The 47277-nt window shown below is 60.6% G+C and carries 37 protein-coding genes and 2 pseudogenes; 23 read left to right on the top strand and 16 right to left on the bottom strand.

The genetic code is table 11. From position 1 onward, the window contains the following. A pseudogene (locus J1G33_RS27430) lies at positions 1–112 on the top strand (lipase family protein); the annotation flags it as partial. Positions 113–121: 9 nt separating this feature from the next. On the opposite strand, the gene J1G33_RS27425 reads toward J1G33_RS27430, so the two are convergent. After that, the gene (locus tag J1G33_RS27425; RefSeq protein ID WP_032876835.1) at positions 122–958 is read right to left on the bottom strand and encodes a DUF4123 domain-containing protein; all 837 of its coding nucleotides are present in this window, start codon (positions 956–958) and stop codon (positions 122–124) included. Further along, positions 958–2973, bottom strand: coding sequence for a type VI secretion system tip protein TssI/VgrG (gene tssI, locus J1G33_RS27420; RefSeq protein ID WP_223019149.1), 2016 nt, complete (start codon positions 2971–2973; stop codon positions 958–960). The genes J1G33_RS27425 and tssI overlap by 1 nt, the downstream gene beginning before the upstream one ends. 596 nt (positions 2974–3569) lie before the next feature. On the opposite strand from tssI, the gene J1G33_RS27415 reads away from it, so the two are divergent. Next, on the top strand, positions 3570–4721 hold the full coding sequence (locus J1G33_RS27415) for an MFS transporter (protein WP_032876840.1): 1152 nt from the start codon (positions 3570–3572) through the stop codon (positions 4719–4721). Positions 4722–4730: 9 nt separating this feature from the next. Here J1G33_RS27415 and J1G33_RS27410 read toward each other — a convergent pair whose 3' ends face one another. The 7 genes from J1G33_RS27410 to J1G33_RS27380 form a co-directional block, all read right to left on the bottom strand. Beyond that, entirely contained in the window at positions 4731–5393 is a 663-nt protein-coding gene (locus J1G33_RS27410; RefSeq protein WP_228309674.1) for a type III secretion effector protein, read from the bottom strand. 419 nt (positions 5394–5812) lie between these two features. Further along, entirely contained in the window at positions 5813–6130 is a 318-nt protein-coding gene (locus J1G33_RS28025) for a hypothetical protein (protein ID WP_032876842.1), read from the bottom strand. Between the two features lie 140 nt (positions 6131–6270). Then, positions 6271–7323, bottom strand: a complete 1053-nt coding sequence (locus J1G33_RS27400; RefSeq protein ID WP_262416969.1) for a type III secretion effector protein — start codon at positions 7321–7323, stop codon at positions 6271–6273. 161 nt (positions 7324–7484) lie between these two features. Further along, positions 7485–9890, bottom strand: coding sequence for a TonB-dependent receptor (locus tag J1G33_RS27395; RefSeq protein WP_223019147.1), 2406 nt, complete (start codon positions 9888–9890; stop codon positions 7485–7487). A gap of 97 nt (positions 9891–9987) precedes the next feature. Continuing rightward, positions 9988–10938 (bottom strand): FecR domain-containing protein, encoded by a 951-nt coding sequence (locus J1G33_RS27390; protein WP_223019146.1) that lies wholly within the window; start codon positions 10936–10938, stop codon positions 9988–9990. A gap of 26 nt (positions 10939–10964) precedes the next feature. Next, positions 10965–11462 carry a sigma-70 family RNA polymerase sigma factor gene (locus J1G33_RS27385; protein WP_223019145.1) on the bottom strand — a complete coding sequence of 166 codons (498 nt, stop codon included), beginning with the start codon at positions 11460–11462 and terminating at the stop codon, positions 10965–10967. 98 nt (positions 11463–11560) lie between these two features. After that, on the bottom strand, positions 11561–11956 hold the full coding sequence (locus J1G33_RS27380) for a cytochrome c (protein WP_228309670.1): 396 nt from the start codon (positions 11954–11956) through the stop codon (positions 11561–11563). Positions 11957–12133: 177 nt separating this feature from the next. Between J1G33_RS27380 and J1G33_RS27375 the strand changes: the two genes are divergently transcribed. From J1G33_RS27375 to J1G33_RS27365, 3 genes are read left to right on the top strand one after another with little or no spacing between them, the layout of a single operon-like run. Continuing rightward, on the top strand, positions 12134–12934 hold the full coding sequence (locus J1G33_RS27375; RefSeq protein ID WP_005786823.1) for a glucose 1-dehydrogenase: 801 nt from the start codon (positions 12134–12136) through the stop codon (positions 12932–12934). Next, positions 12927–14753, top strand: coding sequence for a glycoside hydrolase family 15 protein (locus J1G33_RS27370; RefSeq protein WP_148854462.1), 1827 nt, complete (start codon positions 12927–12929; stop codon positions 14751–14753). Before J1G33_RS27375 ends, J1G33_RS27370 begins: the two co-directional genes overlap by 8 nt. After that, positions 14741–15652, top strand: a complete 912-nt coding sequence (locus tag J1G33_RS27365; RefSeq protein ID WP_223019144.1) for an alpha/beta hydrolase — start codon at positions 14741–14743, stop codon at positions 15650–15652. Before J1G33_RS27370 ends, J1G33_RS27365 begins: the two co-directional genes overlap by 13 nt. Here the strand turns inward: J1G33_RS27365 and J1G33_RS27360 are convergent. Then, positions 15638–16606, bottom strand: a complete 969-nt coding sequence (locus tag J1G33_RS27360) for a helix-turn-helix domain-containing protein (protein WP_223019143.1) — start codon at positions 16604–16606, stop codon at positions 15638–15640. The two genes, J1G33_RS27365 and J1G33_RS27360, sit on opposite strands and share 15 nt — an antisense overlap. Positions 16607–16694: 88 nt before the next feature. Here J1G33_RS27360 and J1G33_RS27355 point away from each other — a divergent pair, with 88 nt between their 5' ends. Next, the gene (locus J1G33_RS27355; protein ID WP_223019142.1) at positions 16695–17375 is read left to right on the top strand and encodes a DJ-1/PfpI family protein; all 681 of its coding nucleotides are present in this window, start codon (positions 16695–16697) and stop codon (positions 17373–17375) included. A 498-nt stretch (positions 17376–17873) separates the two neighbouring features. Here J1G33_RS27355 and J1G33_RS27350 read toward each other — a convergent pair. Continuing rightward, positions 17874–18044: pseudogene (locus tag J1G33_RS27350) on the bottom strand (LysE family translocator); the annotation flags it as partial. A 130-nt stretch (positions 18045–18174) separates the two neighbouring features. Here J1G33_RS27350 and J1G33_RS27345 point away from each other — a divergent pair. From J1G33_RS27345 to J1G33_RS27275, 15 genes are all read left to right on the top strand, one after another. Then, on the top strand, positions 18175–18690 hold the full coding sequence (locus J1G33_RS27345; RefSeq protein WP_032876877.1) for a sigma-70 family RNA polymerase sigma factor: 516 nt from the start codon (positions 18175–18177) through the stop codon (positions 18688–18690). Next, the gene (locus J1G33_RS27340) at positions 18677–19627 is read left to right on the top strand and encodes a FecR domain-containing protein (RefSeq protein ID WP_032876880.1); all 951 of its coding nucleotides are present in this window, start codon (positions 18677–18679) and stop codon (positions 19625–19627) included. Before J1G33_RS27345 ends, J1G33_RS27340 begins: the two co-directional genes overlap by 14 nt. A 105-nt stretch (positions 19628–19732) precedes the next feature. Then, complete coding sequence (locus tag J1G33_RS27335; protein ID WP_223019141.1) at positions 19733–22219, top strand: TonB-dependent receptor; 2487 nt, start codon at positions 19733–19735, stop codon at positions 22217–22219. 433 nt (positions 22220–22652) lie between these two features. Further along, positions 22653–24092 (top strand): undecaprenyl-phosphate glucose phosphotransferase, encoded by a 1440-nt coding sequence (locus tag J1G33_RS27330; RefSeq protein ID WP_032876885.1) that lies wholly within the window; start codon positions 22653–22655, stop codon positions 24090–24092. Next, positions 24092–25552, top strand: a complete 1461-nt coding sequence (locus J1G33_RS27325) for a mannose-1-phosphate guanylyltransferase/mannose-6-phosphate isomerase (RefSeq protein ID WP_103735421.1) — start codon at positions 24092–24094, stop codon at positions 25550–25552. The genes J1G33_RS27330 and J1G33_RS27325 overlap by 1 nt, the downstream gene beginning before the upstream one ends. Next, a complete protein-coding gene (locus tag J1G33_RS27320) occupies positions 25552–26463 on the top strand; it encodes a glycosyltransferase (RefSeq protein ID WP_078820824.1) in 912 nt (303 codons plus the stop codon). Before J1G33_RS27325 ends, J1G33_RS27320 begins: the two co-directional genes overlap by 1 nt. 6 nt (positions 26464–26469) lie before the next feature. Continuing rightward, entirely contained in the window at positions 26470–27297 is an 828-nt protein-coding gene (locus J1G33_RS27315) for a polysaccharide biosynthesis/export family protein (RefSeq protein WP_032876894.1), read from the top strand. 70 nt (positions 27298–27367) lie between these two features. Beyond that, entirely contained in the window at positions 27368–29347 is a 1980-nt protein-coding gene (locus J1G33_RS27310) for an exopolysaccharide transport family protein (protein WP_223019140.1), read from the top strand. Continuing rightward, a complete protein-coding gene (locus J1G33_RS27305; RefSeq protein ID WP_223019139.1) occupies positions 29347–30528 on the top strand; it encodes a glycosyltransferase in 1182 nt (393 codons plus the stop codon). The genes J1G33_RS27310 and J1G33_RS27305 overlap by 1 nt, the downstream gene beginning before the upstream one ends. Beyond that, positions 30525–31865 carry a beta-xylosidase gene (locus J1G33_RS27300; RefSeq protein WP_223019138.1) on the top strand — a complete coding sequence of 447 codons (1341 nt, stop codon included), beginning with the start codon at positions 30525–30527 and terminating at the stop codon, positions 31863–31865. Before J1G33_RS27305 ends, J1G33_RS27300 begins: the two co-directional genes overlap by 4 nt. Positions 31866–31887: 22 nt before the next feature. After that, on the top strand, positions 31888–33102 hold the full coding sequence (locus J1G33_RS27295) for a glycosyltransferase family 4 protein (RefSeq protein ID WP_148854479.1): 1215 nt from the start codon (positions 31888–31890) through the stop codon (positions 33100–33102). Continuing rightward, positions 33093–34196 (top strand): glycosyltransferase family 1 protein, encoded by a 1104-nt coding sequence (locus J1G33_RS27290; protein WP_223019137.1) that lies wholly within the window; start codon positions 33093–33095, stop codon positions 34194–34196. Before J1G33_RS27295 ends, J1G33_RS27290 begins: the two co-directional genes overlap by 10 nt. Further along, complete coding sequence (locus J1G33_RS27285) at positions 34196–35599, top strand: O-antigen ligase family protein (protein WP_005786790.1); 1404 nt, start codon at positions 34196–34198, stop codon at positions 35597–35599. Before J1G33_RS27290 ends, J1G33_RS27285 begins: the two co-directional genes overlap by 1 nt. Beyond that, positions 35596–36417: an acyltransferase gene (locus J1G33_RS27280; protein ID WP_005786788.1), complete on the top strand. Its 822-nt coding sequence runs from the start codon at positions 35596–35598 to the stop codon at positions 36415–36417. Before J1G33_RS27285 ends, J1G33_RS27280 begins: the two co-directional genes overlap by 4 nt. Further along, on the top strand, positions 36417–37823 hold the full coding sequence (locus J1G33_RS27275; protein ID WP_032876909.1) for a lipid II flippase MurJ: 1407 nt from the start codon (positions 36417–36419) through the stop codon (positions 37821–37823). The genes J1G33_RS27280 and J1G33_RS27275 overlap by 1 nt, the downstream gene beginning before the upstream one ends. A 59-nt stretch (positions 37824–37882) precedes the next feature. Here the strand turns inward: J1G33_RS27275 and J1G33_RS27270 are convergent, their stop codons facing one another. The 3 genes from J1G33_RS27270 to J1G33_RS27260 form a co-directional block, all read right to left on the bottom strand. Further along, positions 37883–38455: a DUF4174 domain-containing protein gene (locus tag J1G33_RS27270; protein ID WP_223019136.1), complete on the bottom strand. Its 573-nt coding sequence runs from the start codon at positions 38453–38455 to the stop codon at positions 37883–37885. Between the two features lie 152 nt (positions 38456–38607). Then, positions 38608–39240: a glutathione S-transferase gene (locus tag J1G33_RS27265; RefSeq protein WP_032876914.1), complete on the bottom strand. Its 633-nt coding sequence runs from the start codon at positions 39238–39240 to the stop codon at positions 38608–38610. Between the two features lie 49 nt (positions 39241–39289). Beyond that, complete coding sequence (locus J1G33_RS27260) at positions 39290–41647, bottom strand: DNA polymerase II (RefSeq protein WP_223019135.1); 2358 nt, start codon at positions 41645–41647, stop codon at positions 39290–39292. Between the two features lie 212 nt (positions 41648–41859). Between J1G33_RS27260 and J1G33_RS27255 the strand changes: the two genes are divergently transcribed. Continuing rightward, positions 41860–44073, top strand: coding sequence for a TonB-dependent siderophore receptor (locus tag J1G33_RS27255; protein WP_223019134.1), 2214 nt, complete (start codon positions 41860–41862; stop codon positions 44071–44073). Positions 44074–44116: 43 nt separating this feature from the next. Here the strand turns inward: J1G33_RS27255 and J1G33_RS27250 are convergent, their stop codons facing one another. Beyond that, positions 44117–44584 (bottom strand): SRPBCC family protein, encoded by a 468-nt coding sequence (locus J1G33_RS27250; protein WP_032876921.1) that lies wholly within the window; start codon positions 44582–44584, stop codon positions 44117–44119. A 99-nt stretch (positions 44585–44683) separates the two neighbouring features. Here J1G33_RS27250 and J1G33_RS27245 point away from each other — a divergent pair, with 99 nt between their 5' ends. After that, the gene (locus J1G33_RS27245) at positions 44684–45085 is read left to right on the top strand and encodes a GFA family protein (protein ID WP_032876924.1); all 402 of its coding nucleotides are present in this window, start codon (positions 44684–44686) and stop codon (positions 45083–45085) included. 1 nt (position 45086) lies between these two features. Here the strand turns inward: J1G33_RS27245 and mrdA are convergent, their stop codons facing one another. After that, complete coding sequence (gene mrdA, locus J1G33_RS27240) at positions 45087–46979, bottom strand: penicillin-binding protein 2 (protein WP_005786773.1); 1893 nt, start codon at positions 46977–46979, stop codon at positions 45087–45089. Between the last annotated feature and the right edge of the window lie 298 nt (positions 46980–47277).

Raw genomic sequence — 47277 nt, 5'->3', positions numbered from 1 at the left:
CGGCCAACGCATTGTAATTTGCGGCCACAGCCTCGGCGGCGCCATTGCATTGCTGTTGGCCGAAGGACTGCGCCGAACGCCGGACGCCCACTACAACATCCTCCTTTACACTGCCATCCACCTACTCACCGTTTCCCACCTCCCTGTGCCACTGCTCCACGACCCGTTCAAAATGCACTTCAGGTGTTTCCCCAGCCCGAGGCGGCCAATGAATAACGCTGCTTCGGATCGTCTCTTCCAACCGGCGCACCACCAGGAACGCCAACTGCTCGGGGCTGCGCCATTGCCAGGTCCGCGCCTGTTCCAGTATTTGGCTGAGCCAGACCTTGGGGTCCTGGAATTCGACCAATGCCGCCAGGTCCTCACTGTGCTCCGCGAGCAGATAACGCAGGATATTGGCGTGCAGGATGGCTTCGGCCTGTGGGTTTGGCGTATCCAGCCAGGGCGCTGGATCCGGTGCCGAATAATCGCCCGGAGCAGGGTTTTCGCTTTGGTGCCAGCGCCCTTCATGCCAATAGCACACGCTGACCAGCGGCCCGAGATAGACCGGCCAGTGCTCCTTTGATAGATGGAGCAAGGCGCGGGCCAGGGTGCGGTTGTCGTGAATACGATAGAGCGCCCGCTGCCCCGTCGGCCCCACCAGCAGCCTGTCGCGCCAATGTCGCGTTGCACCCGCCAAGTCGGCAGCGGATAGGCTAAAGAGCCATCCCCAGTTCGACTCGGGATGTTGCAGCAGGTCGATCAGTGCAGGCTCATTCATTTGTTCCAGCAATAGGATCAGCGGGCCAGAACTCGCCAACTGCGCCGCATCGGTCTCGCTGTAGAGCTTGCAATAACGCGACAGGTCGCGCCCTGCCAGCAGCGGTTGGCTAGCCTCATGACTCCCCTCAAGCATCAGGCATAGGTGGTAGCCTTGTTGCTGTTGTCGGGCCATCCATCGAGTGACCAGGCTGTCCATCAAGCTGCCCTCCCCGCAATATCGCACTGACCTTCGCGGCAGCATTCGCACAGGGGGCAAAAGTCCGCACCCAGTTTTTTAGCCAAATCCATGATGACGCCTTGCGCTGCAGAAACTTGCGCGCGGGCAACTGGCGGGGGCGTTACCGAGCGCGTTGCGGACGGTGAACCGCCCAGGATGATGGGCCGGCTGCTGAAAATACCTCCGGCCTGAATCAGCAGGTGCTCTCCGCCAGCCTTCAGGCTCAGTTGCGCACCCGCCTCAATCACCAGGTTGGCACCAGCCTTGAGATGAACCTGTTGCCCGGCTTCGATCACCAGGGTCTGAGCAACACGGGTCAGGCTATCGCCCTGTACGTCGAGGTGGTCATGCGCCTCGAGCACGACCTTGCGAGCACCGAGAATATGGCGACGCTCCTCACTCTCCAATCGAACCGTACTGGCTCCCCGAATGACTTCATGCCGTTCCCCTGCCACTTCCAGGCGGCTGTCATGCCCCACCCGTTGTTCCAGGTCACGCTGGGCGCGCAGGTAGATGAGCTCTTCGCCACTGCGGTCTTCCAGATGCAGCTCATTGCCACCGCTACCGCCTGGGGAGCTGCGGCTGCGCAGTACCGTGCGTGTCTTGTGCTGTGGCAAGGGGTAAGCCGGCAAGTGCGACGCATTGGGCAGGCAGCCGTTGACCAAAGGTTGGTCCGGGTCGCCTTCCAGGAAGCTCACCAGCACTTCCATGCCTACCCGGGGAATGACCAGCGCGCCAAATCCGTCACCGGCCCAGCCCGACGCCACCCGCAGCCAACAGCTGCTCGTATCGTCGTTTTTGTCCAGGCGATCCCAATGAAAGCGCACCTTCACCCGGCCATAGGCATCGCAATGCACGTCCTCTCCAACGGGCCCGGTTACCGTTGCGGTCTGGCTGCTACTGATCGTCGGCTTGGGGTGCTTGAGGGCCGGGCGATGCACTGCGCGCCAGGGGGTTGCAGTGAATCGGTTGCGATAGCCCTGAAACCCGCCGGCCTCGAATGCCGACTCTTCCAACACCTGCGGCTGGTAGCCCTCATGACGCACCGACGTCAGCAACCATAAGTCATTGCACGCTGGATCCGGGTGACCGCACAGTTCAAGAAAGTGACCACTGCGTAACGCGGGTTGATCGCTTTTGCCCAACACCCGATGGCGATCACGCTGATGGCGCTCCAGGCCACGCCGCGCCAGTTGCGCCCCCCGGGCACGGCCGGTGAAACCACCGGGGCATTCATAGTCTTCCCATGGTTCTGCCGTTTTGGCACCGGCCTGTTCTTGCAGGCAAAACGAAGGATGCTCAAAGTCATAGTCTCGACGCACGGTTCGCTGACTGCGTGCCTGCAAACGCCGGTCGAAGCGCTGGACCACCCGGGTCTCGAGCGCCGGATCACCCGACGAGCAATAACGCTGCACCGCCAGCCGTCGAAATACCGTCTGGTCGTCACCGAATACCAGCAGATGGTTATCCACGCTGTGGCGAAAATGGTAGTGAATACCCTCCTCTTCACACAGCCGCTGGATAAAGTGCAGGTCGGATTCCCTGTACTGCACGCAAAACACCCGCGGTGGATACACCACCGGTCCAAGCTCGAAGGCATAGGCGTCGGCAAGGATCCCGTGGTGTTCAAGGACCGTTGCAATGATCTGCGGCACGCTGCGTTGCTGGAATATCCGCTGGTCGCGACGATGGGCAAGGCAGGCCAGGCGCGGGGCGAGGGTCAGGTGATAACGGGTGAGCCGCACGCCAGGGTCACCTCGACCGATGGCGTAGACCTGCCCATGCAGCCCCTGCTCCGCTTCGCCAAAGTCCAGATAGGCGGGTTGATGAAGCAGCGCCTCCAAATCGAAGGAAGGGTCTTCGCTGACCAGTTGCACATGTATGAAGTAAGGCTGATCGAGGGCTTCAGTGCCTTTGAATGCCACTACCTGAAAGTCTGTAGTTATGCCTGAAAGAACTAATTTGAAACGTGACGAAATAAACGCGTTAACCATCCTTTGTTACCCGCCATCAACTTTTCAACTGAACGACTCTCCCTCGCCAATACCGGATGGATTGCGAAAAAAAGCACCTGAACAGACTAAAGCTTAGCGATTTCCCGCGCTTTTCGGCGCTTACCCAATAAAAAAGAAGTTTCGTACACCGAGGATGGAAGTGTCGCTTATAAAGCAAGACATACAGCCAATAAGACATCTAAGAACAACAAGAAAATTCTTACGCGATTTTATATCTGAATAACCAAGTTCCGAAGAAACAGCTGACATCTGCCCACCAACGTTATCGGACAGGGGAAGCGTATTACAGAACCTCCAACCTGTGGGAAGTGGTCTGGAAGGTGGTAATCCGTCGCAAGAAACCTGGGGTTCAGCCACCCTCACGAGGATTACACACCTTCCAGACCACCGCCTACAGGCTCGATCACTCCTGTGTGGTTATCAGCCACCAAAGCGTTCCGGCTTTGTAAAAATAATTTTCTCGATCCGTATTTTTGATTCCGAACGCGAAGGGAACCCGGCTCGCTCCAGAGGGCCTGATGTGCAAGGATGTGACACTGAACATCGCTCGATGAACGCAAAACCAAGGACTTTTCATGACTGCCATCCCCACCCCTGCGCCCGTAATTCCCGGGCGGCTGGAGCAGATGTCGACGCGCATCGCTTTCTTTATCGCCGGCTTCGGTATCGCCGCCTGGGCGCCCTTGGTGCCGTATGCCAAAGCGCGCGCAGATCTGAATGAAGGCACGCTTGGCCTGCTGCTGTTGTGCCTGGGAGTTGGCTCGATCATCGCGATGCCGGCAGCAGGCGCCTTGGCATCGCGCTACGGCTGCCGTCGCGTACTGACCGCAGGGACGCTCATGATCTGCCTGGCCCTGCCGATGCTGGCCACTGTCAGTTCGATCCCGTTGTTGATCGCAGGGTTGTTCCTGTTCGGCGCGGGCCTGGGCACCGTGGATTCCACCGTCAATCTGCAAGCGGTGATTGTCGAGCGCGCCAGTGGTAAAACCATGATGTCGGGCTTCCATGGTTTATTCAGCCTGGGGGGCATCGTCGGCGCAGCGGGGGTTGCCGGGTTGCTGGGCCTGGGCCTGTCGCCACTGCAGGCGACGCTGGTAGTGGTGGCTATCATGGTTGTGGCGCTGCTCAAGGCCGCACCGCACCTCCTGCCTTATGGCAGTGAAAGCTCCGGCCCGGCGTTTGCGGTGCCACATGGTGTGGTGTTGTTTATCGGTTGCCTGTGTTTCATCGTGTTCCTGGCCGAAGGTGCCGTGCTGGATTGGAGTGCGGTATTCCTCAGTGCCGAGCGCGGCCTGGATGAAGCTTACGCCGGCCTTGGCTACGCGGCATTTGCCTTGACCATGACCGCTGGGCGTTTGACCGGTGATGCCATTGTCCGACGCCTGGGGGCAACGCGAGTGATCGTGATCGGGGGCACCTTGGCGTGTGTCGGCCTGCTCATCGCGACGCTATTACCCGCCTGGGAAACTGCATTGCTTGGATACGCATTGGTGGGTGCCGGGTGTTCGAATATCGTGCCGGTGCTGTACACCGCCGTCGGCAAACAAAAGGTCATGCCGGAGCATATTGCGGTGCCGGCCATCACCACGCTCGGTTATGCCGGCATTCTCGCCGGCCCTGCGGTAATCGGCTTTATCGCCCATGGCAGCAGCCTGAGCACCGCCTTTGTATTGATTGCGGTGTTGCTGGCTGCCGTGGCCATCAGCGGCAAAATCCTCAAGGTATAGGCCCGGCAGTCAGCGCGCTTTGCGAGCATCGTCCTGCTCCCGCCAGCGCTCGAGGCTTTTGTTGCTCAGCCAACCCTCTTTGTGGGGTGGGCCAAACAGTCGTGTGCCGTTGGCACGTTCCAATGAAGGCAGCAAACCTGGGCGTTCGATAATGTTCTTCGCCGTGTAGACACACAACTCACTGTATTGGGGCCTGGGCATGCCGGTAGACGTATCCAGTACAGGGCTGCCCTTCTGATCAACTTCGTAAGGGTCCTGCATGACCGCCTTGAGCTTGGCAATCTCAACGTACTGGTGTTGTTCGAACAGGAAGGTGCGGTCCATTGTCTTGTCTCTCAACTGTTCAAACTGGCTTTGCAGCGCTTGCACCACTTGAGCGTTGCCATGGGTATGAAACGGATCCTGGCTGAACACACTCGCCGAGCTGTTGCCATGCAAAGCCTGGGCTGCCGCACTGAGGCTGTCACGCGTGATATCGCCGTCGCGGCTGAAGATGGTGTCGCTTAACCGCGCACGCTTGAGAATTTCCCTGACGACCTGAATGGCGCCGTCCAGTGCCTCGTTTTCACCCATGGGTTGAGCGGCGATCCGCTGCAATGACATCCAGGTCAAGCGCCCCTCATTAAGGAAGGGGTGCAACAGGCCAAAGGCTTTTTCAAGGGCCTTTGCCAACTGCTTGTCCGTTGAAGTTTCACCCGGCAGGGAACTGCTCGCCCGTTCAGCGGGGAAGTTCTGTAGGTCTCGATGACTTAGAGCGGATAACGTTCCGCGCAAAAGAGTGAGCTGGCGAGAGATCCCTCGCTCCGGCACGGAAGAAGCTTCCTGCCAAGTGACCGGTGATAGCGTCGTTGCTCGCGCAGCTGACCCGCCAGGGGCGAGAGGCCGACCGGGAGGTAGTACACCCTCGATTTTCATGGGTTTTCTCCAACTCTATTCAGATGCATATCCGCTTGGTGACCTGTGTCGGAATGACAAGATCAACGAATGGATTCCATTCGGACAAGCACCTCATGTGTGGCTGGAGGGAGACGGCAGTTCCGGATGAGCAGCGAATACCAATGACAATATGTAAAAGCCCAGGCAAGGCAGCATCAACCTGACTTTCGACTACGCCACCACGTCGCCAGGCTATTGATCAGCCCGGTGCTTTTCAGTGAATCAGCGCGGGCCACTGGGACCTGGCGGTCAGCCAACATGCCCCGGGAAAAATCATCCGCAACGGGCGCCTGAAATTTTCGCTCGCCGGCAAACGCTTTCATGCGGCGGGCTTGGGCCACATATTCCTGCGCGGCAGTGGGCATACCTTCTGATACTCCGCCCTTCTCGGACAGCGCAGGGTTTACTTGCTGGGTGTTTTGCAGAAGTTCAAGGCGGCAGGATTGGGAGGAATTAAACGAAGTTGAAGTCATGTGTTTTCCTTCAGGCGAAATCTGAAAAGCAGTGGGCCAATGCACCACCGCAGTTACCACCTATGTGGCAAATAAGCGTAAGCCGTTCCTTAAATGATTGAATCAGGCGCCGTTTTCGCAGCACAGCGCCTGAAGGCGGGTTATTGCGACAGTAAGGCCAATGCTTTGCGACGGATCTTTCCATCACCGTCGGCACTGACGAGGTTATCCAACAGTTTGAGCAGGTCGCCCCGTTTCATGACTGCCTGGGCCAATTGGATCAGGTGATCCTTGGCTGCATCGCCTGTGAGCTCCTGACTTGCGAGTTTCCTCAAGTCTTTGAATTTCAGGTGTGGCCCGCCGCTCCCATCCTTGAGTTCATCGAAATGCTCGAGCATTTCAGCGGCCAATTCCTTGTCAGTCTTGTACTTGAAGTAGTTATCTCCCTGGATAACCGCGTTCAGGCTTTTCCAATCAATAAGATCATTCAACGCACCGGTGCGACCGTTCCGGTCAAGCGCCGCCATCAGCTCCGGACGTCGCAGCAGCTCATTGGCCAAGCGGGCGTTTTCCCTCATGACCGGGTTAGGTGACCATCCTCGTTTCGCCATCGCAAGAATGCTGTCAACGCTGATAGACCCAGGGTTATTTGGATCTCTAAACGCGTTGAAGCTATCGCGCAATTGCTGCGCCAACTCTTCGTTACTCTTTAATGAGTATTGCGGATCCGGCCTGCCGGGGGCTACCGGGTAAGGCCTACCCCCTGCAGTAGGGTCGGGGCGCGGCGGTGGATTGCTTGCCCCGGGGTTGGGCCTTGGCGGCGGGTTGCTGCAGCCCGGATGCATGGGCGGCCGATGCCCCAGGAACCAATGACTGAGCCAGCGCTTGAGTTGGCTCAGTAAGTGATGCAGCCCGGGAGGGTTGTGTTGATGGCCAAGCACATCAGCCGCGGTTGTTGCCGGCTGATGGTGATCGAACACCGGCCCGGCCTTGTTTTGCGTGGTCGGGAAGTTGACATGGGCAGCACGCTGATCATTGAAAGAAGGCGCAGCAGGTGCCTCGCGAGTGTTTTTGACGACAGCCTTGCCAGTGACTTGTGAACGGTCTGGCGTTGTTGAAGCAGAGACGGATGTATCCATCGATACAGACATAGGTTTCTCCATTGCAGTAGGCGCGATTTCAGCTTGTCGCTCCAACGCAGTGTCGAAGCCCATCAGCTTTCCCATGTGTGGTTTTGTGTCGGAAACAGTTCCTGACGCAGCAACAATACGTGCTTTGACGGTGTAGGAAACAGATCAGGCAGGCTTGCATTACGCCTGGCGCGGGCAAAAAAAATCGCAACCCTTGGGCTGCGATTATTGCCATCAACCGAAGATCAGAATCCAACGCTTGCCTGTACGAAGAACGTGCGCGGCTCGCCCAGGTATATCCCGGCGTTATTGTCGCTGGAGCGTGTGTAATGTTGCTGGTCGAAGAGGTTTTTCACCCCCACGCCAAGTTTCAGGTTCGACAGTTGCGCACCGAAGTCATAACCGCTGCGCACGTTGACCGAAACATAACCCGGAATATCACCGTACTGGCCGTCAGCGGTGCCTTGGGTGATATAGGTGGTGCCGGTGCCTGGCGCACGCTGGCCAGACTGGGCATAGACGTCCAGGTTGTGCGTCCAGTGATTGACATCGTAACGCAGGCCCAGGGTCGCCACTTCACGGGAATACAGCGGCAGATCGCGGCCCTTGAACGGTACGTCGCCCTCGGAGGTGGCCTTGGTGTAGGTAAAGCCGGCGTTGGCGGTCAGACCGTCGAGGCGCGGGTCAAGATTGGACAGGTCGTAGTGGGCCGACGCTTCGATACCGGCGTGCTTGGTGGCGCCGAGGTTGGTCCAGCCTACGTCATTGCTGACGTATTGCAGTTCATCCGAGAAGTCGATGTAGAACAGCGTCACTTCGCCGCCCCAGATGCTGTCGTTGTAGCGCGTCCCGATCTCGTAGGTCTTGGCTTTTTCCGGGTTCAGACCGTTGGCGGTCTGGTTGCCGGTACCACCCTGCCCCAACTGGAAATACTGCAAGCTGCCGAAGGAGGTTTCGTAGTTGGCGAACAGTTTCCATGCGTCGCTGACGTGGTACATCACGCTCAGGGCCGGTAGCGGTTCATTGTTGTGAATCTCGCGGCGTTTTTCCTCGGTACGCTTGCCGTTCAGGGCCACTACCGGGCGGTCATGCCATTCGGTGCGGATGTCTTCAAAGCGGATGCCCGGCGTGATGGTCCACTGGCCGATGTCGATTTTGTTGTCGATGTAGAAAGCGCTGGCTTCGGTGCCGCCGGTGCGGTCTTGATAAACGTGGCCGTCGCTCTGCCCACCTGGCGTGGGTACGTTGTTGACCAGGTTAAGGCTGGTGGCCTGCTCGTGCATGCCTTCCTTCAAGTAGCGGTAGCCAACGCTGACTTCCTGCGTGCTGGGGCCCACATCGAACACATGGGACACCCGTGGCTCGATGCCGAAGGTGTAGTAGGTGCGTGGGTAGGAACTGAGGGTTTTCAGATCGCGGTTGGCGATGTTGCTGCCTCGGAAGCTGTCGGAATAGTAGGTCAGCACTTCAGCCTGGGTACGGTCGTCAATCTGGCGGATGTACTTGAAGGACACGTCCTTGCGGCGGCCGCTGAAGTTGTCCCAGTCGCGCACCGACTGGTACGGGTTGGCGTCAAACTGCTCCTGGGTCAGGCCACCGGGCATGTCGGCGCTGGCATCGTAATAGTGGAAGTTCAGCGAGAAGTCGTCTTGATCGGTCGGCGCCCAGTGGGTCTTGAAGATTACATCGTCAATGTCGTTGGAATTGTTGCTGTTGCGATAGCCGTTGCCATTGACCCCGGAGTACAGCAGCGCGGCGCCGATGCCGTTGTCGGCGGTGCCGCCGATAAACGCATTTTCGACGTGCTTCCAGCCACCGTGGGCGGACGTTTGCAGGGTAGTGCCGACTTCCCCGGAGAATTTTTCCGGGATGGCGCGGGTCACGAAATTGATCACGCCGCCGACGTTCTGCGGGCCATAGCGCACGGACCCGGCACCACGCACGACGTCGATGCTGTCAAGGTTACCGGCGGAAATGGGCGCCATCGACAGTTGCGGCTGGCCGTACGGGGCGAAGGCTGCCGGTACGCCGTCAATCAGCACGGTGGAGCGTGGCGACAGGCGTGAGGTCAAGCCGCGTACGCCGACGTTGAGAGAAATATCGCTGCCCCCGGTGCCATTGGATTCCTGGACCTGCACGCCAGGCACGCGGCGCAATACGTCGCCGACGTTCATCGCGCCCTGCTCCACCATGGCTTCGCGGCGCACCACCGTGCGTGCACCCGCATGGTTTTGCACCACGGCGGCATCGGCATCGCCGAGCCAGTCGCCCACCACCTTGATGTCGGTGACGCCCAGTTCCAGCGGCGAGCCAGCTTCGCCAGTGCCGGAGCTCAGCGTGCGCAAGGTTACGGAGCCTGCGTCGATCTGGTAATCCAGCCCACTGCCTTCCAGCAATTGGCGCAGGGCTTGTTCAGGCGAGAGGTTGCCATCCACTGCTGGGGCTTGCTTGCCGGCGACCATGTCGGGGCTGAAGAACACTTGCAGGGAGGTCTGCTGGCCCAGTTGGCTCAAGGCTGCACCCAGGGGCTGGGCGCGAATATGAACGCCTTCGCCAGCCTGTGCGGCAGGCAGCGCGATGCTGACTGCGATAGCCAGGGCGAGAGGCGCCCAGCGGGAGGTTTTATTGTTGTGGAGGGCGAGTTTTTTCACGTCGAACCTAGTCCTGTGATCGCAAAAGTGTGCGGCTGTTAATGCAAACCAGTTGCAGTTGCAGGAGAAGACGAACAATGCGAAAAAAACCTGAATGTCAGCGTGAAATAATTTCCTGGCTGCCGTCCGGCAAGGTGCGCAAGGCAACCGGCAGAATATGTGGCAAGGCTTTGAGCAAGGCGTCGGTGTCACTGGCGTTGAACACGCTGGTCAGACGCAGGTTGCCCACCGCTGCCGTGGTGATGCGCAACGGTTGCTCGCGATAGCGCGACACTTCCCGCGCCACTTCGGCCAGGCTAGCGTTGTTGAACACCAGTTTGCCGGTGCGCCATGCGGTCAGCTCTTCAGGGTTTACGGCATAGGCCGCAGCCACTTCGCCCTGAGTATCGACATGAGTGCCGCGGCCGGCGGTGAGCGTCACGACTTGAGCCGACGCTCGTCCCTGCACCTTGACGGTGCCGGTCTCGACCACCACGCGGGTGCGGTCGTCATCGCGACGCACATCGAAGCATGTGCCGGTGACCGTCACCTGCCCTGCCCCGGCGGCCACCACGAACGGGCGACTGGCGTCGTGCTCGACACTGAACATCGCCTCACCCTGCTTGAGCTCAATGCCCCGCCGACCTTTTTCGTAGTGAACCGCAACCACACTGCGGCTGTTGAGGTCCATCACAGAACCGTCGGGCAAGGCCACCTGGCGCTGCTCGCCCACCCGGGTAGTGAACTCGGCGCTGTAGGGCTTGGACTGGCCCAGCCCGCTGAACAAACCCAGGCCCACGGCAATGGCAACCACACCGGCCACTACCGCATAGCGCAACACCGCCCCACCCCTGGGGCGCTCGGCCGGCGCATCGCACAAAGCCTGCAAACGGGGTTGGGGCAGCAGATCCGTGGCGCTCCACAGCCCTTGCAGCACATCGAATTCATATTGGTGTTCGGGCTGCTCGGCACGCCAGGCCTCGAAACGTTGCCGTTCTTCGGCGTTCAACGGGCCGTCTTGCAGGCGCACAAACCATTGCGCCGCTTCGTCACGGACACGCTTATCCATCGTGGAAGATCCTGTTTCAAAGCGGGTCATGGCGCCATTGCATCCAGGCGGTCACGCAGATGCCGCAGGGTGCGGATCATATACTTCTCCACCATGTTTTTAGACAGCCCCAGGCGCACGGCGATTTCCTGTTGGGTGAGCCCCTCGATTTTCTGCCAGATAAAAATCTTGCGACAGTTGAGCGGCAACTCGACCAGGGCCCTCTCGATGGAGTCGGCCAACTGAATCGCGTGCATGTAATGCTCCGGATCACCGCTGTGGGGGGCGTGATCAACGGCCTGCAACGTCAACGCCTCGCGGCGTTCTGCGCGCCGGTAGGCGTCCACCGCGATATTGCGCGCAGTTTGATGCAGGTAGGCGCGCGGTTGTGCAACCTCGCTGGCGTCGGACTCAAGCACTCGCACAAAAGTGTCGTGGGTCAGGTCCTCGGCTTGGTGACGGTTCCTCAAGCGGCGCGTCCAGGTGCCGATCAACTCTTCGTAGTGCTCGAAAAAGCCTGTTCTGCGGGGCGGCTGAGGAATCATCGCGAAGGCACTGAGGAGGCGGGGCGTGAATAGTAATGCTTCCTATTAAGTGGGGCAATTGCTGTCCATCGCCGGTACGCCCGCCGCACTCAAACCCCTCAACTTTTTGAAATCACGCTACTCATGTATTGATGCAGATCGCGGAAGTCCTGAACGCTCCACGCGTGCGGCGCTATCTTCACACCGTTGTCCTTCAACGTCTTTGGAATCAGGTTGCCATTTGGGCGAAGTATTATCGACGAGACGATCACGCCCGGATAATCATGCAGCCGCTGTTTGAACGCGGCGGTTGTAAGGTCAGGCGTGGGGGGATTGCTTTTTTTAGCCAATGGCCCGGTGGCCTTTATATCGGGTCCATGGCACACGCCGCATCGCTGTAGATAGAGCGTTTTTCCATTGCTGTTTTCCGCAACAGCCAATGATGTCTGAGCCAGTGATAAAACGGCTGATAAGCCAATGAGTAAACTTTTCATCCTTGGGGTGCGTGTCGACATACACATTCCTTTGCTCCATCCCTTACCTTTTGTTTTCAGCATATTACGATAAACCTTTGCCTTGCGCCCCGGCGCTACACCTGCGGCCCGCGGTCTAGGCGTACAAGCCGTGCGGTGAACTTCCGCTCCCCGCCGCCAGTCAGCTGAAAGGACTCGGATAAACACAGTGGGTGGGCGATGCAGATTTCCTTGCAGCAACAAGTGGCTCTGGTCACCGGCGCCAGTTCAGGCATCGGTGCTGGCGCAGCCAAAGCCCTGGCCGACGCGGGCGCGGCAGTGGTGCTTAACTACAACTCCCAGGCGGCCCCCGCCGAGGCCCTTGCCGCACAGATCAATGCCAACGGCGGTCGGGCGCTTGCCATCGGTGGCGATGTGTCCAAGGAGGCTGATGTCGAGCGCCTGTTCGCACAGACCCTCGATGCCTTCGGCCACCTGGATATTCTGGTGGCCAACTCCGGCCTGCAAAAAGACGCCAACCTGGTCGACATGAGCCTCGAGGACTGGAACACCGTGATCGGTGTCAACCTCACCGGGCAGTTCCTCTGTGCCCGAGCGGCAGTGCGTATCTTCAATCGTCAGGGCGTTCGTGAGGGCGTGTCACGAGCGGCCGGCAAAATCATCCATATGAGTTCGGTGCATCAAGTCATTCCGTGGGCCGGGCATGTGAATTATGCAGCGTCCAAGGGCGGCGTGGAGATGCTGATGCGCACCCTCGCCCAGGAAGTCAGCGAGCAACGCATCCGCATCAACGGCATTGCGCCTGGGGCCATTCGCACGGCGATCAACCGCGCAGCCACTGAAGGCGCTGCGGAGAAAGAGTTACTCAAATTGATTCCTTACGGTCGCGTCGGCGATGTAGAAGATGTGGCCAATGCAGTGGTGTGGCTGGCCAGTGATGCTTCTGATTATGTGGTCGGCAGTACGCTGTTCATCGATGGTGGCATGAGCCTTTATCCGGAGTTTCGCGGCAATGGTTGATCTGAAAAAAGAACCCCAAAGCGCCATCGATGCCCACGGCATCATCGGCGACATGCGCAGTGCCGCACTGGTAAACGACCGTGGCAGCATCGATTTTTTCTGCTGGCCGGAATTCGACAGCCCGTCGATCTTCTGCGCACTGCTCGACACGCCCGACGCCGGCACCTTCCAGCTTACCCCGGACCTGCCTAACGCCCGCCGCGAGCAGATCTACCTGCCTGACACCAACGTGCTGCAAACACGCTGGCTGAGTGACGAGGCGGTGGTAGAAGTCACCGACCTGCTGGCGGTCAGCGAAGAGGTCGACGAGCTGCCTTTGCTGATTCGCCGAGTACGGGTGGTCAGCGGCCAGGCCAACCTGCACCTGCGTTGCGCCGTGCGCCACGACTACGCACGTGCCAAGACCCACACCACAGCCGATGACAGCGGCGTGCTGTTCAGCGCCGACGGTCAGCCCGGCCTGCGTCTGGTAGGCAGCCACCCGCTGACCCTCGAAGAAAATGCAGTCGTATCCCGCTTCACCCTGGCCCAGGACGAGGGCGCCGAATTTGTGCTCGGCGGCCAGGATGATCCGCGGGTGGTCAACAACTGCACGGACCTGTACCTGGAACGCACCCTCAAGTTCTGGCGCGGCTGGATCTCCCAGTCCAATTACCGTGGGCGCTGGCGCGAAATGGTCAACCGCTCGGCCTTGGCGTTGAAGCTTTTGACCTCGCGCAAGCACGGCGCAATCATCGCCGCCGCCACCTTCGGCCTGCCGGAAAGCCCCGGCGGCGAGCGCAACTGGGATTACCGCTATACCTGGATACGCGATGCGTCGTTTACCGTCTACGCGTTCATGCGCCTGGGGTTTGTCGAGGAAGCCAACGCCTATATGCGCTGGCTCAAAGGCAGAGTCAGCGACTGCTGCGGCCAGCCGACCAAAATCAATATTCTCTACGGCATCGACGGTCGCCAGGAGTTGCCGGAAACCACACTCGATCATTTGCGCGGCCACGGCGGCGCCCAGCCGGTGCGCGTGGGCAACGAAGCGTTCGACCAGATCCAGCTGGATATCTACGGCGAACTGATGGACGCGGTGTATCTGGTCAACAAGTACGGCGAAGCCATTTCCCACGAAGGCTGGAAACATACGGTGGAAGTGGTCGACCAAGTGTGTGAGATCTGGAACCGCAAAGACGTAGGTATCTGGGAAATGCGCGGCGAGCAACACCACTTTCTGCACTCGCGCCTGATGTGCTGGGTGGCCTTGGACCGTGCTATTCGCCTCGCCTCCAAACGCTCGCTGCCCGCCCCATTCGCGCGCTGGGACCAGACACGCCAGGCTATCTACGCCGACATCTGGAGCAACTTTTGGAACGAAGAACGCGGGCATTTCGTCCAGCATATCGGCAGTACGGCGCTGGACGGCTCGATGCTGTTGATGCCGCTGGTGCGCTTCGTTGCGGCCACCGACCCGCGCTGGCTGGCGACGCTGGAAGCGATCCAGAAAAGCCTGGTGCGCGACGGCATGGTCTACCGCTACCGCAATGACGACAGCCAGATCGATGGGCTGCAAGGCACCGAAGGCGCATTTGCCGCCTGCTCGTTCTGGTACGTCGAATGCCTGGCCCGCGCCGGGCAAGTGGAAAAGGCCCACCTGGAATTCGAACAGCTGCTGCGCTACGCCAACCCGCTGGGACTGTACGCCGAAGAATTCGACAGCCAGGCTCGGCACTTGGGCAACACACCTCAGGCGTTGAGCCACTTGGCATTGATCAGTGCGGCAACGTTCCTGGACCGCAAACTCAGCGGGGAGAAGACTGTATGGCAACCCTGATGTCCCCTGCCCCGCTGTTGTATGTGCGCACGTCCATGCTAGACGTGGCTTATGAAACCCACGGCCCCATCGCAGGCGAGCCGGTGATCCTGCTGCATGGCTTCCCTTATGACCCTCGCGGTTATGACGAAATCGCGCCGGTGCTGGCCGAGCGTGGTTATCGGGTGTTGGTCCCCTATTTGCGCGGTTATGGCCCGACGCGGTTTATCAACGACCAGGTCATGCGCTCCGGCCAACAGGCGGCGTTGGCCAAGGACCTGCTGGATTTCATGGATGCGCTGTCCATTAAGCAGGCCACGCTCGCTGGGTATGACTGGGGTGGGCGCGCGGCGTGTATTGTCGCGGCGCTATGGCCCGAGCGGGTACGCGGCTTGGTGACGGGGGACGGTTACAACATCCAGGACATCGCCCAGTCCCTCGAGCCTCGGGCACCGGAAACCGAGCATCGATTATGGTACCAGTATTACTTCCACACCCAGCGTGGAGTCGACGGTTTGACCGCCAATCGACAAGAGCTGTGTGAGTTGTTATGGCGGCTTTGGTCGCCGACCTGGCGTGAAGGGCCAAGTCTGTATGGCAAGACTGCGCCGTCATTTGATAACCCGGACTTTGTCGCGGTGGTGATTCACTCTTACCGCCATCGTTTCATGTATGCGCCGGGTGATCCCGCGCTGGAATCCATTGAGCAGGCATTGGTGCAGCAACCGGCGATAACGGTGCCCAGCATTTCGTTATGCGGGGCCGACGACGGTGTGGGCCCGCCGTCGCTTGAGGATGACGATGTGGAGCACTTCAGTGGTTTTTATCGCCGGCAGGTTTTGCCAGGCATTGGTCATAATGTTTTCCAGGAAGCGCCCCAGGTCACGCTTGAAGCATTGCTGGAACTACTGGAGCGGTGAAAAACGCTCCCGGTAAGCTTGAGGCGTCACTGACAAGGCCCGCACAAAGCTGCGGCGCAAAGTCTCCTCACAGCCAAAACCGCACTGCATGGCGATACGTTTGATGGAGGTCGTGCTGTCTGCCAATTGCCGGCGCGCGGTTTCGACACGGATCAGTTCCACGGCCCGTGCCGGGGTCTGGCCGGTCTCGGCGCGGTAATGGCGCAAAAAGCTACGCTCGCTCATGCCAGCCTGGGCTGCCAGGGTGGCGATGTTCAGATCCAGCGTCAGATGGTCGGCGATCCAAGCGTGCAGGTCGGCAAAGCGGCTGTCGCTCTTTTGCAGGGATAACGTCACGCTAAATTGCGACTGACCGCCAGGGCGCTTGAGGAACACCACCAAGTGGCGGGCCACTTCCAAGGCAATGCCGCGCCCCAGGTCATCCTCTACCAGGGCCAGGCACAGGTCGATCCCGGCGGTCACACCAGCAGACGTCCATACCGCGCCCTGCTGGATGAAAATCGGATTGGCCTCCACTGTGAGCGCGGGAAACTTGCGCGCCAGTTCTTCACACCGCGTCCAGTGCGTGGCCACGCGGCAACCATCGAGCAAACCGCTGGCGGCCAGCAGAAAGGCCCCGGTGCACACCGAAGCCATGCGCCGGGTGTGCCGGGATTTATCGCGCACCCATTGCACCAGTGTCGGGTCTTCGGCGGCAGCGTACACGCCCCAGCCACCGGCGATCACCAGGGTATCGCAAGGCGCGTCGATGGCGGGCAGCGGTTCAGCCAGCAGCGCCAGGCCGGCAGAAGTCCTCACCGGTTCAGGCTGAGCGGCGATCACATTCACCGCGTAGGGCAACGGTAAACCACGTTGGCGCAACAGGTCATTAGCCGACGCAAATACTTGCAGAGGCCCGGTGACATCGAGCACCTGGGCATTTTCAAAAGCGAGTACATGAATAATCTTGGGCATGATTGGCGTGATTAGTGGGCTCAATGGCGTACCCGCCAAAGCCTAGGCTTCTACAGTGCGGTCGTCCATTTCTTTCGGAGCTTGCACCATGACCTTGCAGATCGGCTTTCTGTTGTTCCCCGGCATCCAGCAACTGGACCTGACCGGCCCCTATGATGTCCTCGGTTCGCTGCCAGACGTGAAGCTGCACCTTGTGTGGAAAGACCTCGCGCCGATCACCTCCAGCACTGGCCTGGTGTTCACGCCGACCATTACTTACGCCGACTGCCCGAACCTGGATGTGCTCTGCGTACCCGGTGGCGCCGGTGTGGGCCCGTTGATGGAAGACCCGCAAACCCTGGATTTTCTCAAGGCCCAGGCACAGACAGTGCGCTACCTGACCTCGGTGTGCACCGGCTCATTGGTATTGGGCGCGGCAGGGCTGCTGCGCGGTCGCAAGGCCACGACCCACTGGGCCTACCACCACCTGCTCGCCCCGCTCGGTGCTGTTCCCGTGCACGAGCGCGTGGTGCGTGACGGCAACCTGTTTACCGGCGGCGGGATCACCGCCGGCATCGACTTTGCCCTGACCCTGGCCGCAGAGTTGTACAGCGAAGCGGCGGCGCAACTGGTGCAACTGCAGATCGAATATGCGCCGGCCCCACCGTTTGACTCCGGCCGCCCGGAGACTGCGCCCCGATATGTACTGGAGGAAGCCAACAAGCGCACGGTGGAGTCACGCAGAGTGCGTGGGGAGATTGTGGCGCGGGCGGCTGCACGGTTGGGTTGAATGTTCATCCGTGGCGAGGGAGCAAGCTCCCTCGCCACAGTACAGCGCTGCTTCTTAACTGACAGGCATCGCCGTTACTGCGCTCGCGTCTCGCCGCCTCCCTCTACTACCCGATCAACCAGCAACTGAACGCCCTCTACCATCCGGCAAATCCCCAACACCACACTGCGTTGCGAACCTTCAACCTGTACGGACCGGACACGCTGTTCAAAAGTGAGCCGCTGTCAGGGCGGAACCCTAAGTGGCCGTTACCGCAGGAATGGATATGTACTCGGTATGACTGTGTCGGCTGTCAGGCCGCCTTCGCGAGCAAGCCCGCTCCACATTTGGATCGCGGGGTGTCAGGTAGAGAAGCATCGCCTGTCAGGCCGCCATCGCAGGCAAGCCAGCTCCCACAATTGGATTGTGAGGTGTCAGATAAATGAGCATCGACTGGCAGGCCGTTACGGGAGCAAGCTCCCTCGCCACACAGAAACCTGCTTGGCTTCCCGCGTGTCGTCAGGCAGGACGCGACATCACCGCCAAGCGCACGGCCAACGCCATCAGCACCGCCGCCAAACCCCACTTCTGCAGCCAGGCGCTTTTGGTGCGTTTGGCGAAGAAGCGGCTGAGCACCCCGCCAAACATGCCCAGCAGCACGTGAAACACACTCGCGATCAGCGTCAGCACGGCGCTCGCAGGCTCTACAAAAATTGTGCTGGATACATTACTGACGCAGCAAACCAGTGATTGCTGAATGCCACAACCAACGTCTAGAATGCGAAACATTATCAATTAAGCCTGCTGCGCCAGGATGACCATGTCGAGCGATCACCCACTGGACCATGCCGCCATCGGCCAGCTATACCAAGCCCACCACTCCTGGCTGCGCGGCTGGTTGAGCCGACGCACCGGCTGCCGTGAACACGCCGCTGACCTGGCGCAGGAAACCTTTGTGCGCCTGCTCAACGCGCGCAAGCAACAAACCCTGCAGCAGCCGCGTGCTTACTTGAGCAGCATCGCGCGCAGTTTGATGATCGACCAATACCGACGCCGCGAACTGGAACGTGCCTACCTGGAAAGCCTGGCGCACTTTCCTCAAGTCGAGGTGCCGAGCGAAGAAACCCGCCTGCTGATCCTCGACAGCCTGGCGCGCATCGACCGCTTGCTCGACCAGCTCAAGCCACGGGTGCGCGAGGCGTTTCTGTTGGCCCAACTGGACGGCCTGACCTGCGCGCAAATCGCCCTGCGCCTGGGCGTGTCCAAGGCCACGGTGGAGCGTGACCTGTCCAAGGCACTGCACGCCTGCTATCGGTTACGTTATGCCGAATGCTGATCCGCGCCTGGTGGACCAGGCCATCCAGTGGATGATCAAGCTGCGCTTCAACACCGCTGACGACGCCAGCACGGCGGCCTTTGAGCAGTGGCTGCACACCAGCGCCGCGCATCAACTGGCGTGGCAGCGCGTGGCGACCATGAATGACGACTTCACCCAACTGCCGGCGCATGTCAGTCGCCATGCCCTCGATGGCGCGCGCCAACGTATCAGTCGGCGTGAAGGCTTGAAGCTGCTGGGCTTGTTTGCCGGCGCCGCCGGGTTGGCCTGGCTGGGTCGCGACTACACGCCCCTGCCCGCCCTGATGGCCGACTACCGCACGGCCACCGGCGAGCGGCGCTGGGTGGCGTTGAACGATGGCAGCAAGGTCCAGCTCAACAGCGCCAGTGCCATCGATATCACCCTGAATGCCGAGCGGCGTCTGGTGAACCTGCGTCAGGGTGAAGTGTTGGTCAATACCGGCGCTGACAACCGTCCGTTCTGGGTGCACACCCGCGATGGTTACCTGCGCACCCTCGGCACGCGCTTTGTGGTACGTGAAGAAGCCCAAGGCACGCTGCTGGCTGTGCAGCAGGGTGCGGTCGCGGTGTATGCCGACAGCCATGACGCCAGCGCACGCCAAATGATCAAGCCGGGCGAACAGGTGCTGTTCAACCGTAGCGGCATTCGCCCTTCTCCCACCAATGGCCTGGATCCCTGGGCCTGGAGCGACGGCGTCATCAGCGCCCACAATATGCGCCTTGACGACTTCCTGGCCGAACTGGGCCGCTACCGCAACGGCTTGCTCCGTTGCAGCGAAGCCGTCGCGGGGCTGCGGGTTTCGGGCACCTATCAACTGGAAGACACCGATCAGGTACTCAAGCTGGTGGCGCAATCGTTGTCGATCAATGTGACCTACCGCAGCCCCTATTGGGTGACCGTCTCCGCTCGGGTTTGAGCGGCCGAAAATAAATGAGGTGAATTCTCATTGCCATTCGACCTGTAAGGAAAGGCCGATCAACAGGCCGGTGTTGTCCACTTCCTTCAGGAGCATCCCGCGGTCATGCAAGCGTTCCCCTCCAAGCGTTCCCCCCTCAGACACGCCCTCAATGCCACTCTTCTTGGCGCGTGCGTGGCAGCCAGCGCTTTGCCGTATACCGCAACAGCCCAGGAACCCGGCAGCGAGCGCCAGGCCCGCGCCTGGAATATTGCGCCCGGGCCTCTGGCCGGCGCCCTTGATCAGTTTGCGCGGCAGGCCGGTATCAGCCTGTCGTATGACGCGGGCAGCGTGGCCGGCAAAAGCAGCCCGGGGCTGAGCGGCACCCTGGCCCCACAACAGGCCCTGAGCCAGTTGCTTCAGGGCCAGGGTTTGCAGGCGCAAAGCCAGGGCCAGAACGCCTGGTTACTGCTACCTCAGCAGCAAGCCGGCTCGGCACTGAGCCTGGGTGCCACCACCATCACTGGTGATCGTCTGGGCGCCACCACCGAAGGCAGCGGTTCCTACACCACCGGTGCGGTGACCATCGGCAAGGGCGAACATAGCCTGCGACGCACGCCGCAATCGGTGAGCGTGATGACCCGCAAGCTGATGGATGACCAGAACATCACCACCATCGACCAATTGCTGGAGCGCACGCCAGGGATCACCAGCTACGAGTCGCCCATGGGCGGCAAGTATTTTTACTCCCGGGGCTTCAAGATGCTCGGTCAGTACCAGTTCGATGGTGTGCCGCTGGACATCGGCAAGGACTACATACAGGCCGACAGTTTCAGCGCGAACATGGCGATTTATGACCGGGTAGAGGTGCTAAAAGGCGCCGCCGGTATGCTCAAGGGCGCCGGCACCGCCAGCGGTGCAGTGAACTTCGTGCGTAAGCGGCCCCAAGCCACCCCGACCACCAGCCTCGGGCTGTCGGCAGGCACCTGGGATAACTACCACGCCGAACTCGACACCGGCGGCCCGTTGAACGACAGCGGCACGGTGCGCGGCCGTGCGTCGGTCAGCCAGCAGAATCGTGGCTCCTACATGGACCTTGCCAAGCGCCAGGACCAGGCGTTTTACGCGGCGCTGGACATGGATGTCAGCCCTGACACCACCCTAGGCTTCGGCGCCAGCTATGAGGATGTCGACGCCACACCGTGCTGGAGCGGCCTGCCACGCTACCGCGACGGCAAAAGCCTCGGCCTGAGCCGCTCCACCTGCCTGGGCCAGGCCTGGAACGATTGGCAAAGCCAGCGCACCACGCTGTTCGCCGATCTGACCCATCACTTCAACGACGACTGGAAGCTCAAAGTCAGCGCCGTGCATAGCCGCAACCTGCAAGACATCAAATACGCCGCCAGCGAAAGCACCGTGGACTATGGCAACCCGGCCCCTACGCTCACCAGCTACGCCGCGCTGCTGGATTACGATCACAAGGACTACGGCCTGGATGCCTACATTGATGGTCAATTCGAAGCGTTTGGCCTGCAACATGAGTTGATCCTCGGCGCCAATGGCAGTCGTGGCACCCAGGACGATGTCTACGCGATCCGCAACCTGCCCCAGCGCCAAAGCGTTTTCAACCCCAACCACCACTTCCCGGAACCTGCCGACGATACCTTCTGGCCCAACATGTACCGTGGCGGCACGGTCAAGGAAACCGCCACCCAATACGGCGCCTACGCCACCTTGCGCCTGCGCCTGGCCGAACCGTTGATGCTGGTTCTCGGCAGTCGCGTCAGTTGGTATGAAAACCGCCGTGAGTCCTTGAACCTGGCCTGGGGCGAGTGGGCCGACCAGGATGCACGCACCAAGGAAACCGGCGTGGTCACGCCGTTTGCCGCGCTGATCTACGACCTCAATGACAACCTTTCGGTGTACGCCAGCTACGCCGATATCTTCCAGCCACAAAGCTCCTACGCCACGGTCAGCGGTTCGACGCTCAAGCCGAAAATGGGTGAGAACTATGAGCTGGGTATCAAGGGCGAATGGTTTGACGGGCGCCTCAACAGCTCCCTGGCGCTGTTTCGCGCCATCGAAAAAAACGCCGCCCAAACCGATTTCGAGACCCGCTGCGGCAGTTCCTCTGACGGCTACTGCTACACCGACACGGGCAAAGTTCGCGCCCAAGGGGTCGAGGCCGAGCTGAGCGGCGAATTGCTTGAACGCCTGCAAGTGTTTGGCGGCTACACCTACACGCAAACCAAGAACCTGAAGAACATCGACAGCGCAGCCGAAGGCGCGGTGTCCAACACCTACGTACCAAGGCATATGCTGCGTTTGTGGGGCGACTACCAGTTGGACGGTGCACTGTCAAAATGGACAGTCGGCGCAGGGGTCAACGCCCAAAGCAGCAACTACCGGTTGCAAACCATCAAACTGGAACAGGCCGGGTATGCGTTGTGGAATGCGCGCATTGCGTATCAGGTGGACGACACCTGGACTGTGGCGCTCAACGGCAACAACCTGTTCGATAAAAACTACTACCAGACCGTGGGTACCTCAGGCTGGGGTAATCTTTATGGAGAGCCGCGCAACCTCACGCTGAGCCTCAAAGGCAACTTCTAAACATCAGCAGTCCTTGCACCAGAGCCGGCAAGCCGGCTCTGGTTCGACAACACCCCTTCCCCGCCCTGCTTCTGTCAAAAAAAAGCTTTTTTTCGCTGGCAGGCAAATCCCCACGTTTGTTCCTACACTCCAAAAAGCCATCATCGATTCTCGATTTTTCTGAAAGCACGGCCTCTCATGTCAATAAATCGTCATATCATGGGGGCCTCATGAGAGCCATTGAAGGCAACGGCAAAAAAAGCCAAATCATTGACACGGAACCTCAAGGAAGCCACTATTTAGCCATTACTCCGTAAATTCCTGCGTCTGAACAGGCATTACGTATTACCCAGCAACTGCAGTTGTTCGATTTGCACCACTTGTAAAGCAAACCTGCCTTATGGATGAGCAAAACGAATAGGAACGTTCTGGTGGTGTATTGAGGATCTGATCTATGCGCGGTAAATCGTCGGTCGATAGCCTGTTTTTGACTCGTCCCGGTTTCGTTGAGTTTTTTGTCGTCTTCGTAAAACTGATCCACGGCCTCACTGCTGTAGTGCCGGCAATTATCCTGTTGTTCTACCCGGAACCCGTCGCCGAGCACATGCGCAACCACTACCTTGGCCTGCTGGTATTCTTTGCGCTCTTGACCATCATTCTGTTCCAGGCCCTGGGGGTGTACTCCGAGGATCTGTTCAGCAATCGCCTGCGTTTTCGCGTGATGCTGGTGGCCTGGGTCTCGGCGTTTTGCATCCTGCTGTTCATGTACCAGATTCTGCTCCTGTTCCCACAGTTGAGCCCACGCAACCTGGCGGCCTGGTTCTCCATGAGCCTGGTGCTGTTTGGCGTGGAGCGGATATTGATGCTGCGCCTGTATCGCCATTTGATGAAGAACGGCAAATTCTTGCAGCGTACGGTGATCCTGGGTTTTACCGAGACGGCGGTGCATGTGGCTGAACACCTGTCGCGCAACAGCGATATCCGTTCCGGCCTGATCGGCTTTATCGACGACCGTACCGAGCGCATTCCCAAGGAATTGAGCCGCCTGCCCTTGCTGGGCAATACCCGCGACCTGGAAAAGCTGATCCGCTCCGAACAGGTCAACCAGGTCATGATCACCCTGCCCTGGGCTGCCGAGCAGCGTATCAACGGGCTGGTCAAACGCCTGCGGCAGATGTCGGTGAACGTCATGCTGGTGCCCGACATGGCTGCCTTGCGTTATGGGCATAACCGCATCACCGATGTGGGCGGCATCCTGATGTTCAACACCTCGCAGTTGCCGCTGCGCGGCTGGTCACCCTTTATCAAGCGTTGCGAAGACCTGCTGCTGGCCAGCCTCGGCCTGTTGTTGCTGTCACCGGTGATGCTGGCGACGGCCATCGCGATCAAACTCGATTCCAAGGGCCCGGTACTGTTTCGCCAGAAGCGCTTTGGCTACAACGACAACCTGATCCGAGTGTTCAAGTTCCGCTCGATGTACGTGGAACAGACCGACCTCAACGCCGAGAACCAGACCACACGCCAGGACCCGCGCATCACCCGGGTAGGCAGGATCATTCGCAAGACCAGCATTGATGAGCTGCCACAACTGTTCAACGTGCTGCTGGGCAATATGTCGATGGTCGGCCCGCGCCCCCACGCCACGGCTACCAAGGCCGCCGGGATTCCGTTCGAGCAAGCGGTCAGCGAATACAGCTCACGCCACCGGGTCAAGCCAGGCATCACCGGCTGGGCACAGATCAATGGCTACCGTGGCGAGACCGACACCCTGTTCAAAATCCAGAAGCGCGTCGAATACGACCTGGAATACATCGCCAAATGGTCGGTGTGGCTGGATCTGTACATTGTTTTCATGACGGTTCCGGCCGTCCTTTCCACCAAGGAAGTCTATTGATGAACCCTCTTAACGGATTGATCCCGTGCATCATCTCCGGTGGTTCGGGCACGCGGCTGTGGCCGGTTTCGCGGCAGAACATGCCCAAACCCTTCATGCGCATGCGCGACGACCAGAGCCTGCTGCAGAAGACCTTCCTGCGCGCCAGTCACTTGCCGGGGGTGGACAGCATCCTGACGGTAACCAATCGTGACCTGCTGTTTCGCACCCTTGACGACTACCGCGCGGTGAACACCCAGCGATTGGCCCTGGAGCTGCTGCTGGAGCCGTTTGGCCGTAACACCGCCGCCGCCATCGCCGTGGCCGCCTTGCATGTGCAGGAGCATTTCGGCGCTGAAGCGCAGTTGCTGGTGATGCCCGCCGATCACCTGATCCTGGATGAAACGGCCTTCGCCCAAGCGGTGGAAAAAGCCCGTGCGCTGGCCGAGGCCGGTTACCTGGTGACCTTTGGCATTCAGCCTGACCGTGCCGAAACCGGCTTTGGCTATATAGAACAAGGCGCAGCGTTGGGGGCCGGGTTTCAGGTCCGGCGCTTTGTCGAGAAGCCCGATCTGGCCACCGCCCAAGGCTATCTGGACGGCGGCAAGCACCTGTGGAACGCCGGCATGTTCTGCTTCAAGGCGGCCAGCCTATTGGAAGAATTGGCCAGCCACGCCCCGGCAGTGCTGGACGCAGCCAAGGCCGCACTCGAGCACAGCCAGAGCCTGCAGAACAGCAGCAGTCGCCAGCGTGAGCTGAGCCCGGAAGGTTTCGGTACCGCGCCGGACATCTCCATCGACGTGGCCCTGATGGAAAAATCCGCAAAGGTCGCGGTCGTGCCCTGCAACATTGGCTGGAGCGATATCGGTTCCTGGGAAGCGCTGCGCCAACTCACCCCCAGTGATGACAATGGCAACCAGATCAATGGCGAGGCGATCCTGCACGACGTGCATAACTGCTACATCGACTCGCCCAAGCGGGTACTCGGTGCAGTGGGCGTGCGCGATCTGATCATCGTCGACACCCCGGACGCACTGTTGATCGCCGACGCGCACCGCAGCCAGGACGTGCGCTATATCGTCGCCGAACTCAAGCGCCAGAATCACCCGGCGTTCAGTCTGCATCGCACAGTCACCCGCCCGTGGGGCACCTACACGGTGCTGGAAGAAAGCACGCGCTTCAAAATCAAGCGCATTGTGGTCAAGCCAAAAGGCTCGCTGTCCCTGCAAATGCACCATCACCGCAGCGAGCATTGGGTGGTGGTCAGCGGCGCAGCGATGATCACCAATGGCGAGCGCGAAATCCTGCTCAATATGAACGAGTCCACCTATATTCCCGCCGGCCACAAACACCGCCTGACCAACCCCGGCATCATCGATCTGGTGATGATTGAGGTACAGAGCGGTGAGTACCTGGGCGAAGACGACATCGTGCGTTATGACGACATCTACGGCCGCGCGCCGGTGGAAGAGAAACCCTGATGCGCACGTCCCTGATCATCCCCACCCGCAACGCGGCCAGCCATCTGGACCGCTTACTGCCGGCGCTGCGCATGCAAACCCTGCAACCGGACGAGATGCTGGTGGTCGACAGCGCATCGAGCGATGACACCGTGGCGCGCTTTCGCGAGTTTGGCGCGCGCGTGGAGGTGATTGATGCCCGCGACTTCAACCACGGCGGCACTCGGCGCTGGGCCAGTGAACAGGTGGGCGGCGACGCTTTGATCGTCATGACTCAGGACGCAATCCCCGCCACGGCCGAGACGTTCGCCAACCTGATCGCCGAATTGCAACTGGAGCCGCTCAATGGCGTGGCCTATGGACGGCAGCTGCCGCACCCCGGTGCAGGGGTGCTGGGGGCACAGTCGCGGCACTTCAATTACCCGGCGGCCAGCCGCAGCAAAAGCCTGGCCGATGCACCGCAGCTGGGGATCAAGACCTGCTTCAGCTCCGACTCGTTTTCGGTGTACCGACGCAGCGCCCTGCAGGCGGTGGGTGGTTTTCCCCAGGATGTGATTGGCAGCGAAGACGCCTACGTCGCCGCACGCATGTTGCTGGCCGGCTACCAGGTGCGCTACGCCGCCAGTGCGCAGGTTTATCACTCCCACGATTACCGCTTGCTGGACGAGTTCAAGCGCTACTTCGATATCGGTGTGTTCTACGGCCGCGAGGCGTGGATTCGCCAGGCGTTCGGCGACGCCGGCGGCGAAGGTAAGCGTTATGTGCTGGCCGAACTGCGCGCATTGCGCGAGGCGAACGCGCTGCACCGTGCGCCAGAAGTAGTAATGCGCAGCGCCTTTAAATTGCTGGGTTATCGCCTCGGCCACCTTGAACGCCACTTGCCCAACTCGCTTAAACGGCGTCTGGGCATGTTTTCCACCTACTGGACTTGAGCCGTCATGAAGACTACCAACCGACGTTCCCGTCTTACCCTGCTCAGCCTCTTGAGTGCCTCAATCTGGCTGGCGGGCTGTTCGACCCCCGCGCGGGTGCCGCTTCCTGACAACAATACGCTCAAGGCCGGCCATCAAGCGGCGCTGACCCTGGCCGACCTGCCACCACCCCAGGTGCTGATCCAGACCGGCGACTCGCTGCGGATCGTGCGCGACGCCCAGGAACCGGCGGCGGCCGATGACATGACCGTATTCGTCGTGCGCCCCGACGGCGTGATCTCGGTACCCAATATTGGCCGGGTCAAGGCCGCCCTGCGCACGCCCGAAGACCTGGGCAAGGAAATCACCGAGAAGTACAAGCGCATCTACCGCGAACCCGCGGTGACGGTGAACATCGCCAGCGCACCGAGCAACAAGGTGTTTATCGGCGGTGCGGTGTCTAACCCGGCGTTTTTCGACCTGGCCGGCAACGTCAGCGTCGAGCAGGCACTGCTCAGTTCCGGTGGTGTATTGCCCTCGGCGGATGCCTCCAACGTGGCCTTGCTGCGCACCGGGCCAGATGGCAAGTACAGGACGTACTTCATCAGCCTGGAGAGCATGTTGACCAACCCCAATCACCCGCGGGTGGCGTTGCAGCGCGGCGATTTGATCTTCGTGCCGCAGTCGGGCATCGGCGCGACGGTGGAGGCCGTGGATATGTACTTCACCAAGCTGTTTCCGATCAACAAGGGCATTGGCATTGGCTTGAATTACGACCTGAACAAGAGCGACGTGAAAAACAGCGGCAATACCATCTACAACAACCCAACCATCAACGCAGGCCAAGGATTATGAAGCGGGCGTCGTATCACTCGAACCAAGCGTTCCCGTCTTTCGTAAACCCCATATGCAATGGAGTGATCCTGTGATCGAAATCCGCTCTCTTCGCGACCTGCTGCGGCTGTTTTTCATCTACCGCCGCGAATTCAAACTGGCAGTGATCACCACGATCGTCGTCGCGGTGCTGGGTGCCTTCCTGTTGCCGGCTCGCTACGAGTCCGACGCGCGCTTGCTGGTCAAGCCGGGGCGGGACAACACCACCTTGCCGATCGAAGCCGCCAACCGCCAGACGCTGATTGCCCCGAGCACCCAGCACGACCCGATTGTCGACGAAGAAAAAATGCTCACGGGCCGGCCCATCGTGCATATCGTTGCCGAGCGCTATATGGCGATGACCTCCGAGCCGCCGCAGGGCTTCTGGAAGGTCACCAAGTTCTACATCAAGAAGGGCCTTGGCGAAGTCATCAATGGCATACGCAGCGTGCTGCAGTTTGTGGGCCTTGCCGAGAAGCAAAGCCCGCTGGAGCGCCTGGCGACCTCGCTGGAGAAGAACTTCAAAGCCGGTCACGAGCCGGGTTCTTCAGTGATCGAGATTTCCTTCACCTGGGACGACCCGGCGGTGGCGCAAAAAATCGTCGAGGAATGGGTCAACGCCTACCTTGAGGAACGTGCGCGGATTCTCGGGCGCAAGAGCCTGCATACCTTCTACGAAACCGAACGCGCCAAGGTGGCGGAAAATATCCAAAGCCTGAAGGACCAACTGCAAGGCCGTTTGAAGCAGATCGATTCGATCAGTGTCGATGCGCGCCTGAAGAGCCTCACCAGTCAGATCGACCGTGTCACCGACGCCAAGGTCAGCGCACAAAACCAGATCTCGGGCATTCGCAGCCTCCTGGCCAACGCCAGCCAGCAGATCAAGAGCCAGCCGGCAGACGTGGTGACGATGCGCGAAACCAGCCTCAATCCCACCCAACTGGACCTCAAGCGCCAGCTCAATGCGCTGCAAGTGGAACGCGCACGCCTGTTGCGCACCTACCTGCCGGGCACGCCGCAGGTCAATCAGATCGAGCAGAACATCCGCGACATTGAAGCCCTCAGCGCTCAGGAGGCTACGCGCCTGGAACGCTCGCAAAACACTGCGCCCAACAGCTTGGTGATCAACGTTAAGCAGCAAGTGATCGACGCCCAATTGCAAGAGCGCAAACTGGCCGGGGAGATCGAGAACTACGACAAGACCCTCGCCGAACTGCGTGACCAGCGTGACAAGGCGATGACCGATGAGCCGGAACTCAACAAGCTGAGCCAACAACTGCGCGCCGCCGAAAAAAGCTACGCCTTGTACTCGGACAATCTTGAACAGGCGCGTATCGATCACGAACTGGACAACAGCCAGATCAGCAATATCGCGCTGATCGAACACGCCACCCTGAACCCGTCACGTGTGTTTCCCAAAAGCCTGCTGATTCTGTTGTTCGCCATTCCCGCCGGCGTAGCCGTGGGCTTTTTGACCATTTATGTGCTGTACCTGCTGGACCAACGCATCCACGATGGCACCCGCTTGCAGGAGATGTTCCAGGTGCCGCTGTGGAGCAGCATCCCCGATGTGCAAGACGCCACGCCGGCCGCCGTCACCGCCAGCCTCTATCGCCTGTACAGCCTGCTGCCCCTGGAGCGCATCGCCAGTGAAGGCTTTGCCCTGGGCCTGACCTCGGCGCGGCATGGCGAGGGCGTGACGTTTATCATCGAGCAGCTCAAGCGCCTGCTGGAAGAACGTGGCCACCGCGTCTCGGTCGACGGGGCGAACGCGCCCACGGCGGGTGAAGTGCTGTTGCTGGACGCCTCGGCCTTGTCGTCCAACCCGCAGGCCTTTTTGACGCTACGCCGTGCCGACCAGATCGTGCTGGTGATCGAAGCCCGCACCAGTACCGTACCGACCATCGAAAACGCGGTGTCGCTGCTGACCACCGCGTTCGGCAAAGTCGATGGCATGATCCTCAACCGCCGCCGCTTCGAAGTACCGGCCAAGGTCCTGGCGCGAATCAACAGCTGGCGCGGTGAGGCCTGATGCGTATTGCATTGCTGGCACCTCTGCCGCCGGAGCAGACCGGAATCGCCGATTACGCCGCGCATTTGCGCAACGCGTTGATCGAACTGGGCCTTGAAGTGGTGACCCCCCTCGCGGGTTGCCAGGACCTGGCTGAACAGTTGCGGCGCTTGCAAGCCTTTGACTGGCACGGTGTGGACCTGGTCCATGCCGAATTGGGAGGTGGGCGCTTCGGTGAGTTCCAGGCGCTTGACTACCTGCGTCGGACACACCCACAACTGCCGTTGACCGCTACGGTGCATGACCCGGAGCGCTTGATCTGGCGCCGGGCCAAGCTGTTTTTCCCCTTGACCCTGCTCGAACGCCTGCCCCACCCGCTGCCCCAGGCGGCGGCGCTGCTGGCCGACCCGCTGACCTTGCACGAAGAACGACGCCTGGCCAAAGGTATGCGCCGGCTGATCACCCTCACCCGCCTGGGAGGCGACTGCCTGCGCCAACGCATGGGTCTACGCCCGCAGCAAGTGGCGGTGATTGCTCACGGCAACCTGCCCATCGCGCCTCAGGACTTGCCGCCGCTTGCGCCGCTGCGTCTGTTGTATTTCGGCTTTATCTATCGCGGCAAGGGCATTGAAGATCTGCTCCAGGCCCTGGCCCAGTCACTGGCCGCTCACCCGCAATGCCGAGGCCAGGTACGCCTGACCCTGGCCGGCGGCACCGCCCCGGAAATGACCTTCGACCCGGCCGGCAACTACCTCGACGGCCTGCGCCAACAGATCAGCGCGCTGCACCTGGAGGATGTGGTGGACTGGCAGCTGGACCTGCCATCGGCGCAGATCGCCGCTACGATCCAGGCGCACCATGTGATGGTGCTGCCCTACCGCGAATCGAAAAAACTCGGTTTCCTGGGACAGATGCGTGGCACCAGTGGCGCGCTGTCGTGGGCCAATGCCTGCGGGCGCGGGGTGATCACCTCCAATGCGCGTGCCTTTGCTGAAGAGGTGGCCGGCGGCAATGGCATCACCTATCAGCAGGGCGATATCGATTCCTTGAGCAACGCCTTGAACCGCTTGACCCTCGACCCGCAGCAGGCCCGGCAATGGGCTGCCCGGGCAGCGGAAATCGGCCACCAACGCCAGTGGGCCACCACGGCCCAACGTTTTGCCGAATTATTTCGGGATGCTTGTGAGGAGCCGTTGCGATGAATATTTCATCTGTTCGCCCGATGTGGCGCTATCTGCCGCTGGTGCTGGCAATCGCCGTGGGTGGCGCCCTGCTGTCGAGTGAGAAAGTCGATGCGCAGCCGGTGAATCTGGCCCCGGAGCGCACTGTGGTATGGAAGGACTTCCTTGGCGTGAACGCGCACTTTCTGTGGTTCACGCCCGAGCAGTACCGCCAGCAGATCAAGCAATACAAGAAACTTGGGTTGCAATGGGTGCGGGTCGACCTGCACTGGGATCGCCTGGAGCCCACAGAAGACGGTTATCAACTCAGCACCTTCGATGAACTGGACCGCACCCTGAGCGCTGAAAAAATCCGCTCGGTGTTTTACCTGGTGGGCTCGGCGCCCTTTATCACCACCGCCCCCAAGGGCGCGCAGTTCCAGGACCAGTATCGCCCGCGGGACCCCGAAATCTACGCGCTGCGCCTGGCACTCCTGGCCAAGCGCTACCCCAATATTGATGCCTGGCAGGTGTGGAACGAGCAGAACCTGCCGAACAACTGGCGCCCCAAAGTCAACGCCAAGGAGTACGGGCAATTGTTATTGGCCAGTCACCAGGCGTTGAATATTGCTGCGCCCGGCAAACTGCAGGTCATGGGCGGCATGGCGTACTACAGCCAGATGCCGCCGCGGGGCAAAACCCTGATGTTCGAAGCGCTCGGCGCACTGGGCGTGCAAAACCTGGGCATGGTCGCGGCCTATCACCCTTATTCGATGACCCCGGAAACCGATGAACCGGGCAAGAACGAAGTGCTGCTGCGCGGCGATCAACTCAATACCATGCTGCACAGCGCCGGGATCAAGAACGTATGGGCTACCGAGTGGGGCTGGTCCAGCTATGCCGGCCCCAAGGAGATGCAGGACCTGATCGGTATCGACGGGCAGGCCGACTACACCTTGCGCCGCCTGGCGTTGATGGCGTCCCAGGACTATCAGAAGATTTTCCTGTTCGCGCTGTCCGACCTCGACCAACGCGCCTCGCCACGCGACCAGCATTACGGCCTGCTGAACCTGGACGGCGAACCCAAGCCGGTATACACCGCCCTCGCCCGCTTCCTCGAGATCACCGGCCCCGCCCTTAAACCCGGCACCACGCCCAAGCTTGAGGATGTGCCGGACAGTTTCTACAGCGTGGCCTGGACTCGGCCTGACGGAAAACACCTGTTGATGTACTGGAGTGCCAAAGGCAGCAGCATCAGCCTGCCGGACATCAAACACGCAGAACTGCTGGACCCGCTGACCGGAACCCGGCAGACCCTGAGCGACGAAAACGGTATTCGCCCTGCGGTGAAGCCGAGTTTGCAGATACTGGTGTGGTAGCCCCGGGCATGGAGAGCTGTACATGAGAATCCTATGGATTGTGCCCTACCTGCCGTGGCCGACCACCAGCGGCGGCAAGACCCGGCAGTATCATTTGCTGCGCACCTTGAGTGAGCGCGGGCATCGCATCACGCTGCTGGCGCAATCGAAGACACCGGCCGATGACGCGGTGCACGCAGCCCTTGAACCGTTGCTCGAACGCCTGATCGTGGTGCCGCGCCGGCCGCTGAAACACCCGATGACCCTGCTCGCGGGCGTATTCGCACCGTGGCCGCTGTTGACCACGGTCAATGGCCTGTCGGCACCGTTGCAAGCCCAATTTGCGCAACTGTTGAACGAGCGCTGGGACGTGATTCAAGTGGAACACAGCTACAGCCTGCAACCGTTTCTGCGCACCTTGCAGCAGCGCCAGCGCGAGTTTGTGCTGACCGAGCACAACCTGGAGTCAAGCCTGGGTGGCGCCACTTATGACCGTTTCCCCAAGTGGGCTGCGCCGTTCGTGCAGTACGACCAATGGCGCTGCCGGCAATGGGAGCGCAAGGCGTTCGATGCCGCCGCCCATGTGATCGCGGTGACCGACGCGGACGCCCAGGCCATGCGGCCGTTGACTGCAACGCCGGTAAGCGTGGTAGTCAATGGCGTCGACAGCCGTGCCTTCGCCCAGGTCAGTGCCGATGCGCAGAGCCAGCGTTTGTTGTTTGTCGGCAATTACGAATACGCACCGAACCTGGACGCTGTGCAGTGGTTGCTTGAGGAGATATTCCCCCGGGTCTGGCTGCGGTGTCCGAACGCGCGCCTGGCAGTGGCCGGTTACGGCTTGCCCGAACACTGGCGCGACCGTTGGCCGGATGAACGTGTCGAGTGGCTGGGGTTTGTTCCTGATCTGTGCGCCCTGCAACGGCGCTGCGCCGGTTTTGTCGCCGCGTTGCGCCATGGCGGCGGCTCCAAGCTCAAGGTGTTGGAGGCAATGGCCGCCGGCTTGCCTCTGGTCAGCACGGCTCAGGGTGTTTCCGGGTTGGCGGTGCAACCTCAGGCGCATTACCTCGCGGGCGAAAGCGCCGAGGCCCTGGCCGATGCCATCGTGCGTCTGCTGGATCAGCCGCTGCTGGCCCGGCAACTGGCCGATGCGGCACGCGATTATGCGCGGCATTACCACGACTGGGCGGTGGCCGGTGACGAACTGGAGCACATCTACCGCACCTTGATCGCCTCTAAGGAGTCTCAGCCATGCGCGTAGCCCTGGACTATCGCCCCGCCACGGTTGCGCCCTCGTCGGGCATCGCCCGCCAGGTCCTGGCGCTGGAAGATGCCCTGCGCGCACGGGGCAACACCGAGGTGGTGCTGTTCACTGAGGCGCCCCTGGACCACCCGCAACGCCAGAACGCCATTTGCCCACCGTGGGCCAGCCCGCTGGATGGCCTGCAACGGCCGCAGGTACGCTTGCGGTTCGAGCGCAAATTTTTGCCCAGAGCCTTGCACGAGCAACAGATCGACCTGCACATCGCCACGGCCAATATGGGCTTGCCGCTGTGCCGCAAACCCGCCGGCACCCGTTATGTCCTGGTGCTGCATGATCTGTTTCAGCTGACTCAGCGTAACTTCCATCGCTCCAGGCTCAAGGCCCTGGCCTATCGCTTGATCGACGGCGCCTCGATTGCCTGGTCGGTGTGGCAGGCTGACCGGGTGTGGTGCCCTTCGCAGTTTTCCTGCAACGAAGCCGCCCGCGTATTCCCCTGGGCCCGGGCCAAGTTCCGGGTGTTGAGCAACCTGGTGCCCGAATTGAATGCAGCGCCAGAACCGCTGCCAGACAACCTGCCGGCGCGTTACTGGCTGGTGGTGGGCACACGGGAGCCGCGCAAGAACATGGCATTTTTCCTGCGCCAATGGCAGGCCTGCCGTGCGGCGAACCCTGAGGTGCCGGACCTGGTGCTGGTGGGCCATGCCAGCGATGTACCGTCCGCCCTTGGCGAACTGCCGGGCCTGCATTGGTGCAGCGGTTTATCCGACGGCCAACTGCAAGCCCTCTACCGTCATACCGACTGCCTATGGCAGCCGTCTTATGCCGAAGGCTTTGGCCTGCCGGTGGTGGAAGCCTTGAGTGTCGGCACGCCGGTGGCGGTGGCACGCGGTTCCGCCCTGGATGAAGTCGCGCCGCCCGGCGCCCCGCGCTTCGACCCACACGATGCCAGGCAATTGCAGAACGTCATGCAGCAACTGGCAACCGCGGGCGACAAGGCAGACGCCGAAACGCAGCGCGCCTGGGCCCGGCAATTTGCCGAACCGGCCTATCGCTCGCGCCTGGATACTTTGCTCAAGGAATTGGACCGCTAATGCTGCCAGGAAAACTCATCAGTCTGCTCCTGGGCCTGGTCTTCGGCATTTTGCTGTTGGCCCTGTCGCCGATCAAGGCCTTGCTGGTCGTGGCCGGCGCGGGTGTGGCCTTGACCCTGATCCGCTTTCCCCTGTGGGGCTTGCTGATTTTCGCGGTGTTGGCCACCAGCATTCCCTACACTACGTTGGAACTGGGGATCCGCACCACCATCAGCGAAGCCGTGTTGGGGCTGACCTGGGTCGGGGTGTTCTGGCAATCGTTTATCGGCAAGACCCGCGGCTTGATCCTGTGGCGTCCGACCGAGCGCGCGCTGATGTGGTTGATGCTGTTCAGCACTATTCCGTTTATCTGGGGCATGGTCATCATCCATGCCGAAGGCAACGGGCCGGTGAACTGGGTACGCTGGCTGATGAACCTGTCGTTGCTGTTTATCGTGCCGTTGCTGCTGCGCACCGACGCCGACCGCGACAAGGTGGTGGTCGCCCTGCTGCTGGGCAACCTGGCGATGCTGTTGCTGTCGATTTTCATGTTTTTGAAAACGCGCAACGCCATGTCGATGATCGAGGTGCTTACCGACCTCAAGTACGCCCACCCGGAAGCGGTGAAGGATATTTTTTCCGCCAACTACACGCGCATGGCCTCGCCCTGGGTGCACCCAAACCTGACGGGTGGCGTGCTGGTGCTGTTTATCCCCCTGGCGCTGTTCTACGGCTGGACCCGCAGCGGCTGGCGCCGGGCGCTGGGCCTGGCGGTGGCGGTGCTGGGTTGCGCCGGCCTGCTGCTGAGTATTTCCCGTGGCGCCATCGTGGCCCTGGCGCTGGTGCTGATCTGGCTGACCTATAAGCGCGTACCTAACAGCGGGCGCATCATCGGTATCGGCGTGGCGTTTGGGGTTGCGCTGGTGATGTTCTATCCGCCGTTGCAGGAGCGCTTGCTGACTATCTTTTCGTCCACCAACGCCAGTACCGAAATCCGCTTCGACGAGTACGCAAGATTCCCCGAGGCCATGTCGACATACCCCCTGGGGATCGGCTTCAAGATCGACCCACCCGTACCCGGCACCAACCTGTTGGGCATCTCCAACCTGTGGCTGAACTTCATCTACAAGGTCGGCATTCCGGGGATGCTGTTGTTTATCACCGTCACGGTGTTGTGGTGGCGTGAAGTGCGGCCGCTGGGCCAGGTGCGCAAGGTCACCGCCGACAACGCCCTGTGGCTGGGGTGTATCTGCGGCGTGATGGCAGCGCTGTTGACGGGGATTTTCGACCACTATTTCAGCTTCACCTTTGTACTGATCGCGCTGTTCTGGCTGTTGATGGGCATGAGCCTGCAACAGGTGCGTCTGCGCCCCTCCATTACCGCCCCTGTTGCTGCTATTGCGCCAAAGGATAACCAACCATGAAACACCGGATGATTCACTCCACCGATTTGCGCGATCGCCTCCCCACACTGGCCGCTGAACTGGGCGTGAGCCTGCCGGACCTGGAAGAGGCGCTGGACTGGTGCCTGGCCAACGACGTGGTGTTTGAAGAGGGCGAAGGCGACAACAAGCGCTTCTGGATAAACTCCATCGACCTGGAACCCGCCCTTGAGCACCCGGTGGCCCGCCTTTTGTTCCGCCGTATGAAACAGGACCTGCCGGGCAAGCTGTTGCCGCGCTATGGCAAAAACTGGGCAACGATCAAGGATCGCTGGCGCAACGCCTGGGACATGGCCTACAACATTTTGATCAACAAGATCCCCAGCCACCATGTGCGCATTGCCTGGCTGCGCCTGGGCGGCGCGAAGATCGGCAAGGGCACAAGCTTGTGGCGTAACACCGAAGTGTTGGGCATCCACAATTTGAGAGTCGGTGACGATACGGTGATCGGTTGGCATTGCCAGGTAGACGCCCGCGCCGGGCTGGTGATCGGCAACCACGTGGCGATTGCCTCCCACGTGCTGATCATCGCCGGCAGTCATGATTTGCAGGCACCGGAGTTCTGGTCGATTTCCGGGCCGATCTACATCGACGACTATGTGTGGATCGGCAGCCGGGCGTTGATCGGCTACGGCACGCACCTGGGTCATGGTTCGGTGATCAGCGCCAATACCGTGGTGGCCAAGGCTGTGGCCCCCTACAAAATCATTGGCGGTTCCGGGGCCAAAATCATGGGCGAACGTTGCCATGATCTGAACTATAAGGTGGGTGGCAAGGGCCTGTTCACCCTGTTCCACTGATGTTCGGCAGCACGCTCTGGCTGACCGTCGCGACCCTCGCCGGGCTGGTCGCCGGTTTTGCCCGCGAATGGCTGCTGGTGGCGGCCTGGGGCGCGGGCAGCCGCAGCGACGGGTTTCTGGTGGCGGTGTTTTTGCCCGAAGCGTTGCGCATGACCCTGGCCGCCGGCTTGCTTGCGGCGGCTGCCCTGCCCCTCTATCAACAACGCGACCCACAACGCCAGCAAGCCTGGCTGGCCAGCCTTTCTCCACGCCTGCTGGGAGTAGGCCTGGCCCTGTTTGCCGTATTGGCGCTGGGCGCGCCGCTGTGGGTGCGCCTGATCGGCCCCGGCCTGGACGCCGCAGCCCATGCCGAAGCCGCCGCTAACTTGCGCTGGCTGGCGGCCTGTGCGCCGGGCCTGGTGATGCATGGGTTGTTCAGTATTCCCTTGCAGGCACGCCAGCGTTTTGTGCTGCCGGGGCTGGGCTCTTTGCTGTTCAACCTGCCGCCGGTGCTGTACCTGTTTATCCGTGGCAGCGCAAGCGACAGCGGCGAACTGGCCATGAGCTTTTTTGCCGGCAGTGTATTGATGTGCCTGCCACTGCTGGCGCCGGTCTGGTCTTTCGGCTGGCGGCCGTGGCAAGTCACTGGCGACAAGCTGGCGGGCCGCGAACTGTTGGGGCGCATCGGGCCATTGTTGGCCAGCAATGTCGCCAGCCAGGGTTTGGCGCTGCTCGAGCGCTTGATCGCCAGTTACCTGGGGGAAGGTGCCGTCACGTGGGTCAACCTTGCACGCAAACTGATCAATCTGCCCTTGATCGCCCTGATGAGCCTCAACCAGGTACTGCTGGGCATGATGAGCGGCGAACAAGGCCAGCAGCGCCTGGCCCTGCTGCGCCGAGGCCTGGATGCTGCGACCCTGCTCAGCCTGCCGGCCGCCCTCGGCCTGATCGGCGCCAGCCCGGTGCTGATTCATCTGCTGATGCCCGCCCAAAGCGCCGACAGCCCACTGCCCGCCCTGCTGGCCTGGTTCGCGACGCCATTGGTGTTCGGCGCCTGGAACGCAATGCTCGCCCGCTACGCCTATGCCAGCGGCGACACGCGCCTGCCCTTGCGCTGCGAATTGCTGGGCAGCGGGGTCAACGCTTTGCTGTTGGTGCTGCTGCCGTACTTTCTGGGTTTGCCGGGTATCGCCCTGGCGGCGTTGGGCGGGGTTATCGTCACCAACCTGCTGCTGATGCAACGCCAGCAATTGCTTGGGCAACTGCGCTGGCCGCTGCAATGGGGGCTGAGTGCGGTATTACTGGGTTCTGCAGCCGTCATCTTGCATCCACTGCAAAACGATGGCTGGCAACTGGGCTTGAGTACCGTGACGGCGGCCCTGGTATTGGGAGGGTTGGCTGGGTGGTTCAAGCCGTGGAAACAGTGAACTGGAGCCACCACCGCAACGGCCTGCGCAGGAGCTGGTAAGCCAGCTCCTGCACGGACTCAGTCATCCAGCTGTTGAGGCGCAGCCGGCTTGGTTGCCTTACCCGCTTTGGTAGCGTTCTTGCCAGGCGCAGGCGCAGGTTCTTGCACAACCGGAGCAGCCGCTTCTTTCTCGGCCATCGGCATCTGGTCAATGGCGCTGAAAAATTCCTTCAGGTCGAGGGTATCCGGCGGTACGGTCTTCTCCAGTTTCTTCTCGCCATCCTTGCCGATCAGGATCACCTTGGTGCCGCTGCCGACGCCGAGCTTGAGGGCACGGATCAGCGCGTTGGTTTCAGGCGGCGTGAGCTTTTTGCTGTCCTTTGGGTCCTTGGCGAACTTCTCCCCTTCGGCGCCAATGCTACCGAACTTGACGGTGTAGAACACCATGCTGCGCTCTTCGAAGGACTGCTTGGTGGCAGCCTCTTCCAGTTGTTTCTTCAGCGTTGCCAGTGTCGGGTTTCCAGCATCAAGCTCCACGACCACCAGCGGGCGCGTCTTACCCAACTCCTGCTTGAGCGGATTATCATCAGCGGCCAACAACGGCCCCGTAAAAGCCATCAAGGTAGCCAGGGTCAGCGACCGGATGAGCATGCGCACCTCCTTTGAATTCCATGCAGGGTTCTTGAGTTTCATGTCTGCGACAGTCAAATTCAAGGATGATTCCTACATCACTTTGAGAAGAGTAGGTCAGGACGCCCGCGACGCAAGGGCTTGGACAGTGGCCGGAGCTTTGTTTCTTCCGGTTACGAGACCTTCCACTGCGGCCAATGCCGGGCAAAAACCGGGGCCACAACAGGGTCGGCGTCTACCCGCTCCAGGCTCTGCGCAAAGCCCGGCGCCAGGTTGCCGAGCACCTCGCGCGCGTCATCCCAGCGCGACACCGCCGCCGCCATGATGCCCAGTGCATTCGGCACATTGCCCGGGGTAAACAGCTGGTCGGCAAACTGATCGGCAAACACGACCCAGGCCTGGTGCAGGTAGCGCCGTGTGCCGCTGACCAGTTGCGCTTGCTGCACCTCATCAGCATTACCCAACCAGCGTTGCGGGTAGTCGATGATGCCGATCGCCGAATAGCAATTGGCGGCGATGTACAACAGCCCGCGCAGGATCTGCGCACGATCGCCGGCCAGCAACTCGGACTTGGGGTACTCCAGGCCCAGGTGGATCAGGATAGCGGCGCTTTCGGTCAGCACCTGGCCATTGGGGGTGACCAGGGTGGGGATCTGCTTGAGTGGATTGATACGTGCAAGAGCGTCGCTGCCCTCGCCGTCCTGCCAGGAGCTGGCGTCCACGCGATGCCACGGCACGGCGCAGCGCTGCAGGGCGATTTCGATCATGCAGGAACCGGATTCGTCGGTGCCATAAAGTGTGTACATAGGCGTTGCCTCCTGAGCGATGGGCGATAGGGACAGTGTGGTCCAATGCCTAGAATAGCCCCATCTGCCCGCCCACCAGGGTACCGAAGTCATCATTCACAAACGGCAGGATCGCGTCGGCAACGGGCTGCAATTGCCGGGTCACATAGTGGTCGTAGTCGATGGGCGCTTGCCGCACTTCCAAGGGTTCGGGGCCGTTGACGCTGATCACGTAGCTGATCCAGCCACCGCGCTGGTACTGGCGCGGGCGCCCCAGGCGGTCGTTGTACTCGTCTGCCAGGCGTGCCGCGCGCACATGGGGCGGGACGTTGCGTTCGTAGTCGTGCAAGGGCCGGCGCAGGCGCTTGCGGTAGATCAGCAACTCGTCGAATTCGCCGCTAAGGGTACGGCGCACGTAGTCGCGTATGTAGTCCTGATGGGGCTGGCGATGGAAGATGCGCCGGTAGAGTTCCTGCTGAAATTGCCGGGCCAGAGGCGACCAATCGCTGCGCACGGTTTCCAGGCCTTTGTAGACCATCTCTTCGCTGCCATCGTCGCGCACCACCAAACCGGCGTAGCGCTTCTTGCTGCCCTCCTCCGCGCCACGGATGGTCGGCATCAGGAAGCGGCTGAAGTGGGTTTCGTATTGCAGCTCCAAAGCACTTCGCAGGCCGTACTCGGTGCTCAGGTGGGCGCGCCACCAATCATTGACGTGCTGCACCAGCGCCAGGCCGATGCGATTGGCATCCTGCGGAGAATGGGCGCTGCCGAGCCAGACGAAGGTAGAGTCGGTGTCGCCGTAGATCACTTCATAACCCTGGGCCTCCACCAGCTCGCGGGTCTGGCGCATGATCTGGTGCCCCCGCAGGGTGATCGACGACGCCAACCGCGTATCGAAAAACCGACAGCCACTGGAGCCGAGCACGCCGTAGAAGGCATTCATGATGATTTTCAGGGCCTGGGACAGCGGTGCGTTGTGCTCGCGCTTGGCCTCTTCACGACCTTCGGATACGCGAGTGACGATGGACGGCAGGCAGTGCCGGGTGCGGGAGAAACGTGCGCCGCGAAAGCCCTCTACCGAGTCGCTGTCGTCGGGATGCTTGAGGCCTTCGATCAAGCCCACCGGGTCGATCAGGAAGCTGCGGATGATCGATGGGTAAAGGCTTTTGTAGTCCAGCACCAGCACCGATTCGTAGAGGCCCGGGCGTGAGTCCATGACAAACCCGCCAGGGCTGGCCTGGGGCGGTTTGTCGCCCAGGTTCGGCGCGACGAAACCCTGGCGATGCATCAACGGCAGGTACAAGTGGGTGAAGGCGGCGACCGAACCGCCGTTACGATCGGCCGGCAAGCCAGTGACGCTGGCACGCTCCAGCAAGAACTTGAGTAACTCGGTCTTTTCAAAAATCCGTGTGACCAGCTCACAGTCCTTGAGGTTGTAGCGCGCCAAGGCGGGCTTGTCCTCGGCGAACATGCGGTTGATTTCGTCCATGCGCTGGTACGGGGTGGAAATGTCCTTGCCTTCGCCGAGCAGGGTTTGTGCGACGTTTTCCAGGCTGAAGGATTCAAAGCTCCAGGTCGCCGAGCGCAGCGCTTCGATCCCGTCGATGATCAAGCGCCCCGCCGCTGCCGCGAAGTAGTGATTGCGGCTGCCGTGCTCGCGCCAGGTCATGGCTTCACCGCCACGCCCCAACAACAGCGGCACGTTCAGGCGTTGGGCGTGCTCATGCAGGACGCGCAGGTCGAACTGCACCACATTCCAGCCGATGATCGCATCGGGATCAAAGGTGGCCAGCCATTGGTTGAGGCGTTCGAGCAGTTGCGCACGGGTGTCGCAGTAGTCGAGCTTGAAGTCCACGGCATCGGTTTTGTTTGGCGGGCCGAGCATATACACCTGGCGCTCGCCGCAGCCTTCCAGCGCGATGGAATACAGATCGCCCTGGGCGGTGGTTTCGATGTCCAGGGACACCAACTTCAAGCGCGGGCGGTAGTCGGGCGCGGGCTTCATCTGCGCGTCGAGCACGGTGCCGTTCGCGTCGGGCGTGCCGCCGAACCATACGGGGGCAGTGATAAAACGCTCCATCATGTAACGCTCGGGCGGTCGCACGTCGCCTTCGTAGACATCGACCCCGGCGCTGCGCAGGCGCTTTTCGATGTCCATCAATTGGCGGTGCTGGCGGGCATAGAGGCCCAGGACCGGGCGATGGTGGAAGTCGCACAGTTGCAGCGCACGCAACTCCAGATCACGCTCGCCCTTGAGCAGCCAATCGAGCGGCTTGCGATGGACTTCGGGGATGAACATCACCGAGGTTTGCACGGGTAGGCGAATACACCGAGGCCCGTGGTCGGTGGCCAGCCAGAAACTGACCTCCGTGCCTAACGGGGTATCGCGCCAATGCCGGGTCAGGACAAAACCCTGCTGTAAATCCACCGTACCGCACCTCAGGAATCGCTTTCAGGGCGTGATTCTACTCGGCATCTCTACAAACGCGGCAGGTTAACGCGCACGCAGAGCGCAATCGCATAAATTTGTTGCAGGACATTAATAACAATCACTATCATTTGCGTCGGAGTCGTATCCGCGCAGTGAGGAAGCGCAACGTCGCTGCCCCCTTCCTCATAAGTTAGCCGTCTGGATCAACCATGCCCCTCTGCAATCTTTTCGCTGCGCCATTTCGCCCGACCCTGCTCGCCCTTTGCTGCTCCGTGAGCCTTGCGGCACAAGCGGCAGCCCCAGCGGCCTCAGACAACGTGCTGGAACTGGGCGCCACCAACATCAATGTCCAAGCCCTTGCGCCCACGGCTCTGCCACCAGAGTTTGCAGGTGGCCAGGTTGCACGCGGCGGCCAACTGGGTGTGCTGGGCAACCAGGACATCATGGATGTGCCCTTCAGCATGTCCTCCTACACCGAAAAGCTGATTCGCGACCAGCAGGCGGAAACCGTCGGCGACGTGTTGCTCAATGACTCCTCCGTGCGCCAGGCCTCGGGGTATGCGAACCAGTCCCAGACGTTCATGATTCGTGGCCTGCCGTTGAATGGCGATGACATTTCCTATAACGGTTTGTACGGTGTCCTGCCGCGCCAGATCATTTCCACTGACGCCTTGGAGCGCGTGGAGGTATTCAAGGGCCCTAACGCCTTTATCAACGGCGTCACCCCCACCGGCTCGGGGATTGGTGGCGGCGTGAACCTGCAACCCAAGCGAGCCGATGATGTGCCACTGCGTCGTTTCAGTACCGACATCAGCAGTGATGGGCGGATTGGCGAACACTTGGATATTGGCCAGCGCTTCGGCGAAGACAACCGGTTTGGCGCACGGGTCAACCTGTCCCAGCGCGAAGGCGATACCGGGATTGATGATGAAAACCAGCGTTCGAAGCTGTTTGCCGTCGGCCTTGATTACCGCGGCGATGCTTTGCGGCTGTCCGGTGATTTTGTGTATCAGAAGCAGCGTATCAACGGTGGGCGTAACTCGGTGTTCCTTGGCACCATCACCCAGGTGCCGGATGCGCCGTCGGCAGACACCAACTACGCGCCAAGCTGGAGCAGTACCAACCTTGAAGACACCTTGGGGATGCTGCGCGCCGAATATGACCTGAATGAAAACTGGACCGCCTACGCGGCAGCCGGTGCCAAGCACAGCCGTGAAATGGGGCGCTACTCGTCAGTGACCTTGAGCGATAATCTCGGCAATGCCAGCGCCAGCGGCTCGACTATCGCCCACGAAGAAAACAATACCAGTGCCATGGGTGGCCTCAATGGCAAGTTCCACACCGGCCCGGTGAGCCATCGGCTCAACTTCGGCCTGGCAGGCATCTGGACCGAGGCGCGCAACGCCTATGTATTCGCCAGCGCAAAAACCCTGACCAATATCTACAACCCCGTGACCGGCGCGCCGCCGGCCCTCAACAGCCCACGCAATACCCCAGGTACCGACTTCAGCGATCCGACCATCACCGACAAGACATTCGTGCGTAGCGTCGCGGTATCCGACACCTTGGGGTTCTTCGATGACCGCCTGTTAGTGACCGTTGGTGCACGTCGCCAGCAGATGGTGGTGCAGAGTTACAACTACATGAGCGGTACCCGCACCGCCAACTATGACGAATCGATCACCACACCGGTCTACGGCATTGTGTTCAAACCGTGGGAGCACGTATCTCTGTATGCCAACCGCATTGAAGGCCTGGCTCAGGGCCCGACGTCGCCGCTCAAATCAGGCAACCTGACGGTCATCGGTGGCGGGCAAGCTTATGCGCCTGCCCGGTCCAAGCAGATCGAAGCGGGTGTCAAAGTGGACATGGGCACCTATGGCGCGACCCTGGGTGTATATCGTATCGAGCAGCCCGGCGCGGGTTATGCCGAGGCCATCGACGCCACCACCGCCCGCTACGTGCGGGAAGGTCAGCAGATCAACAAGGGCGTCGAGCTCAACGTATTCGGCGAACCGGTCAGCGGCCTGCGCTTGCTGGGCGGGGTGACCCTGATGAAAACCGAACTCAAGGGCACCCTCAACGGCGCCAACGACGGCAACCGTACCATTGGCGTACCGTCATTCCAGCTCAACGCCGGGGTGGATTGGGATGTGCCCGGCCTGCAAGGCGTAAGCCTCAGCGGGCGTATGCTGCGCACCGGCGGGCAGTACGCCGACGCGGCCAACAACCTGAGCCTGCCGGCCTGGAACCGCTTCGACGTGGGTGCGCGCTACACCTTCGCCGTGGACAAGCGCGAGGTGACATTGGGTGCCACGGTAGAGAACGTCGCCAACGAGAAATACTGGGAGTCGGCCCAGGGCGGGTTCCTGAGCCAGGGGGATCCGCGAGTGGCGAAGTTGTCGGCGTCGATTGATTTCTAGAACGTGATTACGTTGGGGGGCTGATCTGCCCCCTTGCCCACCATCATACTGGTCGGGTTTCGCTCAGATAGGTTTCGATATTGCCCATCTGCTCATCCCAACCACGGGAGTTCATCTTGAACGCCTTCTGGCGCCGTGCCTCGGGAACCTGGTCGAAACCGGATTCGACAACCCGCAGCAGGATGCCGGGGGCGTGATCCTCGATGGTGAACTCCACCAGAGTCGGTGTTTCGTTGTCGTAGTCGATGCCCTCCTCTACCGCGAAGGGGTGCCACCAGAAAGAGAACAGGGTTTGCGGCAGGACGCGTTCGATCCTGGCCTTCCAGACCACATGTTCGTAGCCTGGGTAAGTAATTGGCGCTTCGATGGTTTGCCCGGCTACAAAGGTTTTGCCCTTGAGCGCGATACCGAACCAGCTGCCAAATTGCTCGGCATCCGTGAGAGCCTCCCAAACTTGTTTACGCGATGCATTGAGCAGGACTTTGCGTTCGATTCGATCTAATACGTGCATGAGTCACCTCCTTCTTTGAACAGTAGGCGACATCGACCAATGCGCAACCTTGCGTTGTGCGCGATGATGATGACCCCCTCCTTGACCTGGCCATAGGTTATGACTGACCCATTGAATGGAAGTTGCTTGTGCAAAGCTGTGCGCTATCAGGTGGACAGCCTGGACATGCCCATCAGCCACTGCCATTGCGACAGCTGTCGCAAGGCACACGCAGCTGCGTTTGTTGCCACTGCCGGGGTGATGCGCGAGCATTTTCGCTGGACGCACGGTGAAGAGCTTTTGGCATCCTTTGAATCCTCGCCGGGGAAACTCCGACGCTTCTGCTCGCGCTGCGGCTCACATCTGATTGCCGAACGGGGGCATCAGCCCCACGTGATCGTGCGGGTGGCGACGCTGGACGATGATCCCGGCGTCAGGCCCACCTCGCATATCTGGATGGCCCATGAGGTGCCATGGCTGGCCTATGAAGGCTTAGAGCGCTGGGACGAGTGGCAGGCCTGAGTCAGACGCGTGGGTCGCCTGGCGCTTTGGCTGGCGTCGCATACTGCGGCTTGAGATGACCTTCCTGGTCAAGCAACCAGGCATCCATGATCTGCCGCACAACCGGCCCAGCCACACGGCCTCCGGCCTCACCGTTTTCAATCATGACGGAAATCACGATTTTCGGATGTTCGGCCGGCGCAAAACCGACGAACAAGGCGTTATCGCGATGACGCTCCAGCGTCTTGTTGCGGTTGTAGCGCTCACCCTGCTTGATCGCCACTACCTGGGCGGTGCCGCTCTTGCCGGCGATGCGGTATTGGGCGCCTTGCGCTGCCGCCCGGGCGATACCGCGTGGGTCGTGCATCACCAATTGCATACCATGGTTGACCTGCTCCCAATCACGCGGGTCTTTTAAGACCACGTTGGGCATCGGGTTCTCATCCACCGGAGGCACGCCGTTGATGGTCTTGGCCAGGTGCGGACGGTTCCAGATGCCTTTATTGGCGATCAATGCAGTGGCTTGGGCCAGTTGCAGTGGTGTCACTTGCATATAGCCCTGGCCGATGCCAAGGATGACGGTTTCGCCTGGGAACCAGGGCTGGCGACGGGTCGCACGCTTCCAGGCCTGAGAGGGCATCAGACCTGCGGACTCTTCGAACATGTCCAGGGACACCTTCTGACCAAGGCCGAACTCGGCGAGGTAGTCGTGCAGGCGATCGATGCCTAGCTTGTGGGCCAGGTCGTAGAAGTAAGTGTCGTTGGAACGCATGATGGCGGCGTCCATGTCTACCCAACCGTCGCCACTGTGGTTCCAATTGCGGTATTTGTGGTCAAAGTCCGGCAACTGGTAATAGCCAGGGTCAAACACCCGGGTTTGCGGGGTGACAACGCCACTGTCGAGACCCGCGATAGCAACTTCCGGCTTAATGGTTGAACCCGGCGCATAGAGCCCACGTAGCACGCGGTTGAACAGCGGCCGATCAATGGAATCGTGCAGCGCGGCGTATTCCTTGAAGCTGATGCCGGTGACGAACAGGTTCGGATCGAAACTCGGTTTGCTGACCATGGCCAGTACTTCACCGGTTTGCGGGTCCAGAGCCACGACCGAACCACGCCGGTCGCCCAGGGCTTCTTCCGCGGCTTCCTGAAGCTTGACGTCGAGGCTCAGGACGATGTTTTTGCCAGGGATCGGATCGGTGTGCTTGAGCACGCGTAGTACGCGCCCCTGGGCGTTGGTCTCGACCTCTTCATAACCGACATGGCCGTGCAGCTCGGCCTCATAAAAACGCTCGATCCCGGTTTTACCGATGGATTGGGTACCGCGGTACTCCACGGAATCAAGGGTCTTGGATTCTTTCTCATTGATGCGGCCGACGTAGCCGATGGAGTGGGCAAAGTGCGCACCCAGCGGGTAGTGGCGGACAAACTGGGGCTCGACGTCCACCCCTGGTAGACGGAACTCGTTGACGGCCAAAACAGCGATCTGTTCTTCGTTCAACTCATAGAACAACGTGACCGGAACAAACGGGTGACGAGCCTGCTTAAGCGCCTTATCGAACATGGCTCGGTCTTCGGCAGGCAGATGCAGCAAATTGACGATCGCGTCCAGCTCACCCTTAAGGTCGGTGGTGCGTTCACGGGTGATGGTCAGGTTGTAACTCGGACGGTTGTCGGCCAGGACTACACCATTACGGTCATAGATCAAGCCGCGAGTTGGCGTGATCGGCAGTACATGGACCCGGTTGTTTTCCGAGATCGTGGAGTGGTAGTCGTACTGCACCACTTGCAGAAAATACATACGCCCCACCAGGGCACAGGTGATGCCTACCACCAGCAGTGCACAGGCCAGCAAGCGTTTGTTGACCAGGCGGTTTTCTTTTTCGTGATCTTTGATAGGTATCGGTTCAGGCATTTCTACAGCATCTCGTTGGAAATTAGCGACGCCGCCTCCTGCGGGTAACGATCAGTCCTTGTGAAAATGTGCTGCACCATACCAAAAATGCAGAAACACTTTGCATTGATTTCCCCAACGGCACGCTATTTAAGCGAGAGTCCCAGAGGCAGCCGGCTTTTCGACCGCCCAAAACAAAACCCCTGTTTGCGTTAGCAAACAGGGGTTCTGGAATTTAATCTTGACGATGACCTACTCTCACATGGGGAAACCCCACACTACCATCGGCGATGCATCGTTTCACTGCTGAGTTCGGGAT

The organism is Pseudomonas sp. P867 (genome assembly GCF_019891455.1).
GTDB classification, from domain to species: domain Bacteria; phylum Pseudomonadota; class Gammaproteobacteria; order Pseudomonadales; family Pseudomonadaceae; genus Aquipseudomonas; species Aquipseudomonas synxantha_A.
Note: the sequence above shows the minus strand (reverse complement) of the source record. Positions and strands in the feature narration are given on the sequence as shown.

Excerpts from the sequence above, each read along its gene's own strand:
- J1G33_RS27250 (WP_032876921.1), bottom strand. The coding sequence starts at position 44,584 with ATGCACGTATTAGATCGAATCGAACGCAAAGTCCTGCTCAATGCATCG.
- J1G33_RS27360 (WP_223019143.1), bottom strand. The coding sequence starts at position 16,606 with ATGCCCAAGATTATTCATGTACTCGCTTTTGAAAATGCCCAGGTGCTC.
- tssI (WP_223019149.1), bottom strand. The coding sequence starts at position 2,973 with ATGGTTAACGCGTTTATTTCGTCACGTTTCAAATTAGTTCTTTCAGGC.
- J1G33_RS27300 (WP_223019138.1), top strand. The coding sequence starts at position 30,525 with ATGAATATTTCATCTGTTCGCCCGATGTGGCGCTATCTGCCGCTGGTG.
- J1G33_RS27325 (WP_103735421.1), top strand. The coding sequence starts at position 24,092 with ATGAACCCTCTTAACGGATTGATCCCGTGCATCATCTCCGGTGGTTCG.
- J1G33_RS27315 (WP_032876894.1), top strand. The coding sequence starts at position 26,470 with ATGAAGACTACCAACCGACGTTCCCGTCTTACCCTGCTCAGCCTCTTG.
- mrdA (WP_005786773.1), bottom strand. The coding sequence starts at position 46,979 with ATGCCTGAACCGATACCTATCAAAGATCACGAAAAAGAAAACCGCCTG.
- J1G33_RS27425 (WP_032876835.1), bottom strand. The coding sequence starts at position 958 with ATGGACAGCCTGGTCACTCGATGGATGGCCCGACAACAGCAACAAGGC.
- J1G33_RS27345 (WP_032876877.1), top strand. The coding sequence starts at position 18,175 with ATGTCGAGCGATCACCCACTGGACCATGCCGCCATCGGCCAGCTATAC.
- J1G33_RS27290 (WP_223019137.1), top strand. The coding sequence starts at position 33,093 with ATGCGCGTAGCCCTGGACTATCGCCCCGCCACGGTTGCGCCCTCGTCG.
- J1G33_RS27330 (WP_032876885.1), top strand. The coding sequence starts at position 22,653 with ATGCGCGGTAAATCGTCGGTCGATAGCCTGTTTTTGACTCGTCCCGGT.
- J1G33_RS27370 (WP_148854462.1), top strand. The coding sequence starts at position 12,927 with ATGGTTGATCTGAAAAAAGAACCCCAAAGCGCCATCGATGCCCACGGC.
- J1G33_RS27280 (WP_005786788.1), top strand. The coding sequence starts at position 35,596 with ATGAAACACCGGATGATTCACTCCACCGATTTGCGCGATCGCCTCCCC.
- J1G33_RS27245 (WP_032876924.1), top strand. The coding sequence starts at position 44,684 with ATGACTGACCCATTGAATGGAAGTTGCTTGTGCAAAGCTGTGCGCTAT.
- J1G33_RS27275 (WP_032876909.1), top strand. The coding sequence starts at position 36,417 with ATGTTCGGCAGCACGCTCTGGCTGACCGTCGCGACCCTCGCCGGGCTG.
- J1G33_RS27380 (WP_228309670.1), bottom strand. The coding sequence starts at position 11,956 with ATGTCGACACGCACCCCAAGGATGAAAAGTTTACTCATTGGCTTATCA.
- J1G33_RS27340 (WP_032876880.1), top strand. The coding sequence starts at position 18,677 with ATGCCGAATGCTGATCCGCGCCTGGTGGACCAGGCCATCCAGTGGATG.
- J1G33_RS27365 (WP_223019144.1), top strand. The coding sequence starts at position 14,741 with ATGGCAACCCTGATGTCCCCTGCCCCGCTGTTGTATGTGCGCACGTCC.
- J1G33_RS27255 (WP_223019134.1), top strand. The coding sequence starts at position 41,860 with ATGCCCCTCTGCAATCTTTTCGCTGCGCCATTTCGCCCGACCCTGCTC.
- J1G33_RS27285 (WP_005786790.1), top strand. The coding sequence starts at position 34,196 with ATGCTGCCAGGAAAACTCATCAGTCTGCTCCTGGGCCTGGTCTTCGGC.
- J1G33_RS27305 (WP_223019139.1), top strand. The coding sequence starts at position 29,347 with ATGCGTATTGCATTGCTGGCACCTCTGCCGCCGGAGCAGACCGGAATC.
- J1G33_RS27385 (WP_223019145.1), bottom strand. The coding sequence starts at position 11,462 with ATGATTCCTCAGCCGCCCCGCAGAACAGGCTTTTTCGAGCACTACGAA.
- J1G33_RS27320 (WP_078820824.1), top strand. The coding sequence starts at position 25,552 with ATGCGCACGTCCCTGATCATCCCCACCCGCAACGCGGCCAGCCATCTG.
- J1G33_RS27400 (WP_262416969.1), bottom strand. The coding sequence starts at position 7,323 with ATGGGCTTCGACACTGCGTTGGAGCGACAAGCTGAAATCGCGCCTACT.
- J1G33_RS27355 (WP_223019142.1), top strand. The coding sequence starts at position 16,695 with ATGACCTTGCAGATCGGCTTTCTGTTGTTCCCCGGCATCCAGCAACTG.
- J1G33_RS27265 (WP_032876914.1), bottom strand. The coding sequence starts at position 39,240 with ATGTACACACTTTATGGCACCGACGAATCCGGTTCCTGCATGATCGAA.
- J1G33_RS28025 (WP_032876842.1), bottom strand. The coding sequence starts at position 6,130 with ATGACTTCAACTTCGTTTAATTCCTCCCAATCCTGCCGCCTTGAACTT.
- J1G33_RS27390 (WP_223019146.1), bottom strand. The coding sequence starts at position 10,938 with ATGGATAAGCGTGTCCGTGACGAAGCGGCGCAATGGTTTGTGCGCCTG.
- J1G33_RS27375 (WP_005786823.1), top strand. The coding sequence starts at position 12,134 with ATGCAGATTTCCTTGCAGCAACAAGTGGCTCTGGTCACCGGCGCCAGT.
- J1G33_RS27335 (WP_223019141.1), top strand. The coding sequence starts at position 19,733 with ATGCAAGCGTTCCCCTCCAAGCGTTCCCCCCTCAGACACGCCCTCAAT.
- J1G33_RS27270 (WP_223019136.1), bottom strand. The coding sequence starts at position 38,455 with ATGCTCATCCGGTCGCTGACCCTGGCTACCTTGATGGCTTTTACGGGG.
- J1G33_RS27415 (WP_032876840.1), top strand. The coding sequence starts at position 3,570 with ATGACTGCCATCCCCACCCCTGCGCCCGTAATTCCCGGGCGGCTGGAG.
- J1G33_RS27295 (WP_148854479.1), top strand. The coding sequence starts at position 31,888 with ATGAGAATCCTATGGATTGTGCCCTACCTGCCGTGGCCGACCACCAGC.